Below are 52,391 nucleotides of genomic sequence, written 5' to 3' on the forward strand. Positions count from 1 at the left end.
CGTTCGATTATTCGCCGCAGGCGGCTCACCCCTTCGGGGCCAGCGCAAGCGCTGTTCAACGCCTTCGGCGTTAGTCCGAGTCCGGGCACCACTATTCAGAAGAACCCGCCTATGGCGGGTTTTTTGCTTTTGGCGAGCCGGACTCTCCATTGAAGCGTGTTCGATGTCTCGTCCGGGTACCCCTTATTCTTAACCCTCGCCTTTGGCGGGGGTTTTTTCGTTCTGGAGAGCGGACATCAACAATAGACATGGAGCATATGTAAATAACACAGTAACTAAATTATAATTCTTTAACATCCGGTTGATATACGAGGTTAGAATGCGGTTGATTGTTATGCTGGTAAGCTTTGTGCTCTTCACACCGGTCTGGGCGGGTGAACTTTCCAGACCTGCTGGTAAAGTGCTTTTAACGCTGTCTGGTAATATCGAAAATACAAATGATGATGGCAAAGCCGTTTTTGATCTCGCCAGCCTCGAGAAACTGGGTATGGTCAGCTTTCAGACAACGTCTCCCTGGTATGATGGCCGCACTACCTTTGCGGGTATTTCACTGCAAAAGCTCATGGACTATGTCGGGGCGAAAGGTTCTGTTGTTAAGGTCACAGCGCTCAACGACTACACCACCGAAATCCCGCTCAGTGATTTTAAGAAACACAATGTTATCCTTGCTTTAAAAGTCAACGGAGAATATATGCGCATCCGTGATAAAGGCCCGTTGTTTGTTGTTTATCCTTATGACAGCAAGCCTGAGCTGAATAATCAGATTTATTATTCAAGATCGGCCTGGCAAGTCAGTAGAATGAATATAGAGTAAGGGGTCAGAAGACCAACATGAATAGAATTCTGGCTGGTATCATTTGTTTCCTTTTTATATCTACCGGATATATCTCCTTTCTTGTGCATGAAAGGCAACAAGAGCTGCAGAAACTGACTCACTACGCCGCTGCGTGGTCTGCTGCTCAGATAGTATCAGAATATTACCGTCTTGAATCGTCGCTTGGGCTTTACACTATCGATGAGACGATGTCGCTGGATGATGTGCGCATGCGTCTCGATCTTATGCTCAGCCAAAGTGATTTAATGAAAGAAGGTGACCTGAGGAATTACATAGAGAGTAATAGAGCCCATCATACTCTGGCTTTACAGCTTGAGAAGATGCTTGAGTATCTGGATATTCATCTTGAGAAAATGAACCGCTCAGAACTCCATGAATATCTTAAAAAAATGCAGACGCTTAATGCTCAACTGGGACGTCTATCGTCCGGCGCTTTAGATAAAGATATCAACTTGATCAATGACGCCAATCTGAAAATTAAAACTCTGTACTATATTTACTCAGCGACATCTTTATTGCTCATCATAATGAGTGCGATACTTGGCGTGCTGGTATTTTATCAAAACCGAAATATTCGGAAGACACATCTACAGGTACAAAATCTTGCTGATGCACTGCAAGAATCTAAAGAAAAACTGCAAACCCAGAATGCAAAGTTGGAGTATGACATCTTCCATGACTCACTGACACAGATGAATAATCGCCATTTTTTCTGGGGGAATTTGAATGAAACCATCGAGATCGCAGTAAAAAGCAATAATTCTGTGGTTGTGATGTTGTTTGATTTAGATCGATTCAAGGAGGTCAATGATACGTATGGTCATGATGTCGGCGATATGTTATTACGCCAGATATCACAGCGTCTCATTTCGATGGGCCTGATTTCCGATACGCTTTCTCGTTTAGGCGGTGATGAGTTCGCGTTTATCTCGAGTGGCCTGACGGAGAGTTGTGCCGTTTCACTAGCCCAAAATATAATCGATGCTATTAGCCAGCCCTACACTCTTTATAATACGATTATCACTATAACCACCACTGTCGGCATTGTTATCTCAGACACTGAACGCCGCTCCGACTATCTCTACAAATTTGCCGATTTGGCTCTTTATGAAGCCAAAAATGAAGGCGCGGGTAAGATAAAAGTCTTCCGACAATGGATGTTAGAAAAACTGCAAGAAAGCCGAACCCTTGAGCATGATATGGCACAGGCGTTAGTAAACAAAGAGTTCGTGGTTTACTATCAGCCTATTGTCGATTCATTCAGCCGAGAAATTTACAGCTATGAAGCTCTTATTCGTTGGATACATCCTCTGAAGGGCCTCCTGTCGCCGGACAGCTTTATTCCTGTGGCTGAGAAAACAGGAATGATTAACGAGATGGGGAAATCAGTGCTTGAAATAGCCTGCCGGGAAGCCGCTTCCTGGGCGATCCCAGCTAAAATTTCAGTGAATGTCTCTCCTGTCCAACTAAGCAGCGAAGCCTTTGGCGGGATAGTGCTGTCCATTCTGAACGAAACGGGACTCCCCGCCGAGCGTCTTGAACTGGAAGTGACTGAATCCTCTCTCTTTACTGAAAGCAGTACGCCGATGAATACGCTTAGCATGCTGCGAGGCTTGGGGGTGAAAATCTCCATCGATGATTTTGGTACCGGTTATTCTTCTCTTTCGCGCCTCAGCAGGCTTGCCTTCGATAAAATCAAAATAGACAAGTCCTTTGTGCATTCGATATCAACACAGGAAGACGCTCTTAATATCATCAGGCTTATCACCGGCATGGCAAAATCCCTCGATATGAAGGCCGTTGCGGAAGGTGTTGAAACTAAGGAGCAGCTGGAAAGCCTTCAGGTGCTGGGCTGTGATTTCTCACAAGGCTATCTGTTTGGTAAACCTCAGCCTTATGTAGATGAGAAAATCAGAAACGGTTAAAGGGAAAAGGCGGTCTTAAAGAGTTCTGGCGCATCAAAATTTGTGTGCCTCTGAAAGGCGCACTATGTCATCACACATCTCTTGTAACTCATTGATCAGTCTTGCCACATGGAAACCATCGCACACGGAATGATGTACCAGAACGGCGAGAGGCAGTAATATTTTTTCATCTTGTTTATAGTATTTCCCAAGAGTGAACATGGGAGAAAAAAAGTTCTGCATGTTAGCAACATTGGTATTAAAACTGGTAAAACTTACCCAAGGAATAGCCGATATGAAAAATACATTTTCCGGAGATTCCCCCTTAGGCCAATAAGAGAGGTTATCACCATACTGTGCGGTATCTTCAGAATAAGTTTTTTGGAAGTGATGAATATTGCCCTCGTAGTGACTCCATAATGATGAAAAAGTTTCCGTTTCATTATGGAAAATTGTGTAGCTTGGATGAATTTCATTCCATATAACAAGTTCATTATTTTTTATAGCCATGCGGAACTCCGCATGATTGTTTACGACTTTAGAAAGAAGGAAAATAATAGTAGGATAAAATTTCCAGCCAGCTTGCTTTACATGCTTTAGCAGCGCGGTAATATCCAAAAGGACGGTTTGGTTAAAAGTACATTGAGCAAACGACTGAAATACTTCAAAATGCTCCTTCCTTGCCCAACGAGACAAGTCAACAGGCGTATATTCCGGGGTTGCTTTTTTCATTTTTTAACCTTTGATTATAAAATATCTATCAGATGTTAGTCTAACGTTTTGTGTATTAAAAAAATGGCCCAACCCGTTCTGGTAGAGCGCGCATTTTTGAGAGTAGCGCATCCTTATGCAAGAGGGAAGGAAATCTAAAACATTTAGTATATCAGATACTGAATGTAACTTGTTTTTCTCCTCACCCCTTTAGACGCGCGTTTTACAAATCCCTACATCCTTGCGACTCACCCTATGGGCCAGCGCCTGCGCTGTTCATCATTTGTAGTTAAACGTTAACGTTACGCTCGCCGTGGCATTACCGGAAGTCACGGTATTATCAAGCTGATAATATCTGGCAAAAAGGTTTAGGGTATTACTTCCTGGGATAGATGTACCCGCACTCCAGGAACTACTGGTAAGCGGCACGGGTGTTACACCATCGCTTTGTAGTAACTGAACACCAATACCCGATGCACCACCGCTGTCCAGTGCCATAACACCGTTGGTGGTATCCGCAGGATTTACTGCGCTAACGGACAATGAAAAAGCAGAATCAGCACCGGTACATGTCACCGGTATTGCCACCGTTTTTTTATCGGTCGTCGTGCCCACACCGGTAAAATCTGTTGTCTTGTAATCACCTAAATCGACATTTAATGAGGGCGAATCGAGATCGCAGGTGGAATTGGTGATATGCGACGTGCCAAAAGCAAAGTTTGTATATATCTGGCCATTGTCACATTGTGCATAGGCAAACACCCCCCCGGAGAGATCTCCAGAGTCTGTAGTATCAGCCGTTTTAATCAATTCCAGCTTTTCCACAGTCATATTATCAGGCATGGCCCCCGTACATGATATTAAGCCTCTACAGGTTCCTTTGGCTGTATAAGGGAAATAGCTATTTGGTATATCTTTCATTGACATGCGCACGCCAATACCTTTTAAATTAGTCTCTATAGCATGGTATGCTCCCGGACTTTTATTTGAATATTTGAAGTAGATATACCATGAGCCAAATGTTGTTGTAATAGCCTGATCCGTTGCCCAAAGATCCTGAGTCGTAATAACATCACCTACTTTCAATGTCGGATCAACAGTTATGTTTCCCAAGTTAATTTTAAACGTATACCCTCCTCCGGAACAATTTGTGACTTTGGCTTGTGCGCCAAAAGAGAGTACAAGCATTAACAATAAGGTAAGATATTTATTCATAAACATAACCAATATAATAAATTATTTTCAGCAATTATAATTACTGATAAATTAGCGTGAAATCGACAGTGGCATCAGCCACCCCGTTTGTGACCGGAAGTGTAGACACGACATAGTTGGCAGCGAAGGATAAGGTATTATCTCCCTTCCGCAAGTTATAAGGTGCTGACGTTGAAGCTAACGAAAGAATGGCGCCTGTAACATCATATATAGCGACGCCGATCCCGGTCGCGCTATCCGCAACGTTATCAATCCTGAATAAACTATTATTACTGGCATCAGCTATACCATCCATTTTGACCCGTGCGGAGTGGGTAGTTTCCGGACAATCCCTCAGCGTTATACTGAAAGAGACGGGTTCAGTAGAATCCCCGATATTTTTGAGCTGGTAGATACTATGTTTCCCCATATCCACGGGGATATCGACAGAGGAAGGATCAACTCGACATGCCGCTACGTAGACAACGCCAGATACTTTTATGGTTGAATTCTGCCCGGCAAGGCAGTTAAACCCGAATACGATACAGAGGATAAATAATGAGAACGTTAACTTGTGCATAATTACCTTAGTTGTATGTATAGGTCATTTCAATCAGGCTGTCTATTGTTCCGGCAGTTACATTTCCGACAACCGTTTTCGCCCGTGCCTGAAGATTGAATACCGCATTACCCGATGGCAAAATATTTACGGTATCAACAGCACCATGGCCAAGAGCACGCTGGGTATTCTGATCCTGTAGTTCAACGGCAACGTTGCTTGCATCCCCGGTGCTTTTATATAAGGAGGCATCGTTTCCATCAGGCGTACCCGAAAACGCTGCGCTCACCGTTTTAAGTGCTGGCGGACAATTAAATAACGTGATATTAAAGTTGACCCACTCGGAAGCGCTTCCTGCCTCTTCCAGATCTTGATTATAAAGCTCGCCAAGGTTAACTTCAGGATTCTGTGAGTCAGTTTGTATTTCACAGGTTGCATCACTGACTGTACCCGTAAAATTAACCTGGATATTTTCTCCTGCCGAGGCCCCGGCAATCAATAAAATCCAGCTGAAAATTAATATTAACTTATTCATTATTTATCCCGATCGTTATGCTATGAACACTGTAGAGTCATAGTGTCTATTCCACCATCATGATTAGCAGTGCTGAGATCGTAATGAGAAATGCAGCTATTGCCCGCCCCTTTACCCCATGACATATGAATAATACCTGATCCCTTAAGCCCGGTTAAATAGACCTGCCCGCCTTCGCTAACAATATTTTCTCTATTATCGTCGGAAATAGTCACGGTTGCGCCAAACGGTACTGGAGAACCATCGGGACGAATTAACGTGAATAGAGCCCGATTACCGCTATGTGTTTTATAATTTGCGATCACAACGGCACCTGCCGTGGGGACAGTACTCTCAACGCTGTTCTCCAGATCAATATTATCGTCAAGGCTCCTGGTATCCAACCTGATGCTGGTACGACGATAGGGGTTTAGATACGGGACAACAGTATATCCACGCCAGTCCGTTGCCACCCCGGTATTATTAAGAATTTTTACATCTTTTGCTCCGACAGCACGAACCAGGGCAATTGACGCCATATCGCCAGAAATTGGCTGGGAAAAGGTGACACCAAACTGATGAGCAACAATTGATCCTTCCAGTCCATAATTTATCTGCCGTGAGTCATTATCATAGTTATAGCCAATGTTGGCATCGCCGTATGTTCCTTTATAGTCAGCAGAGAGTTGACCATTGGTATCTTTCGATTGATTGTTATAGCCCTGCATTATCGAATACGAAAGATTATCGCCTTTTAAGGCTGTGCCGCTCAAACCAAGTTGTTGTGCCGTATCACCATGGCGACTGGACGTGCTATTATAGTTCGCATAGGCATTTGACTTTGGCATCCAGTGAGAAAGTGGAATACTCACATTAAACGCCAACTGCTGATCTGAGCCATCCTGATAAGGGGTTAAACTATAGGTGTAGTTGATACCATAAGAAATATCAGCAATGCTATTATTATAGCTTAAACTAAAATTTCGCTCGTGCCCCTCTTCTTGCCAGTAATCCTGCTGGTAACCATCAACAGAAAAACTACCCCATGCGCCATCAAGCACTTCCTGGGTAAAATTAAGCTGGATTTTGTTCTTCTTGTTATGGCTTCTCTGATACTGCTCATTATCATAATTATCACTATTAAATGAGCTATTATTGAGGTCGTTCGCTTCATTAAAAGAATAAAATCCGGACGTTGAGTAACGGTACCCGGCCAATGAGAGCGTTGTGTCTGTTTCATCAAAAGATTTCATATACTGAAAACGATATGACTGCCCGTCTTTATGATCGGTGCGTCCGTCAGTATCAAAATCCGTTGCAGCTGCGGTTGCGTCTACGGAGACCGAGCCCAGCCCTTCCAAATTCGTACCTATGCCTAGTGACCAGGAGTGATATTTTTCTGCGTACTGGCTGCCACCATATAAGGTAAAACGACTCGAAAGGCCATAGATCAGCGTAAGTTGGCCAAAATCGGGTTCATCACCACCGTCATATGATGATCGATACTTGCCTGCCGTATAGGCATATTTCAAACGCCCTTCTCGTTGCATCACAGGAACGCTTGAGAAGGCCTGGGTAAAAGTCCTTTCTGAACCATCAGATTCAGTAATAGTTACCTGCAGATCTCCGCCTGCGGAAGTGGGATAGAGATCGTCAATCACGAACGCGCCTGGGGGCACATACTCTTGATAAATAATTGAATTATTTTGTTTTACCGTGACCCTGGCGTTACTGTTAGCGATCCCCCTAATAATCGGTGCAAACCCTCTCTGGCTATCAGGCAGCATATTATCATCAGAAATAAGCTGAACGCCTTTGAACTGAAAGCTATCAAAAATATCAGAAGACGTGAACGTGTCGCCCACGATAAGCTGGCCTTTGATTTTTTTTATATCTCTCTGCGCCCAGGAGTTGATAGAATCCCATGCGCTTTCTGCATCACTATGGCTACTTTTACTGTAATTCCAGGTACTGTAATTTCTGAAGCGCCAGGCTCCAGCGTTCAGGCCACTGTGAAGATTCAGAAAATAGCTATCGTTATCGCTGCCGCCATTTTTTTGCTTAGTGTTCGAGCCGGTAAAATCATAGCTTGCAAGCAGTGCAGGTACGCCGTCATCCCAAAGTTGTGGAGGTATGTAGCCACGAGCCGAATTTTCCATTTGCGCCTGTGGGATCGTAATCTTCAGCGCTTGATGCTGAAAATCAAATTTCACCGTTGAGCCCGTGATGTAGCGCTCCAGAGGGGTGATTTTTTTCTTTACGTTAACATTCTCCAGAGACCTTATTTCGCCAATTTTCACTCCATATTCTGAAAGCTGCGCCACCGTCAGTTCTGGCGTTATTCCGCCATCTGAACTTTTGACAAAGTTAATATCTCGGGTATCTTTTTTTTCATTATTAATAAAAATATCAACATGATATAACCCGGGTAACTGCCCACCGGGCATAGAGAACTGGCTTAAGTCAGCGGGGATGTTTCCCGGATTATCAAGCTCTAAGGCGTTCAGGTTAAAGGTATCCTGACCAAAAGTCACATTACTGAACAAACACAATAGTGAAAAGGCTACTCGATTGTAAGTAAAGCGTTTCATTTTTATTATTTCAAGAATTGATGGGTGTCAGCATATAAACGCAACACCCTGATAACAACCCGGGTAATTTATATGCAATATATAATTTTCATTGATATTATTTAACAGGAACCACTAACGTTTTTGAGATACCACCAAAATCGTTAATGTAATTCCACTCTACCGCTCCCCCATTACCCTTTAACTTATATTGCGCTTCACCTTTAGGGGGTAGCATAGTACTGTACGACTCAACATTGACACCGCCTACCTTTAAGGTGTTAAAGCTAAAGTAATAAGGCGTTGGATTGCTGGCAATAAGGCTGTCTCCGACTCTCTTAAAGCTAATTTTTTCTGCCGCTTCAGCTACCGTATCCGCAAACCCCTGAGGCCGGTAAAAGAGCTTAATCCTGGTTTTAACTGAAATTTGCAGTCTGTTTTGCGTAACTGAACCATCTGCATTTTTTCTTTCGGAGGGTATTGATTTAATATTGAGCCAAAAAACCGATTCTCTGTCCTTTGGCAATAGCGCCGTTTCTTTAAGTTTTACTACCCTGAGCGTGTTCTCGAGACCAGCATCAAGCCGGAACAGGGGAGGCGTAACAATAAACGGAGGCTTTTTAGCATGCTTGTTATCATCATTTGGCCCTGCATCATCAACCCAGGACTGTATGAGGTAGGGCGTAGACCCCTCAGGGTTCTTTACTGAAATAGAGGACTCTTTATTACTACTGTCATATACAAGACGAGTACCACCTACAATTATGCCTGCATAGCTACTGCATGAAAATGCCAGGATATATCCCATTAGCAAATTAATAAGTTTCATTACCTCTCCCTGACTAATCAAAAATCAGAACAACACATCCTTATGGTGTTCTGATTTAGCACTCAACTCATTGATTAAGAAATTCTTAATTGTAGATTAGCGTAAACTGAGACGTCGCATTTGCGATACCCGCGGTTGGTTTAGCCGCAGAAGACACATAACGCGCGATAAAATCCAGTGTGTTAGAACCTTCTGCAAGTGCATAGGACGGCGAAGGTTCATGAACCGGGATGACTGCACCTAGGCTATCTGCAATTTCGATGCCTACCCCAGAAGCAGTTGAATCACTATCTAACGCCAACAGGTCAGTATTCACTGAATCAGAAAGACCATCAAACTTAACAACGGCTGCGGTAACTGTCGCAGGGCAATCCGTTAATGCAATACTAAATTTAGTGGGCGCGGCTTTAGTGCCGATACCTTTATCGAGTGCGCTTACTGCAACATTACCCATTACTACAGACTGGTCTGCAGAAGTAGGATCGATCTTACAGGCATCTGCGGTCAGAGAACCCGTAAACTTAATTTGACCATCTGCAGCATGAGCCATGCCGCAGGTCAACATCCCGAGAACCACACCTGCCAGGATACTTTTTTTCATTTTAAAGTTACCTTTTAACATATTGGAAATAACATCATTTAGTCACATAACGTTATGGGATAATGATGGACTTAAATTGTATCTAATATTGTATTAATATGTAATTCTCACCCCTACCCTATAAAGGACAGTCGCTAAACTGTTTTACAATCAAGTATTAGTCAGATTAATTGCTTGTTGGAAAAACACGCTGCGTTATCTTCCAATTATGTTACCGCGTAGTAATCTTCTTTAAAATCGGCGAAAGGAGACATAGAGCATCGACAGAAGCATAAAATAATTTTGTCATAATAAATATCCTTTTTGATCAGCGCCTTTACAGCATCTTTTATTGTCGGAGCCATTCTCATCGGTCGATTTCTGACAGAGAGAACGTCTATTTGCCTCATAGTGTACTTCGTCGAATCCCCTGTCCAAATGCCAAAGTTATTATTATTAATGAAGCGACGAATACCATCATAATTTCTCTCTGTATCGCCTTCATATTTTTGGAGTGAATAATTTCTGAATCGGCCAGTTCTGTAAGTCCCGGTGATGCTTTTAAGGGATTGCATATGGTTTTCGAAGGGATGCTTATTTGGTTCTCCCCATGGAGACTGGTTTCTGTTTACTGCGCCAAAGGTAATATTATTAGTAGAGATGTTTGCATAAGGTCTGACAGAGGGTTTGAGCATGTTTTCTAAGCCTGGATCTATCAACGCATGTTGGTGAGGACCGAGAACGCTCAACACCACGCCAGGTGGAATGATAAAATCACCATTAAAGGGGAAATACCCGCCGTGGCTGGTAATCAACAGATCCTGCCCCTTGCTTTTTCCGGCAGTAAACAGTAAAAAATCATTTTCAAGCTCCCACGCAATGCTATCCACACTGAAAGCCGTTGGTATAGCGGGGTACAGTCGGGTGGTCATACTATGATTCGTTCCTGGGAATTTATCTTTTGAATATCCACACGTTGCCTTCATATATAAACCCTCCACTAAATTAATTATTAAAATCGCAGAATGTCTTTGCTACTATTTGTTAACAATAACCATTAAAGCACAGGTTGATTTTCTACTTTCAAAAACAGCGCATTGTTATTAACAATTACTTTAACGACGCCCGGCGCTGACGATTTTAAAACCTGCGCTGCCAGCAGCGGCAGCATATGTTCATCCAGGACACGGTCGATATCCCTGGCCCCGCTTTGTTGCCGCTGGCAGCGCTGCGCAATCCAGTTAATGACTCGCTTGTTCCAGCTTAGAGAGACCTCTCCTTCGGTCGCGCGCTGGTAACGCTGGTTTAACCGTTGAAGCTTCAGCGTGATAATTTCCGCTATTGCGTCTGGCTGCAGAGGCAGGTACGGGATCAACGTCATCCTTGCCATTAACGCCGGGGTAAATACCCGTTCAAACTCGGGACGGATGACGTTGCACAACGCTTCCGGAGAGCATTCACCTGCATCCCAGGCGTTAACAAGCGCTTCGCTGGCAAGGTTGGAGGTCATGATGATGAGCGTATTACGGAAGTTAATGGGCTGTCCCTCCGCGTCCTCAATTAACCCCTTATCAAACACCTGATAAAAAAGCTCCATAACGTCCGGATGCGCTTTCTCTACTTCATCCAGCAGTACCACGCTATAGGGGTTACGCCTTACCGCCTCGGTCAGTATTCCTCCCTGACCGTAACCGACATAGCCGGGCGGCGAACCTTTCAGCCCTGACACCGTATGCGCCTCCTGGTATTCAGACATATTGATGGTGACCAGGTTATGTTCGCCGCCAAACAGCAGTTCGGCCAGCGCAAGAGAGGTTTCTGTTTTACCCGTACCGGAAGGCCCCGCTAAGAGATAGACGCCGGTAGGCTTAAGCGGATCGCCCAGCCCGGATCGGCTGATACGAATTTGTTGGCTTATATAAGCTAAGGCATGCTGTTGACCAATAATTCGCCCGGCCAGCCTGTCGAACAGCGCATCCAGCTGCTGATGTTCCTTCTCCAACATGCGGCCCAGCGGGATACCGGTCCAGTCCGCTACCACATCCGCGACGCAGGTTGCATCTACCCGTTCAAATACCATTGCATGATCCCGATGACGCATGGCCAGTTCAGCGCGATCGCGGGTAATCTCGTCCCCATCCTGACTGTTTAACAGACGCTGAACCAGCTGGCGCTGCGCCTGCCACTCTCTGTGCAGCTGGTCATGTTTGACTTGTAACGCTTCAGCCTGGGTTAGCAGCTTCTCCTGCCGCTCGGGCTGAGTGCCTTCACGCTGCAGAGCCTCACATTCGCTGTGAATAGCGCGCAGCTGCACGGCAACGGCCTCGGTCTCTTTTGGCTCATGCGCCTGGGACACCGCCACCCGGGCGCAGGCGGTGTCCAGCAGGCTAACCGATTTATCCGGCAGTTGACGCCCAGCGATATAGCGGCTCGAGAGGTTCACTGCGGCATGAATAGCGCTCTCCAGCACCGGAATACCGTGATGCCGTGACATAGCGGGAACCATGGCGCGTAGCATAGTCATCGCCTTGTCGATGTCTGGCTCAGCAACCTTTACCACCTGAAAACGACGCGTCAGCGCAGCATCTTTTTCAACGTATTTTTTATATTCCGCCCACGTCGTTGCGCCAATCACCCGTAATTCCCCTCGGGCCAGCGCCGGTTTAAGCAGGTTCGCCGCATCGCCCTGCCCAGCTTGTCCACCTGCGCCAATCAGCGTATGGGCTTCATCAATAAACAGAATGATGGGGGTGGGCGCATGGGCGATCTCTTTTAGCAGCGACTGAAGCCGGTTCTCAAATTCGCCTTTGACGCTGGCACCGGCCAGCAACAGACCCAGATCTAACGTTAACACCTCCATGGATTGCAGCATGGGGGGAACCGATCCCTCTGCGATCCGCAACGCCAGTCCTTCAACCAGGGCCGTCTTACCGACTCCCGGCTCGCCGGTAAGAATGGGGTTATTTTGCCGACGGCGCAGCAGGATATCGATCGTTTGACGGATCTCCAGCTCACGCCCCAGCACCGGATCGAGTTCACCCCGCCGGGCCAGCTCGCTTAAGTTTCGCGTATATTTCGCTAACGCGGAATTTGCCGCTGGCACGTTAATTTCAGGCCGGGACGTATCGGATCCGCAGGCCTGCAGTATCGCGTGTGCTCTCTGCCTATCGCACTGTAGCGCCTGGCGGCCAGGCGGCGTCAGTATCTCATCGTTACTTAACAAACTGGCCAGCATAGCCGCTGGCCCCAGCGCATTTTGCCCCCAGCCCGCGCTCGCCAGCAGCCAGCTGTCGACCAGCCACTCCACCAGTTCGATAGCGAAAACGGGAGTCGTAGCCTGCTGGATCGCTATCTGCATCAATGCGTGAGAGAGCGCGTCAAAGAGCTGGTCAACGGGCAAACCGGTCTGTAATACCAGCGACTCAAAAAGCGTGTGCTCTTGACGTATAAGCGCCATTAGCAAATGTTCAGGGCCAACCGCCGCATGCTGTTGTGCAACGGCCTGGTTGATGGCTGCATCAAGTGCCGCCCGCCCTTCTGGCGTTAATTTACTGATAACGGGTTTTAAATGGTTATTCATAGCGTTCCTTCAATGAAGTTACCGGCATTGCGCAATATTTCCGGGCAATGCTGAAATAGGCTCAGCCAGCGACGTAGCGGATTGTTGCTGCTGAATACGTTCATCCATACTGGCAATCTGGGCGTTGATGCTGGCAACTTGCTCCGTCAGGTCACGCCAGCTTTGCCATGCCTCCTCTACCGACTGAGCGTTGGCAACGCTGAAGCGGACCAGGATCTGTTTAATGCCAAGCTGGCTTAACAGCACCGCATCGTCATCAAAGTCCTCGCTATCAAACAGCGTTTCGCCGGTGAGAAGACGGTCAATAAAGATGGGCCAGGCATCGTCGCCGCTGAGTTGGTAATGCGCAGTAAAATCAGGGAAAAGCACGCCGAGCGTTACCCCATAGCAGGCGCCAGGCTGCCAGACAAATTCGGCCTTATCGGCGAAATTCATGCTGTTAAGCTGCTGGTCGCCCTGCTGGCAATGGAGCGTGAGCTGCGTCCCGGTTGGGATCACGCGCGCGCCGCCCGGTACGGTAGCCGGCATGCTGGCGATAACGCTCTTCCACTTTTTCTTCTCCAGCTCAGCCAGCTGTAGCACCAGGGCACCCACTTTCGCCTGCAGAGCAGCCCGCTTGTCTCCCTCCTGCGTCGAGCCTCGTTGCGGTACGTCCTGCAGCATCTCTGGCGTAATAACCTGGCGAGCCAGACGAAGAAAATCTGCCGTTAGCGGGACTTTCATACCGGCATAGGCGGCGGCATCCGGGCCATTGTGAGTGGCAGCAAGCATGGCTTTTGCCGGGCCGCGCAGAAAATCCATTACGGATTGCTGGCTCAGCGCCTGCTGCTCTTCGTAACTACGCTGCTCTGCATCCTTACCTAACGGCCAAATAACCAGACTCTTCCATTGATCGTTGAGCCAACAGGCGCTTTGCGTCATGGCGTAGGCCAGCAGGCGATGAGCATCCTCCTGATAGAGCGACCAAACCGCCGCCGTATCGGCGTCATTTGCAGCTCCGGAGAGATGCTCTCTGAGCGTCGTCAGCGCCGGCGTGAGTCCTGCCAGCGGATTCGGCTCCCCACCCTCCTCTGGCGAGGTCAGTAAGCCACGAGTAAGTCGATCGCTATTTTTTCCTTGGGATATAGCGTCATTTACGGCCTCGTTGCGTACTTTTTGCCACTGAAGCCAGGCACGCTGTACAGGTTGCGTGGTATCAACAGAAGCCACCACCGGTTTTCCCCGAAGCCATGCGGTCACAGACTGGCGGATACGCGAATCAACACGCGCGGCTTTATTCAGTAAGGCCGCACTGTCCGATGCGGAGGCAAGCTGCTGCAGATGACGTAGCGTCGTTAGCCAGGGCTGAGCGTGCGACGCAGGGATATCGCTAAGCTCCTCAATGGCTCTGTCCGCAAACTGCATGGCCTGGCTCTGGTTTTGGCTCATGGCTACCAGCTGGCTATGCGTTAAAGAGGGAAGCGTGGTCCTGGCAAGAGCAGCGCTGGCACCGATCACGAACTGCCGCCATGCGTTCTGTTTCATGGCTAACCGCTGCTCACGCGCATGCTGGAAAACGGGCTGAGGGCCTCCAGCAGCATGCTCGATTTGCGCCATCCAGGCTGCAAGCGTAGCCTCTCCTTGATGAGTCCAGACGCCGGAAAGTGCGACATCTTCCGGGAGTGAGGGCCACCAGGTGGCGAGGCTTACCGGTGGCAGTTGTGCAGCAGGGGCCTGGAGCCATAGCAAGGAGGGATCGTGATTAACCAGCGTCACAAGCAGCTGCCTGGCAGCCCGCAGCCAGCGTTCCCCCTCAGGGCGCTGCATGTGGTAACGTTCCAGCGCCAGCCGGGTGGGCGAAGAGAGCGTTGCGGGATAGCTGTCCTGGCGTAGCTCCTCAGCGACGGCGGGCAACGGCTGAAGCGCATGCAGGGTGGCGCGATCGCGCATCGCCTGCCAGACCAATAGCGCATTTGCCAGCCGTAAAATAGACTCTCGCTGCTGCGCTGGCGCCATGGCAAGCGTGCGTTGCTGGTACTCATTGAACGTCTGCGGTAGAGGGCGTGGTGTCGCCGCGATCTGCGCTAATTGAGCGCTCGCGTGAGCCTGCTGCCGCTGCAAAATGGGGGCGAAAGGTAGCGTGAAGAGGGACGTTGTTGACTGCTGTTCATCCTTTTCCAGAAAAGCCACCAGCGCGTCAGGCGGCATATGCGCAATATCGCGCTGGAGTCTGCCAGCAGTTTGCAACGCTGCACTTCCTAGCCAGCCTACACAGGCCGCCAGCACTACCCCATACAGCGTGTTTCCTCTCCGGCGATGGTACCCGCGCAGCCCGGCATGCTGCTGGCTTAAGGCAGGTAGCCCTTCCGTTAGCAAGCCGTGAGTAAAGACGCTCACGCGCCGCCCGCGGTTATCCGCCTGCGGTTCAGCGGCGCTAAACCAGACGCTGCTCAGCTGAGCATGGCTAAAGTAGGCGTTGGGCTCGCATAGCGAAGCCAAAAAGCAGCGCAGGGGCTGCTCCAGCCGGGCGAAGCTCTCCGGGAAATCCAGCAATGCTAAATAATCTTGCGCACTCAGCTGCAGTGGCCGCGCCATGCTAAGCCGAACAAGAGCGAACCCCTGTTTAAGCGAGTCAAACAGCGGCTGCAAGGCTCGCGGATCCTCTCCGTCAATATGCGGCGGAGCGCCCCAGCGATACCCCAACGGCTGCTGTCGCTGGGAAGCAGAGAGCTGCTGTTGCCATAGACTAAAGCCTGGGAAGCGATCGCACTGTGTCACCATCATGGTGAGAGGCAGCCGATCGCCAAAGCGCTGTATCAGCGGTTCAATTAGCGCCCGCTGTTTCCGGGCTGCGGCATGCAACAGACCCGAGTCTTCGCTCATTAAGTCACTGATGGACAACGTGATAATAATGCCTGCGGGAGCCGGCATTTTTGTACACCACTGGGCAAGCTTTCCCCACCCCTGGCGAAACGTTGCTGCGCCGTTGAGGAAATTACTGGAGAGATCCAGGACACAGAGGCTGCGAAAAAACCACCAGCGCAGCGTGCGGGTTGGCCCAGGCACAGCATCATCACTCTCACCGTAAAATAGCGGCAAACCGGAACTGGCCAGCAGCGTGCTTTTCCCGCAGCGTTCGCCGACAAGCAGAAACCAGGGTAGACGATTGCGCTTACGCTGAACGCTTTTGATCACGCCAGCGCCCGCTTTCCAGTGGTTCAGCAGCAGATACTCTCTGCGTGACAGGCGATACTTCTCCAGCAGCCGACGCCCCTTCTGCCCCCTGACTACCTGCAGGCAGGCGACAAACAGCGTCCACAGCAGCGGGGCCAGCAACAGCAACAGCAGCCAGAACAGCAATATCGCTGGCGTACCCCAGTTTTGCCACAGCCCCAGGATAAAGCAAAAGAGTAGCGACAGGCAGATCACCACCAGCCAGCCGGTAAAACAGGCTAATTTTTTCAACATAGCGGTTACGTAACGTTATAGCGAAGAAGAAGAAAAAGGAGTCCGTATAGCAGTAAGACGCCCATCAACACGCCGGGTAACAGCGATTTGCGCAGCGGCATGGGTGTCGTTCTGTGCGGCGTTCCTGAGGTGACCGGCGCCTCGTTAGGCCATGTGTGCCAGCTCTGCGGAAGGCACTGTTTGCGCAGCGCCTCAATCAGGGCCAGCAAATCTGACCGATCGTCAGCGGTACCGTACTGACCATGAAAGTCATTTTGCAGACAGAACAGAAAAACCGTCCGCGCCTGCTGATGCTTGATATCAAGCTCTGCCAGCTGGCTAAAAAAGTGCGTGCCAGCAACGGTGGTATTCAGGTATTTACGCTGTAGTAGCTCCCCCAGCCATTGCTGGCGCCATGGTAGCGCCGAACAGAGCACCGTCTCATCCAGCCAGGCGATAACCGCGAAGCGCGCGGCCTCTTTCTCCTCCTCGCTGGCATCGCACTGACCCGCATCTGCAATAGCCTGCTCAAGGGTTGTAATGCAGATCTGCCGGCTCTCGTCATAGCTGGCGTGTTCCGCCGGATTGCCTGCGATCTGCAGCGTAAGCTTAAACACCGGAAGATAGCTGTCGAGCAGCACCATCATGCGTCTCCCATAGCAATGACCTGCACCTGTAAATCAGCCGGGGCGTTATCCCAATAGAAGGCAATATCCTGCTGTTGCTCAACGTGCGCCCACAGGTTGTCTTGCTGGTTAAGCAGAAAGTAGAAGGTGTCTTTACGATGAGGTACGCCGCGTGGCGTAGGAGTGAGCAAGTCAGCAGAAATGCCGGGTAAGGCATGCTGGATCAGGGAGGCGATGGTTGAGGCTGAGGCGATTTTGAACCCCATGCCGTCAATATGCTCTGTGGTAGCCAGCGTTTCTGAGCGCAGGAGCAGCACTATTTTTTCTGCTTTTTGCCAGGGTAACGAGCGTAGATCGCCGCGGAATACGCCCTGCTCATCCTGTTTAAGCAGGATCCAGATATTCTCTTCCAGCATCAGGTTATTGAGCAGCGCGATCAGCACGCTCTTTGCGCTGGTGAAACAGGCATACAGATTAAAATGATCGTAGGGTAACAGGGCCAAATCTTCTCCTGTCCATACGCCATCAAACGCGCACTGTTCGCTGAAGCTGGAGAGTTCGCCAATAAGCTGCACCAGCAGTCCATAAATCGGCCAGGGGTGCATGCCAGGCGTATGGCAGTAGTGAGAGAGCAAAGGCAGCGTACGGTTCAGGGATCGCATTGCCAGCATGTGGATCATGTCGATCCGACTGGTGTTTTTCACCTGTTCAGGGCGTTTGTACTCGGCAAACTGGTGCGCCCGGCTCGCCAGCTCGGCATAGGCACCGTCCAGCAGGGCTTTCAACGCTGGCGATCCCGTCAACGCCACCACTGGCGGACAATATTCAGCGTCAACGATGACCCGATCGTTGTCATAGCGCAGGCGCAGCAGCGGCAAAAATTCACAATCCACGACGCTATTTTTCTCTTCATCGCTGAGGATCTGAACGTTATAGACGATGCGCGATACGCTGCATTCCGGGCCGGTGAAATAGAGATCTTTCATGACCCCCTCGTCATGCGGGTTCAGCCAGCGGCTGTTGGGCGAATCCCCTACGTTAACGTGGCCTGGATCGAAGCGACGTAGCGCCAGCCACAGCGTGAGGGGTTTTTCCAGCTGCTTCCAGACACTGCGTAGCTGCCGCGATGGCAGCACGCAGTTTCCGGGGTATTCCAGATAATCGCCGGAGGGTAGGATGGCCTGTAACCGATCAATTTTTAGCGAGAAATCAACCAGCGTATCCGGGTTAAAACCGCATTGGATAGTGCCGACATTCCATGGCTGGGCCAGCTGACGCTGCCGGGAGAGCATGTAGCTATGATGCAGATCAAGCGACTGCAAATGCTGCGGCTGCAGATAAACGCCGGAGTACCAGTAGATTTGCTGTAGCTCTGGGTACATACCTTACACTCCTTCTGCGGGCTGAGGCGTACTGGCGGCAACGTCACCCTGGGAAAGGGAGACAGGGATTTGCGGCGCCCCCTGGAGCTGAGTGATAGCATCCCGCCCAAGTCGTAACTGAAGGGCCAGCGGGGTCAGCTGAGCATGCCAGACCGGATGCCACCAGTCGGTACTCTCGCTGGTAACGGGAATAGCAACGAGGGCCATATGCTGCTTTTTAGGGAAAGGGTAATAACCCGCAACGATCGCGATATAGCGGGTATTTTCACTGCGATCGATATGTAGCGTGGTACGCTGCCCCGGCATCGCCGCGTAGCGGTCAACTTTTAAAATGTCATCCTGTGCCCCAGCGGCGCTAAAGAGCCCTTTCAAGGCAAAAGGGCTAGAGAGCAGCTTGTTCAGCGTGCTGCTCTTTTGCGCCTGTACCACCAATACCGTGCAGCTATTCGCCATGTTGTGCCAGGCGTTGAGGTCAGGATCGGTCTGAATATCCAGCGAGATAGCGCCCTGGGAAAACGGCGTAGGAACCCGATCAATAGCCTGTTGTTCCGTGGTCGTCGTTGAACTGCTGGCAGCGCAGCCGCTTAGCAGTGTGGCGATGAGTGAAATCACAAAAGAGCATGTCCTTCTCATGACGTTGTCTGTCCTGTTAATACGTGGGTAATGTCGCGCATGCTGCTGCTGTCGGTTAGCATCTCGTCGAGCCACTCAGTAAGCGTCATGTTGGCCCAGCGGGCGGCGCGCTCCATCAAAAACGGCACCGGGCTGGAGGGTTCGGTCTGGCGAAAGTAGCGGGCAATCGCCAGCATCTGGCTCACAGCCAGTTCACGGTCCATGGCCTGCGTGTGACGGCATGCAACGGCTACTTCGGCTTCGTCAGCCCCTTTGCTGTCGTCAGGGGTCATGGGCGGTAACGTATCCACCGGGGAGATCGCGCGCTGGGCCAGGCGCTGCAGGTAGTCGGCGATGTCTACCAGCATCTGGCGGGTTTGGGTAAACAGTTCACCGTCCGGATCCTGGCTCCGGGAGAGATAGTCAGCGTTTAACTGTACAAGAGCGGCAGCGAGCGCCTCCACACGCTCCGTCTGCTGGCCGATCTCTGATGCAGAGAACTGTGCGGCCTGACGATCGAACGTTGCCATGGTCAGATCGCCCTCCTGGGCTATCAGATCGTCACGGCGATCCGGCGCCGCGCTGATCTTGTGTTCGAAGGCCAGGATCTGCTTCCAACAGGAGAGCGAGCTGCCTGCCTGCTTTAGCAGAGGCTGGCTAAACAGCTGTTGGCTGATATCACGATCGAGACGCACCAGCCGGCCACGCCGGATAGCGCCCCCCTCATCCTCAAGCGAAGGCCAGCACTGAAACCAGAAGTGCATAATAAACTCGTCAAGAAAACCCACCCCTGCAATCAGGCCAGACAGGCCCTGCTGATGACCAAGAGACTCGACAAGCCAGCAGGCAAGCTGCAGATCTTTACTCTGTTCGACCAGAGCCTGTTCACAGAGGAGGCGGACCCGATTCCAGTCCGCTTTCCGCGGTTCGCTAACCGCCCACTCATCCTGCGGCAGAAAATGTGGATCGCTTTCACGCGCTGCGCGGATCTCATCAAATAAGGTTCCATATTCCAGATCCTCCCCGGCGGGATTTTCCGGAGCGATAGGATTTAACAGAGCGGCAAAGTCTGGCAGTGTGTTCATTTTTAGCTATCCAATGAGTACCGTGGGGCAGCCCGTGACGATTGTGCCGCCGTGAGCACAGCTGTCCCCCATGCGTGCGGCAGGTTTATTGCCGATAAAGACCTTCGTACTGCCCATCACAATACTGTCCACCGGCCCTACGCAGGTCGCCATTGACCCCACGGTAGCCGCAGGCAGCCCGCCGATTAGCACGGTGGGCACGCCTGGCGGCAGAATGGGGCCGCCCACATGGGGAACAGGCGGGACGCCGGGGGTGACCATCGGGCAAACATGCATGTCAGAAATCCGTGCCGCAGGCTGGGCCATCACGCCTCCTCCTTCGCTGCACAGCGGGCAAAGAGTATCTTCACCCCCTCTACCGGTGCGTCTGCCAGCTGGGTCACCAGCATGACCAGCGCACAGTGCAAGAGCTGTGGGCTTAACTGCGGATCGGGATAGACCGGCTCTCGTTCCGGAGGCGTCATGCTGCCATAGGACCAGAACAGCGAGAGCGCCAGCGCGCCCACTGGCGTACTGAAGCCCATTTTTTTGCCCTGTTCAAAGACGTGCCAACGCACGGCGTCATCTGGCTGGCGGTAGCCACTGGAGATTGACGCCAACAGCGCGTGACAAGAAGCGGGCATCACCTCCTGCATCAGCGCGGCCAGCCGTAACCCTAACGCCTGCGTTGAAAACCCCTGCGCCCACTGTTTCAACACCTCTTCCCACTGGCCTGACGCCAGCCGTTGCTGAAGGAGAGATTGATCGTGTGTCATGCTAACTCCTTAGCCGATGTTAATAACGCCGCCGCTCACCTGGGTCATTCCGCTGCCGGAAACGGTGGTCATTGCACCTTTCAGCTCAGCGGTGCCGCTGCCTTCAATCGCGATCGTCGTGCCGTTAATGGCGATGCCGCTGGGGGACACAGCGATCTTATTACTGCCGACCCTGAGCTCTACCGACTGCGTCGACTCAAGAATCAACGCTTTGTCTGTTTTCACGCTGCCGCTGCCCCCTACTACGCTCAGCGCATAATTACCGTTATTCAGTTCCGTAGTGGCGTCGCCGGAGACTTTTTGCTGCAGGTTGCCACTTTCCAGGGTGATGAACAGGCTTCCTTGTTTAAGGGTCAGCCGATCGTCGCCCTTCGTCAGCGCCGTAGTGCGATTAGCCGCGATCGTACTGGCGACATCGTTCTTCACCGTGAGAGAGAGATCTTTTTGCGCAACGATAGTGAGCTGCTCCTCCCCTTTTTTATCGTTAAAGCTCAGCCGATGGCCCTCATCAACGCTGCCGTTCGGGCTGCTGCGGGTCATAAAACCGCTTTCGTTTTTCTCGCCGGGCAGCGTAAAAGGCGGCTTATTCTGACCGTTGTAAACCGTGCCGGTAACCAGCGGAAAATCCGGGTGCCCCTGAATAAAACTCACCAGCACCTGGCTGCCGACGCGAGGCAAAAACTGCGCACCAAATTTGCTACCCGTCCAGAGCTGGGCCACCTGTACCCAGCAAGAGCTGGTATCGTCATGAGGATTTTTACTGTCCCACGGGAACTGAATTTTTATGCGGCCTAGCTCGTCGGTGTGGATCTCCTCTGACGCGGGACCGACAACGGTTGCGGTGAGTAAACCGGGTATTTGCGGGGGCGAGGAGCGGTACGGAGGAGACCAGGGTTGCTCATTACTCATCGCCTGCAGCTGGCACTGACAGTGGCTGGTGTGGTCGTCGAAATTATTCACCGCCTCAATATTCAGCGCCTGAATACGGTATGCGTTGTCCCCCGACGGGTGGCCGGTAAAGGTAAAGACCTCACCGCTGCAGAGCCAGTGAGCATTGACCGAACCGTTAAAGCTGCAGGCGTTGGCCTCGTGAGCGTTCATTACCTGCTCCGCCTGCCTGGCGATCGCCGTCCGCTCTTCTTGCGGCGTAATATCGGTAAAAACAACCCTCTCTACATGCCCGTCCTCTCCCCTGGCGCGTTGTTCATCGCCAATCGCAGCGGCCTGGGAAACGTTAAATCCCTGAAGCGCTATGCTGCCGGGCAGCAGAACAGCGGTAGACTCCCAGCGGTCAATCGCTCCCTGGGTCAGGATCTTGCCATGATGATGCCAGGCAAGCGTATCTCCCTTAACCGGCTCATGGCTGGCCGGGTGATCGGCCAGCACCAGGGTATGCTCCGCTGCGCTGTGGCGAAAATAGTAGTAGATACCCTCCTCTTCCAGCAGACGCTGAATAAAGTCAAACGCGGACTCACGATACTGTATGCAGTACTCTCGTTTGGGATACTCTCCATGCAGCTGCCTGTCTGGCTGGCTGATGCCATACTCGCTGAGCAGCGTTGTGACCAGATCCGGCACGCTAACGTTTTGCCAGACTCGCATCTCACGCCCCATCTTCAACAGCGAGAGTGAAGGCTCCAGCGTCAGGATGCATTCGGCTTCGTCCTGAGTACGTTGCGCATAGCAAACGCGTGTGACCACACCGTGCAAATAACGCTGCGGCTGCTGCTGGCTTCCGTCACCAATCCGACAGGAGACCTCTTCGCCGTGCCAGCGAATCAGTTGACTCTCCGTCATCCGGGTTAGCGATCGGAGCTCATAACGGTAGGGTGATGAGAGGGCTTCATTGCCTTTAAGCGCAACAAGCAGCAGATCATTAGCAATATCGTCGTTCCAGCACAGCAGGTGCTGTTGCTGGTGCTTTTTGAGTTGGTCAATAATTGGCATACGGGTCATCCTGGTTAAACGGCAGGTCTGGGCAGGCGTACCTGGTAGTGGTGCGAAGCCGGATCGCTGCCCAGACGCAGATCCAACCCCAGCGCACTCATCCCCAGCGGGCGTGGATGTGGATCGGTGCTGCGTATTGTCAGAGAGACAGAGAAATCCATAACGGGGCCAACGTATCCGCGAATAGCGGCCCAGAGCTCCCGCCAGGCCTCTTCCTGTGGGATAAAGCGGCGAGACATTTCCACCGTCATGGGGCCAAGCATCACATCAAAATGGGAGTGAATTTCCAGCCGGGCGCTGCCCAGCATGGGTGCGGTGACTAGCGCACGTGAAGGATCGCCCAGCTGGCAGCGCTCATGCTCTGCAACCTCGCGCCATTTTCCGGTAAAAGGCGTAATCTGCACCGGTACGCCAAATCGTTGATTCAGTGAACGCTCAAGGTTGACCATTGAAGGTACCGATGAAGCCAGCAGAGGTGCATGCTGCGTCTGCGTAACTGACGGTGTCACATCCAGCAGGCCTGCCAGAGCGAGAATGGCGGTATGTAATGGGGTATGCGCCTGTGACTCCGCCAGGGCGTAGAGATGGTGCTTTTGCCATGCCAGGTAGTCCAGGCAGTACAGCCGATGACCAAACATATCGATGAATGCTTTTGCACCACCATCGCCGTAACGATAGTGCCGCTCAATCATCCACTCGGTATAGGCTACCGGCAGCGCCCCCATTGCCCCTGTTAAGCCGTTATGCCAGGCCGTCAAATGAAGCGGTGAGTCGGGCTGAGGCTGCTCCAGCATTGCAACCTCTCCCTGGGGCGCGGCAAGCGACAGCGTAGAGGAGATCAGCAACTTCTCGTCCAGCAAGGTCGCGTCTACCGTTTTTTCACCGCGCAGCCTGCGCAGCAATAGCCGTATCTGCTGATGCAAATTGAATTTGCTGACTATCGGTATCAAAGCCATGACAATTTACCTGCGCGTATGGGCCATACGCGACGCGTTTGCGCCTCGCGATCGATGCAGGTCGTCAGTCGGGTAAAGCTGTTGACCGGGGCATACAGCGCCAGAAGGCGATCCAGAAACGAGCACAGCAGGTAGTAGTCCGGCTCCTGCAACGCCTCCTGGCTAAAGATCACCGTTAGATCGAGGCCACGCGCCTGCGAGTGAGGATCGTTACGGATCAGTCTGGCTGTCACGGGCTGATAGCCTATCGTCTGGATCATACTGAACAGGCGAATATTGCCTGGGCTATCGTCAAAATTGTATAAAGCCAGCATCTCCTTAAGCTGTTGCGCCCCGCTCTCGCCATCAAGGAGCTGATGGTTAAGCGAGAGCTGGGAGAGAAAGCGCCAGCGCACCTCACTCTTTTCCGGTGGGTTGACCGGTCGTGTAGGATGAGTGAGCGCAGTGATTTTTAGCCCTGCAATCGGGGCTTCGATATCAAAATCCCCGTCAGGCTGACCGTATTGCATCTGATACGGAACGGCATGATTGGTACACAGGGTGCCAAGCGTTACAATCTCCGGACCGGCGGGAGGTTGCCGGTCTTTGTGGACGCTAAAAGCGATAAACTGTTTTCGTTCTACACCCTGCTTATTCGCCACATCGCGATAAAAACTTTGCCAACTGAGCCCTGATGCGCTTTCAGGAGCGTGACAGAACCGGTTTCCCAGCAACGGCATCACAGGAAAATGTTCGATCCGGTTTTCACTTTTTCGCTGGACGAAAACCTGGTCAATTGACCAGACCTCTATCGTCCCGTGGTGGCGGGTATCGGGTACAACCGGATACTCAGCAGTGGCATCAGTAAGAAGAATAGGTTCAGCGCGCTGTGAAAAGAGATTGATGGCAGGCGTACAGTGCAGGCGGAAAAAGTGGGCATCCACCTGCCCGGTTAGCTTTTCCAGCCGTTCGGTTAAGGCATTGCGCTGGAAAACCGCGCAAAGTTCGAATACGTCATTTCCTGCGGCGCTAAAACCAGCCGGAAGCTGAAGATCAATAAACGAGAACTTTTGTGGAAAGTAGAAATAGTCCAGCAGCAGAATATGGACAGGCGCAATACGCGGATCGCGCGTCAGCAAAGACTCCTCAGCCTCAAACCCAACCGGTGATAGCGCGCTGGCTGGAAGCGAAAAGGCGTTCTCGCCCTTGCAGAGCATTAACGTTTTTATTTCTGAGCAAAGCAGCGTATAGAGCGTATTCACCGCATTGTTGGGGCCATGCAGATAGAGACGAATCGTGTCGTCCGCCAGGCGTGCGCCAGGCCACACCTCGAAGCGCAGGCGTAGCTGCCAGTTAAGATCGTCAGTATCAAACTGTAGAGCCGCCTCGCGAAGCGATAGAGGAAGGAGATCCACCGGATATACCGTCTGAAACTGGCAGGAGACGGGAACACTCTGGCGTGAAAAGAGCGCGCTCCCTGGCGGAAGCCTGTTTTTACCTGTAATGCCGCTGCGCAACGGATCGGCAGCAATATTCATAATGCAGACCGATGGCAGAGGGCGTAAAAACTGCGGTGCCAGCACAGAGAGCAGCGCGTCGATAACATCCGGCATCTCATCATCGAGCCGCTGATGAATACGCGAGGTCAGTAGCGCAAAGGACTCAATAAGCCTGCTAATGTGCGGATCTTCTGATTCACCCTCAGCGATCCCCAGGCGACGTGCTATTTTAGGAAAGCGGCTGGCAAAAATCTTTCCATGCTGCTTTAAAAAGCTCAGCTCTTTTTGGTAGTACGAGAGCAGCCTATTCATTGAAATAGAATCTCCCGGTGCAATCATCCCATTTAAGCTCCAGAGTAACGGGCTGCTGCCGATACATAGCCTGAATCATAAAAGAGATAAATTCTGTGCTTGTTTTACTGCTGGTCAGGGATACCTGCGTCAGGCGTGGCTCGAAGCGAGCAAGGGTATTTCTCAAGCGCTGCTCCATTATGTTGCGCCGTGCGCTTATCTCCAGTACGTTGCTGAACGACTCATTAAATCCATAATTTATAATTGAGGCATTAACCAGTGGCATAGCCTCAATATCGGGTAGCCGGGCTCGCGAATTAAAGAGCATTTTTAACTCGGCGATGAGCGTGTCCTGCCCGCCGTTTTCCCATTGATAATCATCCTCTACGCGTTGAGGATGATTATCACTGAGTCGGGAAAGGAGCGATACGGTCATAGTTCATTATCCTGCAGCCCGGACGGTTTTCGCGCCCGGGCGTTAATATTATTTGAGCGCTTTTTCTGGAATGTCGTATTTAACCGGGCCGATCTTATCCAAACCTGTTTCTGCAGCATTCGGAACGTTAAAGGTGACCTCAACCATGCCTTCAAAGATAAAAGAGAGATCCATAAACAGCTTGTCACGCATCTCAAAATTAAGGCTCTGGATTTTACAATTGTTATAGACAGTACGTTGAATTTCATAATCAGGATCGTACTGGTCAGAACCACGATGAACGATAGTGATAACAATCTCTTTGTAACCACGTTTCAAATATTGTTCATACAGGCTGCTGGTCTCTTTGGTTACCATAATAGACATCTGTATGGCATCAAAATAGGTACCATCAGGTCCAGCAACCGTATTCAACCCGGCCGGCGCATAGCCTTCCATCCATTTGCTGTACTTCTTCTCTTCTGACGATCCGGATATGACTTTATTATCAATTTTGATTTCAATAAATTGACAGTCTTTCAATTTGGCCACGGGAGTGCTCCTTAGTTAACGAGGGTAGTTATGCGCCAGCAGCGGCAGGTAAATCCGCAACCAGACGCAGAGACATGCTTAAGCCTTCAAGCTGGAAATGCGGCTTTAACCAGGCAATAGCGCGATAGGTACCCGGAAAACCCGGTACTTCAACAACATCTATTTTGGCTTCACGCAGGGGATAACGCGCTTTGGTTTCCGGCCCCGCGTTATCTGAAGCAACGACATACTGCATGATCCACTTTTGCAAATACTCTTCGCACTCGGTGCGAGACATGAAGCTGCCAATTTTGTCGCGGACAATAGACTTCAAATAGTGTGCAAAGCGTGAAGTAGCGAGAATATAGGGTAGCTGGCTGGAGAGGCGCGCATTCGCATTAGCCTGGTCCGAGTTATATAAGCGCGGTTTGTTGATCGACTGGACGGCAAAAAAGGCGGCGTAATCGGTTCCTTTGCAGTGTACTAACGGAATAAAACCCAGCTCGGAGAGCTCTTTTTCCCGACGGTCAGAGATCGCAACCTGAGTAGGACACTGCATCATCCGTTCACCGCTGCCAGAGACGTAGTTATAGGCAGGAAGCGATTTAACGAGTCCCCCACCTTCTACACCGCGAATTGAGGCGCACCACCCGTACTCTTCAAACGACTCAATAATGCGCCCCGCCAGTTCCCATGCGGAGTTCATCCATAAATAGTCACTGCCGGTTTCGTTTTCCTGAATATGTTCTTCAAAGGCAAAGGTCTCTGCGGGGATCGTTTTGGCCCCATAGGGGAGGCGCCCCAGCACGCGCGGCAACGTCAGACCAATATAGCGACTGTCATCATTCTGCCGGAAAGAGCGCCAGCGGGCGTAGTCCGTCGTCTCGAACATTTTGGCTAAGTCACGCGGGCGAGGAAGCTCAGAGAAATCGTTCATCGACAACATGCCGGGCGCAATAGCGCTAAGGAAGGGAGCGTGGGCGGCTGCGGCAACGTGCGAGATCTGCTCTAACAGGGAGATATCCTGCGGGGTATTATCAAACTGGAAGTCACCGACAAATGCTGAAAAAGGCGTGCCACCGAACGTACCGTACTCACTCTCGTATATGCACTTAAACAGCATAGACTGGTCAAAATCGCTGGCGGCTTTGAAGTCTTTAATCAGCTCCTGTTTAGTACACTGCAACAGGCGGACTTGAGTGTTTTCCGTTACGCTCGACTGCACCAGCTTATGCAACCCACGCCAGGAGGACTCTTTTTTTTGAAACTCAGGCGCGTGAACGATCAGGCTGATCTGCCGGGAGATTAACTCATCAATTGCCGTTATGCGCTGCTCAATACTGCCAATGAGATCGCTGGACAACACGACGGCACCCGACAGCACCTCTGCCAGAAAGTTATGCAACTGCACCTTCATGCGCTCGCGATCTGATTCACGACGAATGGCCTGAGTACTATCAATAACCTGGTCAAGAAGATCATCGCTGAAAGAGGAGCCAGCGACGGTATCCGGCATCAGTTCACCGCTCATTCGTCTTCCTCGCTTTGCGCCACGTGCTTATCTGCCCCAGAACGTTGTTGCTGGGCCAATTCGCCAAGCTGAAGCTTTAACATCTCGTTGCTGGCTGCGCGATTGCGTAAATCGCTGAGCTGCTCACGCAGCTCCATTAGCTTGCGCAGCGGCTCTACCTGTAAAACAATGTTGTCCGGAGAAAAGTCATCCATACTCGTAAAGGTCAGCGAGACGGCTAATTTACCCTCTTTCTCCGGTAATACGCTCTCCACCAGAAATTCAGTTTCAGGTTTCATCGAGGACATAATGTCGTTGAAATTATCTTTATCAACGTTAAGAAACTTGCGATCGCGAAGGTTGTCTTCAGTTTGGGTAAAATCACCCATGACCCCCACAACCAACGGTAATTCCTTTGCTGCCTGTGCATCACCGATTTCAACGTCGTAGGTAATTTGAACCCGCGGCGATCGTACTTTATCTAATTTATGCTGGGTATTACTCATAGGTCCGTCCAGTCGCGAAAAATAAATTTATGTTTCTGGCCCCACGCGCCACTATTCAATCACTTTAATAGAGTATCGGTTAAAAAAGCCTATTAATAAATGTCCTAAAAAGGACATCAATAAACAATTGCATATTAAAACCTGTTGTGAGCCTTATTACTCAAGACATCAAATTATATCACTCAGTTGTTAATCCATATAATTCCCATAGAAATATAATATATTTCACGGTGTTGACAAACGCCTGACGATCTATATTATGCCAACAACTATCATTTAAAAGAATGGAGGCTTAATGAAAACACACTTAACTGACAATGACGTCTTTGAACATTATTTTAGCTTTGCCGTTCAATCGAAACCGATAAAGGCTATAGAAAAAATATTTTCCCACCTACTGCCTTATGGAAAAAAAATACAACTAAAAAAAGGCAAGCATTACCGAATTAATGAAGAGGATGAGGGGGTCGGACTACTGTTAATAACTGATGGCTTGGTCTCTTTTATTAACACTGATACTGGACATTTTATATCTACTCTCTACCCGCCGACCATCATAGGCTTAAGTCACGGATATAATGCCTTTTATAATGTTCCAGACAGTCTCAGAAGTACACTTTATGCAGAGACAGATGCCGATTTAATTTTCATACCCTTACAGACATTTATTGATACGGTTGACAAACAAAATCTATGGCATGATGTTGCTCGAATACTGGCTCATAGAATTGTAACATTAATGAATAAGGAAAAAACCTACATTGGGGTAGACTCTTATAGCATTATAAAGTCTATGATTCAGGAAGTGTGGCTCTATCCTGACCATTATCGCTTACAAATAAGCCTGCCAAAATTCATTCAAAATCGGTCTGGACTTTCACGCAGCAGAATCATGAAAATTCTTTTTGACCTTAAGCTTGGCGGTTATGTTAATATCGTCAACGGCAAGCTTCTTTCGGTCTCCAAACTTCCGACCTCATATTAATCATTTATCGTTATAATAACGAGGCTATCCATCACCTCGCTTCGGCAGCATAAGCACCTAACGTTCTTGAGCCTACAGTAAATACATAGCGAACAATTGACCTTCAGCCCGCCTGTAAGGCGGGTTTAATTGTAGTCTAATGGAGTTTGCTATTTTTTAGTTATACTTTGAATAACGTTCTCTTCTACCCCTGCCTTTCTGGCTTCAGCTGCGCTTTTTAATGCCTCCTTCACGCTATCATTGAATTCAGATTTCGAGATATTTACTACCGCCTTCAGGATATGGTCAGTCATCTCCTCCCTTTGCTGCGCCGATATTGTGCCATTCATTTCCCCAACGCAAATAGAAAATAGCGCATAACGTAACACCTCAACGGTCGTGGTTCTTTTCGCCAGTTCAATAATGGAGCGGCTGTAATCTCGCGAACCGCTACTCTGCGCAGCCGAGTTATTCTCGGCGCTAGCCGATGATTTTAGCGCTAACGCGGTGGCGGTATCCGGCGGTGGCTCAGGACAGTACCTGACCGGGCTACCGTTCGGCACAATTAATGCACCACGATAGTTAGCGTCATAGGTGAGCCAGTAAGGCTCTCCATTATCAAGCTGTTTTTTTGAAGTATGAAAAGCAGAACAGGCGCAAAGGCTGAAAAGGGAAAAGAGCATTAATGTTAACTTCATATTTTCCTCGCTGACGTCGGGGCCATAGATCATTAAATCGTAGGGGTTATCTTTACGCAGTACGCTTGTTAATAAGTGCATTTTTTGGCTAACCCCATCTCAAAAAAAGTGGGGTAGACTGCCATCCGACATCAATAAAAAAGGAGAAGAGATGAACCAGCAAACAGCGTTACAACCCCAGCCACTGGAGTGGGGACACGGTCCACGTACCTTCGAGGTTTTTCTGGAACCCACCTGCCCCTACTCGGTAAAAGCCTTTAACAAACTGGACACGCTTTTGAAGCACGTTGGAGAGGAGAAGGTCACGGTAAAAATTCGCCTGCAGTCGCAGCCGTGGCATATGTACTCCGGGTTGATTGTCCGCTACATCCTTGCCGCCTCAACGCTGCCGAACGGCAGAGAAGCCGCGCATAAAGTCATGCAGGCGGTGGCGGATCGTCGGGAAGAGTTTGAATTTACCGATCACCACGGTGGCCCCAACCTGGATGCCACGCCGCGGCAGATTATTGAGCGCCTTAAGGAATATAGCGGTGTCGACGTTAGCGAGCCCTTTGCCCGCGCCGATCTGCAAAACGTCATTAAATGGCACTGCAAATATGCCCGTCAGAACGGTATTCACGTCTCGCCCACCTTTATGGTTAACGGACTGGTGCAGGCCGATCTGGGCAGCGGCGACGAGGTAAACGTCTGGGCCGAACGTATCCTTGCCTGAAGCACAGTTGTACGCCTTATGGCTGCTACACTGCTTATCACATCAATGAAAGGGGAATCGCTATGTCAGACAACAGCTATCAACCACCTAAAGTGTGGACGTGGGACCAATCCGGCGGCGGCGCGTTTGCCAATATCAACCGTCCGGTCTCCGGCTCAACGCATGAAAAAACGCTGCCGGTAGGCAAACACCCTCTGCAGCTCTACTCCCTCGGCACGCCGAACGGCCAGAAGGTTACCATTCTGCTGGAAGAGCTGCTGGAGAGAGGCGTCAGCGAGGCGGAGTATGATGCCTGGCTGATTCGCATCGGCGAGGGCGACCAGTTCTCCAGCGGCTTCGTTGAGGTGAACCCGAACTCGAAAATTCCGGCCCTGCGCGATCACAGCACCACGCCGCCGACCCGCGTCTTTGAGTCCGGTTCAATTCTGCTCTACCTGGCAGAAAAATTCGGTCACTTCCTGCCAAAAGATCCGGCTGGCCGCACCGAAACCCTGAACTGGCTCTTCTGGCTGCAAGGCTCTGCGCCCTTCCTCGGCGGCGGTTTCGGCCACTTTTATAGCTACGCACCGGTAAAAATCGAGTACGCCATCAACCGCTTCACCATGGAAGCCAAGCGCCAGCTCGACGTGCTCGATAAGCAGCTTGCCCAGCACAAGTTTATCGCGGGCGACGAGTATACCATTGCCGATATGGCCATCTGGCCATGGTACGGCAACGTCGTGCTCGGCAACGTTTATGACGCGGCAGAGTTCCTCGACGCTAACAGCTATAAGAACGTGCTGCGCTGGGCGAAAGAGATTGCTGAACGTCCCGGCGTGCAGCGCGGCCGCATCGTTAACCGCGCCAACGGGCCGCTTAACGAGCAGCTGCATGAGCGCCATGATGCCAGCGACTTCGCCAATAATACGGAAGATAAACGCCAGGGCTAACGCTTATCGACCGGGCCTCTCCCGCCCGGTCACTTTTTAAAATCGATTACGCCTCCTCTTTTTCTCCTGTTGTATTTACAACCAAAAAATAACTAGTAAGAATGCTTTTTATTTATACCTAATCGGTCGGTATGTCTGAACTCGCGCTTAAGCAGCAGATCCAGAATCTGAAGAAGCACAACGCCCGTCTGGTGCGGCTGGCGCGTGACGCCCGCAGCAAGCTCAGCGCGGCGCTGGACGGCACCGGCCTCTGTCTGTGGCAGCTGGACGTGCCCAGCGGCAAGCTCATCATCTACAACCGCCGCTGGGGCTCGATGTTGGGCTACCAGCCGAAAGAGCTCAGCGCGCGCTTTGAGGTCTGGAAAGAGCATCTTCATCCCGACGATAGAGAGCGGGTACTGGAGGCTTTCTACGGCCATCTGCACGGCAAAACGCCTTTCTATGAAGCGCTACACCGGATGCAGCATAAAAATGGCACCGTGACCTGGGTGCTGGATCGGGGACGCGTCAGTGAGTGGGACGACAGTGGCCAGCCGCTGAAGGTTACCGGCACGCATATCGACATGACCAAAGAGAAGCAGTATGAGGAGCAGCTCGCCCTGCTGGCGAACCACGATCCTCTCACCGGCCTTGCCAACCGTCATGCTCTGATCCAGCATTTCGAGGCGTTAAAAATGTCGGGGGCGCTCTGCGTGGCGTTTATCGATCTCGATGATTTTAAAAACGTGAATGATACCTTCGGCCACCGTAGCGGGGATGAGCTGCTGATGCAGCTTAGCCAGCGTCTGCGTGAGACCTGTCCACCAGGAACAGTTGTCGGGCGGCTCGGCGGGGATGAATTTGTGCTGCTGCTGCCCTTTACGCTGAGTGATATCCAGGTAAGCAACGCCGCACGCGACTGTTTACAGGCGGCCCTGACGCCGTTTGAGTTGGACAACGGCACGGCAAACGTCGGTGCCTCGATCGGCATTGAGCAGGCGTTACCGCAGGATGATTTTGTTAGCGCGCTGGTTCGCGCCGACCAGGCGATGTATCAAATTAAGCATGCCGGTAAAAACGGTGCGGCACTGGGTGCCACACCGCTAGCCGAATCTATCAAAAGCGTTTAGAACGCGACCCACTCATCATCTGCCGGGGACGCCACCGCTGCACGGCGTGCTACAGGCGCGTTAACCGGTGCTGTCTCTATTTTTCGATCGTTAGCAGAGAGGCGGAACCGCTGCACTGAACGCTGTAGCTCCTCGGTCTGACGCTCAAGAGCCGCCGCCGCTGCGGAAACTTCCTCAACCAGCGAGGCATTTTGCTGCGTCACGCTATCCATCTGGGTGATGGCGACACCCACCTGAGAGATACCTTTACTCTGCTCGGCAGACGCGCCGGCAATCTGCTTCATAATGGTGGTCACTTCCGTTACCGCCTGCAGAATGCCCTCCATCGTGGTGCCAGCGTCGTTCACCAGCTGCGCCCCTTTATCGACCCGGCTAACGGAGTCGGTAATCAGCGACTCAATCTGCTTCGCAGCATCGGCACTACGGCTGGCAAGGTTACGCACTTCGCCCGCTACAACCGCAAATCCACGCCCCTGCTCGCCTGCCCGTGCCGCCTCTACCGCCGCGTTGAGTGCCAGAATATTGGTCTGGAAAGCGATACTGTTAATAACCGTTGTGATCTCAGCGATCTTTTTCGAACTGTCAGAGATGCCGTTCATGGTGCCGATCACCTCCTCGACCAGTTCACCGCCTTTGCTCGCTCGCGTCGAGGCAACGTCCGCAAGCTCGCTGGCCTGACGTGCGTGGTCCGCATTCAGCTTAACCGTCGCGGTAAGCTGTTCCATGCTGGCTGCCGTCTCCTCCAGGGCCGCCGCCTGCTCTTCCGTACGGGAAGAGAGATCGTTATTGCCGCTGGAAATCTCAGTCGCCCCGCGCCAGATGTTGTCGCTGCCCTGGCGAATAGAGCTTACCGCCTCACGCAGGCTATCCTGCATTGCGCGCAGCAGAGGTACCATCTGACCTACACAGTTGCGGCCCAGATCCTGTACCGGCTGGCTGAGATCGCCCTGGGCAATAGTGCGGAAGTGCTCGCGGATGGTTGCCAGCGGTTTCACCAGCATGGCGACCAGATAGCGATCGGTGAAGAGCAGGATCATCAGACCGAGGATCACCGCTGCCAGAATCAGGGTGCGGGTCACGCTGGTCTGTCCGTCCACTATGACGCGCATGTCATCCAGCCTTGCGCTGGCGGTGGTGTTAAAAGTTTCAGCTGCGGCACCAAAGGCGCGGCTCAGCGCCGGCGTCACATCAGTGGCCTGCTGACGATAAGCGTCCAACGAACCCTGCTGCGCCAGCTGAACCTGCGGCGTCACGCCCTGGTCAAGCAGCGCCTGCCAGCTGGCAATCGTCTGGGCAGAGACCTTCGGATCCATCGGCCCTGGCGAGATGGCTTTCAGCGCCTCCAGCTTCGTTTTCATGTTATCCAGCGCCAGCTGAACCTGTGAGAAATCTGCGCTGCCACCGGCGGCTTTGGTCTCCAGCACGCGTGACAGACGCGTGACCACACGAAAATATTGATCGTTGCCCTGGCTTAGCAGCGTCATTTGGTTAACCAGTTGGCGATCGATCTCATTTCCTTCGGCAACTTTTGAGAGCGAGAAAACGCTATACAGCCCAACGCCGGACCAGAGCAGGCCGAAGATGCCGAGAATAACCAGCAACACCAAACGAATGGTGAAGTTTTGCAGCATACGCATAATTAATTCCTTGCCGATAAGGGGGATACTTATTGTCGCAAGCGACGTAGCAGAGTTATCGGCATGTTAATGACAATATGTATGGTGGCGCGTCATTTTTTTGATCAAAAAACGCGCTATGGGTTGCCTTGCATAAAACAAGGTTTAATCGACCATAATAGTGCGTGGCCTGTGTTTCTGCATACAATTTCAAAAGAAAAAAGCGCATCATTAAGATTAATCTTAAATGCAACACCCTGAAAAATAAGCACAAAAAAAGGGTGCCTTTGGTAGCGCCTCTTTTAGAGGACTATTTCAATATACCTTCATTATATTTATAAAAGCATAATAAAAGCGATCATGCTAAAAATGTAGTTCATGCTTTTAAATAGCATTAGCGGCGTCTTTAAATTTCACACATCATATTTAACAGAATAGAAAATTGACTATCTATTTATATTTTACACAAGAAATGTCAGTTCAATTTTTTGCTATTAGCGACTGCATAAAAAAACAAACCGCTCGCCATGAGGCCGCGCCACTCCTGACTTCGTGCCTGCTGGAAAAAGTTCTCGTAACCAGCTGGAATCTATCCGCGCTAATGAGCAATACCAGACAGCGCTATTTACGCCAGCAAAAGGTTTTGCTGGCGTAGCAGGAAACGATCGCTAACTATACTATTTTAGCACTGCTAAACTATTACTTAAGTTAACTACTCTCTGAAAGGTATAATTTAAACCAGTCGAGGGTACGCTGCCACGCCAGCTCGGCTGCGGCCTGGTCATAACGCGGCGTTGAGTCATTATGAAAACCGTGATTAACGCCGGGGTAGATATAGGCCTGATAGACCTTGTTGTTCGCCTTCAGCGCCTGTTCGTAGGCGGGCCAGCCCTCGTTGATGCGCGTGTCCAACTGGGCGTAGTGCAGCAGAATGGGTGCGTTGATTTTTGGCACATCGGCGATCGGAGCCTGGCGTCCATAGAAAGGTACGGCGCAGGCCAGCTCCGGATAGGCCACCGCCGCCGCGTTTGCTACGCCACCGCCATAGCAGAAACCGGTAATGCCGACCTTACCGGTAGCGTCAGGATGCCGCTGCATAAACTCGACTGCCGCAAAGAAGTCATTCATCAGCTTAGTGGGATCCACCTTCTGCTGAAGCGTCCGGCCTTCATCATCGTTACCCGGATAGCCACCCACCGAGCTTAAGCCATCCGGAGCCAGCGCAATATACCCTGCCTTGGCAACGCGACGCGCGACGTCCTCAATATAGGGATTCAGGCCCCGGTTCTCATGCACCACCACCACGGCTGGTACTTTACCCTCGACTTTGGTCGGTTTGACCAGATACCCACGCACTTCACCATGACCGTTTGGTGAGGGATAGTGAATATACTCCGGCAGAATATCCGGATCGGTAAACTCTACCTGAGTAGCAAGAGCGTAGTTTGGCTTGAGCAGATCGAACAGCGCCAGCGCGGTCATGCCGCCTACCGCATAACGGGTTGCCAGCTGTAAAAACTCGCGTTTGGAAATTTTGCCGTGGGCGTAGTAGTCGTAGTAATCAAGCAGTTCCTGCGGGAAGTCTTTGGCGGTCAGACGCGTCATCGTTACTCTCCGGAAAGTGAATACTTTTTAAGCAAAGCATAACGCAACGCGTTTGTCAGTCACCAGAACGGTTACTCAGCAGGGAACGTCTTCACCTCGCCGGGATCGACCTCCGGGCGCTGATACTCGGGCCATACCAGCACGACCAGCGCCGGGTAGGCTTCGAGGCTAAACTCACGAAAGCACTGGCGTAAATTGAGCACCTCCAGATCGGCATGAGAAACTCTCTCCCCGTTAAGGCAGCGCTTTTTTATATTGTCATAATAGCGGTACACCGCTGAATTGAGATCGCTACAGCGGCGCTGGGCCTCAAATAATCCCGCCGTACGATTCAACTCCGCTATGTTCATTCGCTTAATAGTAGAGTGCAGGAAATCAATATACTCATGATTTACCCGCCAGTACCATACGGGCGTAATGGCATTCATCAGTATGGAAAAGTGATCTTCGCCCTCCTCTTTCGTTAACGGGGTCGGGTCGGGCGAGGGGCTTATCTCTACCTCTGGCGAGTTTTTATTGAACCCACGCATCATTAAAAGTACGCCACCGGTGAGCAGCAGAAGGGCGATAACAGAATAGAAAATACTGTTCATTAGCAGGCTCCATTTTTTTTGATTTTAAAATTGCGCCATGATATTGTCAACGCAACTCACGCCTGTTTCACCTCCACCCCGTTGAAATCACAGGATATTAGCGATGCTGCCCGAGAATCTTGTCCCGGCACGTTTTCACGTTTCCACGATGAAAACGGACGCGGGAGAAGCAGAAAAAGATGTCAATTTAACCCAGGGAAAAAGAACGCTCGCAGATTATGAAAGCGATATATTAACCAACGTTAGCCGTACCCGGCAATCACGTAATATGCTGCTGGAAGAGCGCGACCGACATATAAAAGACAGATTATACCGGGTGGTAAAAATTGAATCCTTTAGCCGATTGCTGAACGATCTTCAGGCCGCAGGTGAAATCGACCCCCAGCTTTTAAGTCAAATAATCGCAAAAAAAACCACTGAGATAAATGACGCGGGAAATGAAATTTGGCTTAATCTCATAACCCAGGAAAAAGATACGCCGATGTTTTATACGCTACAGGACGATTCTCGTGAATAAAGATATTGATAATAACAATGTCTATTTGACTTTGGATGAGACAAAGAGCGATGAATTTATCTTAAAGCAAAACCTGGATGCATTAATTCAAAATAAAAATGAGACGATCCAGCGTATCGCCAGGGAGTCGATCACTATCCCCGCGGCGCTGATCAGGCTGAAGTGGCAAAATCGCCGTGAGATCTATGCTCTGCAGGTTAAAGAGGAGATTTACGGGGCAGCAATTGATGAAATCATTGCGCTACATCCCGATCTACAGGAAAAGATCATGGCAAAACTGGAGGCCCACTACCAGCATACTCTGGAACGTGAGGTCGCCACGCTGCGGCTCACCCGCAAGCTTGCCGACGGCGAGTACCGCACCGGCAGCGTCAACAGAGTCGCGCTTCAGGAGGAGCAGGAGAACCATACGGAATCGTCCGGTTCGCCTGCATTTCCCGCATAAGCATCTATCCTTAGTCTGGATGTATCACAGATGGAGACGACTTATGGCAAACGATCAGACAAAAATTCAGGACCCTACTACCCAGTATTACACTGAGGGATACCCGAAACAGTTACAGCCCGCGCCAGGGGTGCAGGCCAAAATGGATCCCGTCCCAGACTGTGGCGAGAAGAGCTATGTAGGTAGCGGCCGCCTTAAGGATCGTAAGGCACTGGTGACAGGGGGTGATTCCGGTATCGGGCGCGCTGCCGCCATCGCTTACGCGCGTGAAGGCGCTGATGTCGCTATCAACTACCTGCCCGCAGAGGAAGAGGATGCGCAGGAGGTTAAAGCGCTGATTGAAGCCGAAGGGCGCAAAGCGGTGCTGATCCCTGGCGACCTGACTGATGAAGCCTTTACCCGCTCGCTGGTCAACCAGGCGCGCGATGCCCTGGGCGGCTTAGATATCCTGGCGCTGGTTGCCGGTAAACAAACCGCCGTAGAAGATATTGCCGACCTTACCTCTGAGCAGTTTGAGCAGACCTATAAAACCAACGTCTTCTCGCTGTTCTGGATCACCCAAGAGGCGCTGAAGTTCCTGCAGCCGGGTGCCAGCATTATCACCACCTCGTCGGTGGAGGCCTATCAGCCAAATGCCACCCTGCTGGACTATGCCTCTACCAAGGCGGCCATCCTCAACTTTACCCGCGGGCTGGCAAAGCAGGTGGCAGAGAAAGGCATTCGCGTGAACAGCGTTGCGCCAGGCCCTGTCTGGACAGCACTGCAAATCTCTGGCGGCCAGCCGCAGGAGAAACTGCCGAAGTTTGGGCAGTCAACGCCGCTGAAACGCGCCGGGCAGCCTGCTGAGGTCGCCGCTATTTACGTCTACCTGGCGAGCCAGGAGTCGAGCTATGTGACCGCCGAAGTACACGGCGTCACCGGCGGGATGCATTTAAGCTAGTTCTTGCGTCCAACAAAAAAGGGGCCGCGCTGGCCCCTTTTTTTATCTACCTACCGCGCTTATTTCGGGCGCTGAAGCGTGGAAATTTTCCGCGACCTGGGAAAAATAACTCAGTAATTGATTATCATGTGCGGGCATACGTGTATGAGCAGGCGTAACCAGTCCCATTAACAGGAAACAGCCATTTTCCCACATATGCTCAGTGTAGATAAGGTAGTGGTTTGATGTACGTTTGTAGTTCTGTTGCCTTGCATTCCAGCTAAGTTGAAAATACAAATTAACGTGAATATGCTGAACATTCGCCTCGACTGCAAAAGGCGGGAAGTCAAAAGGCGCATCTCGACCAAGAAGGTCTGAAGGTGCCCCCGTTGATTTATACGTGAGAAATTCGGCCCTTAGTTGATTTGCCAGATGAGGAAAGGCACTAAACGTCGGCTGAAAAAACTCACTCCATGTAACCTTACTGTATTCTGCCGTTAGTGCCATTTAACCGCGGCCTTGTTGCCGGTCATCAGCAGCTGGCGCATCGCTGCGAAATCGACACCAGACTCACGCACTTCGGTTGTACGTGTAATCTGGTCAATAAGGTTAAGATAGTTTTTGGTTGCGAAGCTAAGCATCTTAATCGCCTTCACAAAAGCGAACTCAACCGAGTCTTTATCGTAAGAGAGTACGATCTCTTTTTCAGGCAGCATGAGGACGAAGGATTCAGCGATACCCGCCACGTGAATAGCTTGGCTCTTGATCTCTTCAGCCACGTTGGTTGCTCCATCAACGTCGCTATCAGCATAACGCGCAAGTTCAGCACGACCAGAGCGCAGCTGTTCGGTCACCTGGGTAAGCGCCTCAGCTAATTCTTTAATGTCACGCTTATTGACCCTGGCCCCCATCTCATAAACCCGTTCGACAATCATAGGTTGGCAAGCAGCCGCTTTGGGCTGTGGTTGAAGACTGGCAATAACCAGCGCTACTGCTGCCTGTAAATGGTGGATTTTCACGATAAACTCCATAAGCGTCACCCTCGGCAAGGCATAGCATTGTACTACTGAACTTAACTATACGCTAAAAAAAGGCTGGTTGAATATAAGACTCAAACGGCCCAGATATGAATCGCTTACGGTTTTTGGGGATGTAAAAAAGGGGCCACGATGGCCCCTTCTTTATCTACCTACCACGCTTATTTCGGGCGGGTTACCTCTTCACCTACCAGGCCAATCTTCAGATAGCCGGCCTGATGCAGGGTGTCCATCACCTTCATCATCGTCTCATAGTCTACGGTTTTATCCGCACGGAAGAAGATGGTGGTGTCCTTCTTGCCTTCGGTCAGAGCGTTCAGCGCATTAACCATCGTCTCTTCGGTCACCGGATCGTTGCCGATAAACATGCTGTTATCCGCTTTTACCGACAGGTAGACCGGTTTTTCCGGACGCGGTTGCGGCTGGCTGGACGAGGCCGGCAAGTTTACCTTCACGTCAACGGTGGCCAGCGGCGCTGCCACCATGAAGATAATCAGCAGCACCAGCATGACGTCGATAAACGGCGTCACGTTGATCTCATGCATTTCGCCGTTATCGTCCAGGTTTTCATTAAGACGCATTGCCATACGGAATTAACCTAAACGTAATTTCTGTGCGGAGTGAACCGGCGCAGCCGACGGGCTGGCAGCCAGGTCGAGATCGCGGCTCTGTAACAGCAGCACCTGCGCGGCAACGTCGCCCAGCATGGCTTTATAGCCGCCGATAGAGCGGGCAAAGATGTTATAGATCACCACCGCCGGGATCGCCGCGACCAGGCCGATTGCCGTCGCCAGCAGCGCTTCGGCGATGCCGGGTGCAACGACCGCAAGGTTAGTGGTCTGCGTCTGGGCGATGCCGATGAAGCTGTTCATGATGCCCCATACGGTACCAAACAGACCGATAAACGGCGAGATAGCGCCGATGGTCGCGAGAAAGCCATTACCGCGGCCCAGATGACGGCCAACGGCAGCGACGCGACGCTCCAGGCGGAAACCGGTACGCTCTTTGATGCCTTCGTTATCTTCAGAGCCAGCGGAGAGCTCGAGCTCGTTCTGCGCTTCGTTCAGCAGTTGCGTGCTGAGGCTGTTGGCATGGAAGCCCGCTGCGATTTCGCTCGCCTGATCCAACGTGCGCGCTTCGCTTAACAGCTTCTGCTCGCGCTTAAGACGGCGCTTATGCGAGAACATCTCCACGCTTTTGCTGAAGAAGATCGCCCAGGTGACAATGGACGCCAGAATCAAGCCAATCATCACCAGCTTTACGACGATATCGGCATGGTGATACATACCCCAAACGGAGAGATCCGTCTGCATCAAATTATTACCCACTCTGTATCTCCGGACGAAAATCACAAAATCTGAGCGTAATAATATCAAAACAGCATCGAATTGATAGTAGTTCTCATTAGTATTTACATAGTGGCGTAATTTTGACAAAGTTTCCTTGCGCTTACGCAGTAAAAAATGCCGTAAGCGCAATTTTCAGAAAACTATCGAACCTCCAGTACAAAATTATCAAAGCGGCATTCACCGTGATCCTGCGCATCTGCCGTGGCTGCGGCAAAGATCCCTACCTTAGCCCCTACCCATTTTCCCTTGCCCGCGGCAAAGGTGCGCGGTACCGGCTGCCACGCCCCGCTATCTTCACGCCAGGCAAACTGGCAGACGCCGCCCTCCCCTACGCTCACCTGAAGCTCACAGGTTGCGCCTGAGAGCGAGTGAAGCGCCTGACGCTGCTCCCTAATGACGCCCGTATCGCTCATCCAGCCATGGATATAGCAGAGCTGATAGTTCTCCTCGTGACGGGCAATAACCAGCGCCGCGTAGCGTTCGCCATAGATAATCAGCCCGCCGAAACTCTCAGGATCTGCGGCGTTGAGCGTTGCGCGCGTGCGGGCCGCAAAGGCAAATGCGGGAAACTTTTGCAGCAGCAGCTGCGGGGCGGCGTAGAGTGTTTTCTGACCTGCAAACTCGGGCAGCGGGATACAGCGCAGTTGAAGGCCCTTGCTGGCCGGAACCCGCCAGCAGGGCTGGGGATTGGCCTGCCACTGCCACTGTAGCCCCGGCCTACCGGTGGCAAAATCGTCGCTGGTCTGGGGCGTATAGGGCGTTACCGCAGGCAAGCCGCCGGGCTTTTGCCAGCGCAGAACCGGCTGGCCAGCGCCTGCCTCACCAAAAGGCTCACCTATGCGCGGCCAGCCATCCTCGCCCCATGACATCGGCTGGAGATGAACAATACGGCCATAGAGGTGCGCATCCTGGAAATGGACAAACCAGCACTCGCCGTTTTTCAGCTCTACCCATCCCCCTTGATGAGGGCCGTTCACGGCAGTATCTCCCTGAAAGAGTACGTTTCGTGCCTCCCACGGCCCAGCGATCTCTGGCGCGCGCAGTACCGCCTGCCAGCCGGTCTCCACCCCGCCCGCCGGGGCGAAGATATAGTAGAGGCCGTTGCGCTTATAGACCTTCGGCCCCTCCAGCGTCGGGAGATCGCAGCTGCCATCATAGATAATTTGCCCCTCTCCCTGTAACGCCGTACCGTCTGGCTTCATCGAGAAAAGCTGTAGCCTATGCTTAATGCCGCTGCGGCTATGGGCGAAGGCGTGAACCAGCCAGGCGCTACCGTCCTCATCCCAGAAGGGACAGGGATCGATCCAGCCTTTAGCTGGCTGAACGCAGTGCGGCTTGCTCCACTTCCCCCACGGATCCTGGGTATGACACATAAAAATCCCTTCGTCCGGGGTGCTGAAAAAGACCCACAGGCGATCGTCATGCCAGCGCAGCGAGGGTGCCCATACCCCTTTTCCAGGCTGCATGACATCGTAGCCGGGAAGATCGAATGCGGTGAAGACATGGTTGACGATCCGCCAGCTGACCAGATCCGTTGAGTGCAGCACCGGCAGGGCGGGCATATGGTTAAAGCTCGACGAGACCATAAAGAAGTCATCCCCAACGCGGACGATATCCGGATCGGAGTAGTCAGCGCAGAGGATCGGGTTTTGATAGGTATCCTGAGACATGATGCGGCTCCCTTATGCGTTTTTCAGTTCATCGCCCACCAGCACCGGACGGTCGCTGGCAGCGGGGCGGGCAGCCTGCTCACGGGCGGCCAGATCGCGCTGGATGGTGGCCATCATGGTGTCATCGAGCTTATAGAAGCGCGCCAGCCACCAGAGGATCAGATAGGAGATCGATGGCCCCAGGGTCAGCAGGCCGACAATACCGGCGGTGGCCAGCGGCGTCTGTTCGGCAACGCCCGCCTGATAGCCAAACAGGCCCAGAGCAAACCCGACGGCAGCGCCCGCTACGGCCATCCCCATTTTTAAGGCAAAGAGATTACCCGAATAGGATAAACCGGTAATGCGGTGGCCGAATTTCCATTCACCGTAGTCCGCCGCATTAGCCATCATATTCCATTTAAAAGGCTGGTACATTTGATGGAAAAAGCCGACCAGGAAATAGAGTGGAAACACTACAGCCAGCCATGTAGGTGGAATAAAGAACATCACCACGCCGGTAAAGACCAGCAGCAGGTTAATATTTTTAAACAGTGAGACGGCGCGGTAGCGTTTAGCTAAATATCCCGCCGCGAGGCTGCCAATAATCGTACCGACCACGCTGGTAGAGACAAAGGCCGATTTCATTACCGTGCCGGTTGCCGTCTGTATGCCGCCCATCATTAAATAGGTGGCATAATAGAGCGTCGCTGCGCTGCGCATTACCCCTGCCATACTGGAAAAGAAAGTGATAATTGCCACAATGCGCCACTGATCGTTTGCCAGCAGGCAGCGAATATCCTCCCGCACGCTGCTCTGGGTTTCTACCACCGGGGCAACGCGCTCGTTGGTTGAGAAAAAACAGAACAGCAGCATGACGATGGCAATTGCGCCCATAATGCCCATTGTGGCCTGGAAGCCAAACTGTTTATCCTCTTTGCCCAGCCAGTCCACCAGAAACAGGGTAGCGACCGACACCATCAGCCCGGCAGCGGACGAGATGGTAAAGCGATAAGCCTGCGCCGACAGGCGATCTTTCTCATCGCGGGTAATGACCCCACCCAGCGCACAGTAGGGAATATTGATAAAGGTGTAGCAGAGCATGAGTAGCGTGTAGGTAATATAGGCGTAGATCAGCTTGCCGGATGCGCCAAAGTCTGGCGTCGTAAATGTCATGACGGCAAGTACCGCGTAGGGTACGGCAAACCAAATAAGCCAGGGGCGGAAATGCCCCCAGCGGGTTTTAACCCGATCGGCAACGATGCCGGTTAGCGGATCGGTAATGGCATCAAGGATGCGGGTCACTAAAAACATCACCCCCACCGCTGCCGCGGAGAGGCCGTAAATATCGGTATAGAACCAGGTTAAAAACATGGTCACGGAGGAGTAAACAATGCCGCAGGCGGCATCTCCCATGCCAAACCCTAATTTTTCTGCAATCGACAACCTTGTATTATTTGCCACAATCAATCTCCCACAGAATAAGTTTGCGTCAATCTACGGCTATTTTTCCGCTGTGGCCTATTGCTATATTTCACTCCCGTTTTATGTTTTTTGATAACTGATACAGGTATCACACATCTTTGCTTTTGGTATTACACGTTGCGCTAAAGCTGTCTACCACTGACGGGAAGGCAAAAAAAATTTCCCCCATTTCTGGCAAATGACGGGGTTAATTTCTGCCGGGTCGTGGTAGTCTAGACATCCAGACGTATAAAATCAGGGTAGCGTGAAGATGACAGCGAAGCACATTGATACCGCGCTGGTGAATGCCGGGCGCAGCAAAAAATATACCCAAGGGTCGGTGAACAGCGTGATCCAACGCGCTTCGTCGCTGGTCTTTGAAACGGTGGAAGCCAAGAAGCAGGCAACGCGCGGCCGTGCTAAAGGCGAGCTGTTCTATGGCCGCCGGGGGACGCTGACCCACTTCTCTTTGCAGGAGGCAATGTGCGAGCTGGAGGGCGGCGCAGGCTGCGCGCTTTTCCCCTGCGGCGCTGCCGCCGTGGCTAACACCATCCTCGCCTTTGTTGAGCAGGGCGACCACGTCCTGGTGACCAATACCGCCTATGAGCCTACCCAGGATTTCTGTAGCAAAATTCTGGCTAAGCTCGGCGTGACTACCGGCTGGTTCGACCCGCTGATCGGCGCGGACATTGCCAACCTGATCCAGCCCAACACCAAAGTGGTGTTCCTTGAAGCGCCAGGCTCCATCACCATGGAGGTCCACGACGTCCCGGCCATTGTCGAGGCGGTGAGACGCGTTGCGCCAGAGGCGATCATCATGATCGACAATACCTGGGCGGCGGGCATTCTGTTTAAGGCGCTGGAGTTTGGGATCGATATCTCTATCCAGGCTGGCACCAAGTACCTGATTGGTCACTCGGATGCGATGGTCGGCACGGCGGTCTCCAACGCCCGCTGCTGGGATCAGCTGCGTGAGAATGCCTACCTGATGGGCCAGATGCTGGATGCAGATACCGCCTACATGACCAGCCGCGGCCTGCGCACCCTGGGCGTACGCCTGCGCCAGCACCATGAGAGCAGCCTGGCCATTGCCGAGTGGCTGGCGACGCATCCGCAGGTGGCGAAGGTGAACCATCCTGCCCTGCCTGGCAGCAAGGGCTACGAGTACTGGAAGCGGGACTTTACTGGCAGCAGCGGCCTCTTTTCCTTTGTGCTCAACAAACGCCTGAGCAACGACGAGCTGGCGGCCTATCTCGACAACTTCAGCCTGTTCAGCATGGCCTACTCATGGGGCGGCTTTGAATCGCTGATCCTCGCCAACCAGCCGGAACACATTGCGGCTATTCGTCCAGAAGGTGAGATCGACTTCACCGGGACGTTGATCCGTGTGCATATCGGTTTAGAAAACGTTGACGATCTGATTGCTGATTTAGCGGCAGGATTTGAGCGTATCGTGTAGAGTGTATGAGGCTGGTACAGTTTTAGACAAAACCAGTGGAATTGTCTGCATTTCTTGCGTTAACGATCAAGGTGCTGCGGGCATTTCGGGAGTACAATAAGCCTTAATTACGCGGTTCCACAGGAATGTCCATGGCTGTTATTCAAGAAATTATCGCTGCGCTCTGGCAACACGATTTCGCAGCGTTAGCTAATCCCCATGTTGTTGGCGTTGTTTACCTGGTTATGTTTGCAACGCTGTTTTTGGAAAATGGACTGCTCCCTGCCTCATTCCTGCCCGGCGACAGCCTGCTGCTGTTGACCGGGGCGCTGATAGCCCGTGGCGTAATGGACTTTATCCCGGCGCTGGTCATTCTGACCACTGCAGCCAGTCTTGGCTGCTGGCTGAGCTATATTCAGGGCCGCTGGCTCGGAAATACGCGGGTGGTTAAAAGCTGGCTGGCGCAGCTGCCGGCGAAGTATCACCAGCGCGCAACCTGCATGTTTGACAAGCATGGCCTGCTGGCGCTGCTGGCCGGACGCTTTCTTGCCTTTGTGCGCACTCTGCTGCCAACCATGGCCGGTATCTCCGGGCTGTCGAACCGCCGCTTCCAGTTCTTTAACTGGCTAAGCGCCCTGCTGTGGGTGGGCGTCGTCACCGGTCTCGGCTATGCCCTGAGCATGATCCCCTTCGTGAAACGCCATGAGGATCAGGTCATGACTTTCCTGATGATCCTCCCGGTTTTCCTGCTGGTGGCCGGACTGCTGGGTACGCTGGTGGTGGTGATTAAGAAGAAGTACTGCAACGCCTGATCTCTTCGCGATGGTAAATGCCGGATGGCGCTGCGCTTATCCGGCCTACCTAAATTTATACTCCCCTAATCCGTGCCGCATCCTCTCCCGGCGTTACGCCAAAGTAGCGTTTAAACTCGCGACTGAACTGCGACGGGCTTTCGTAGCCGACGCGTATCGCCGCCGCGCTGGCCTTCATGCCGTCGTGGATCATCAGCATCCGCGCCCGGTGCAGGCGATAGGTTTTCAGATACTGCAGCGGCGAGGTGCTGGTCACCGATTTAAAGTTATGGTGAAACGCCGACACGCTCATGTTCGCTTCGGCGGCCAGCTGGTCCACGCTCAGGTTCTCGGTATACTGGCTCTCGATACGTTTCAATACCCGGCTGATGAGGCTGAAGTGGGTCTGGCGACTGACCAGCGCTAAGAGCGCTCCGCCGCACGGCCCGGTCAGTACGTGGTAGAGGATTTCGCGCACGATCTGCTTGCCTAAAATCCGCGCATCCAGCGGGCGGGCCATCACGTCCAGCAGCCGCTCAATGGCGCAGAGGATCTCTCCCGACAGCGTAGCCGAATTGATTCCGCTTGCCGCCATGGCGGGCTGGAAGTGCTCGTCCTCGCCAATGTCCATCAGCAGCTCCTGCAGCTGCAAAATATCAACGTTCAGGCGGATCCCCGCCAGCGGCACCTCTGGCGTGGCGAAGGTCTCACACTCAAAGGGCAGCGGCACGGTGAGCAGCAGATACTCATTGGTGTCGTAGCGAAAAACGCGATCGTTGATATAACCAATTTTATGCCCGGAAAAGAGGATCACGATGCCAGGCTGATACATCACCGGCGTGCGCGTTCCCGGCTGGGTGCCGTAGAGCAGGCGTACGTCGGGCAGCAGCGCGCTAAGCCTGTTTTCATTATCTTTCAGCTGTTTAATCTGCTGCGTCAGCTGGCGGCAGATGGCGTCGCGGTTCATTTTCTGACTTCTCCAGGGCGATATTGAGCTATGCCCAGTGTGCGCTTTTTTGTGCGTTTTCTCCAGCACGCGGGAGGAATGGGCAAGAGATCGGCAGGAATATGCATTGAGACCGCCGGGCGCGGAGACCACAATAGTCCCCAGCAGGCAGCCCGCTGCCGTTTGTCTTTTCACCGATACAAGGGAAAGCGTCATGAATAATTTTAATCTGCATACCCCCACCCGCATCCTGTTTGGTAAGAACGCCATTGCCGATCTGCGCGATCAGATCCCGGCAGGCGCACGGGTGCTGATCACCTATGGCGGCGGCAGCGTCAAAAAAACCGGCGTGCTGGATCAGGTCTATAGCGCCCTCAACGGCCTCGACGTGCTGGAATTTGGCGGCATTGAGCCGAATCCCTCTTACGAAACCCTGATGAAGGCCGTGGCTATCGCCCGCGAAGAGAAGATCACCTTCCTGCTGGCAGTAGGTGGCGGCTCGGTGCTGGACGGCACGAAATTTATCGCCGCCGCTGCGCACTATGCTGACGGCATCGATCCGTGGCACATTCTGCAAACCCGCGGCAGCGAAATCAAAAGCGCGATCCCGATGGGCTCCGTGCTGACCCTGCCGGCCACCGGCTCCGAGTCAAACAAGGGCGCGGTCGTTTCCCGTAAAACCACCGGTGATAAACAGGCGTTCCACTCCCCGTTTGTCCAGCCGGTGTTTGCTATCCTCGACCCGGTCTACACCTATACCCTGCCGCCGCGCCAGGTAGCGAACGGCGTGGTTGATGCCTTTGTCCATACCGTTGAGCAGTACGTGACCTATCCGGTCGATGGCAAAATTCAGGATCGCTTCGCGGAAGGCATTCTGTTGACGCTAATCGAAGATGGCCCGAAGGCGCTGCTGGAGCCGGAAAACTACAACGTGCGTGCCAACATGATGTGGGCGGCAACCCAGGCACTCAACGGTCTGATCGGCGCAGGCGTGCCGCAGGACTGGGCCACCCATATGCTGGGCCACGAGCTGACGGCGATGCACGGTCTGGATCATGCCCAGACGCTGGCGGTCGTGCTGCCTGCGCTGTGGAATGAAAAACGCGACGCCAAACGCGGCAAGCTGCTGCAGTATGCCGAGCGCGTCTGGAACATTACCGAAGGCAGCGACGACGAGCGTATCGACGCCGCCATTGCCGCCACGCGCAATTTCTTTGAGCAGATGGGCGTCCCGACCCGCCTCTCCGGCTACGGTCTCGACGGCAGCTCTATCCCTGCCCTGCTTGAGAAGCTGAACGAACATGGTATGACCCAATTAGGCGAACATCAGGATATTACCCTCGACGTTAGCCGTCGCATCTACGAAGCCGCGCGCTAAAGGTTTTTTCTTCTAAGACTTTCGTTTTTGGGCTTTTCGTCCAGACTTAAGTCACTCAACTCCACCTGGGCCAGCCCGGGTGGATTTCATATAAGGAGGAATGCATGGCAAATCCAACCGTGATTAAGCTTCAGGACGGCAACGTAATGCCGCAGCTGGGCCTCGGCGTATGGAAAGCGGGCAACGAGGAGGTCGTCTCCGCCATTCATAAGGCGCTTGAGGTGGGCTATCGCTCGATTGATACCGCCGCGGCCTACAAAAATGAAGAGGGCGTCGGCAAGGCTATCGAAAGCGCGGGGATCCCGCGTAGCGATCTGTTTATCACCACCAAGCTGTGGAATGACGATCAGACCCGCCCTGAGGAAGCGTTGCAGACGAGCCTCGACAAGCTGAAACTCGATCATGTTGATCTCTACCTGATGCACTGGCCGGTTCCGGCTATCGATCATTACGTTGAAGCCTGGAAGGGGATGATCAAACTTCAGGAGCAGGGGCTGGTGAAGAGCATCGGCGTCTGTAACTTCCAGATTAGCCACCTGCAGCGTCTGATCGACGAAACTGGCGTGACGCCGGTGATCAACCAGATTGAGCTGCATCCGCTGCTGCAGCAGCGTCAGCTTCATGCCTGGAACGCCACCCATAAGATCCAGACCGAATCCTGGAGTCCGCTAGCCCAGGGCGGCGAAGGGGTCTTTGACCAGAAGATCATTCGCGAACTGGCGGACAAGTACGGTAAAACCCCGGCGCAGATCGTGATCCGCTGGCACCTGGATCAGGGCCTGGTGGTGATCCCGAAATCGGTCACCCCGGCACGCATTGCGGAAAACTTTAAGGTGTGGGATTTCCGCCTCGATAAAGACGAGCTGAGCGAGATCGCGAAGCTTGATAAGAGCAAACGCCTCGGCCCGGATCCGGACCAGTTCGGCGGCTAAGCGCCTCTTTAATCCCCCAACCCGGCCTCTGTGCCGGGTTTTTTTGCCTCGTTTCCCTGCAAAAGAAACATCCTGCAACAATTCCCCTTGATTATTAGGTGTATTTTTTACGCGCCTGGGCGCAGCATAGACCTGACATAACCCATTGATTATTCATACGATCCATTTCTTAATTTTTTTTCATCCGCACGATGAATAAGGACATGGCTGTGGCGGAAACAAAATCCTCGGGCGTCCGGTGGCTCCCACTCATCATCATCGTTGCCGCTGCGGCGGCTCTCTGGCAACTGATTCCCCCTTCCGGTCTGAGCGTGGCGGCATGGCGTTCGGCCATTATCTTTGTGGCAACCATCGCCGCCATTGTGGCGAAGGTGCTGCCGATTGGCGCGGTAGGCATTATCGGCATCACCGTCTTTGCGCTGGCCTACGCCGCTGGGGACACCACCGCCAGCGGAGCCATTACCACGGCGCTGAGCGAACTGAACAGCTCGCTGATCTGGCTGATCGTCGTTGCCTTTATGATTGCCCGCGGCTTCATCAAAACCGGTCTCGGGCGGCGGATCGCCCTGCAGATGATCCGCCTGCTGGGTAAACGCACCCTCGGGCTGGCCTACGGGCTGGCGTTTGCCGATCTGATCCTCTCTCCGGCGATGCCCAGCAACACCGCCCGCTGCGGAGGCGTGATCTATCCTATCGCCGACTCGCTGGCGCGCAGCTTCGACTCCCGCCCGGATGACGAATCACGCAGTAAAATCGGCACCTTTCTCATCACCTGCATCGGCAACGTTAACGACGTCACCGCCGCGCTGTTTATGACTGGCTACACCGGCAACCTGCTGGCGGTGAAGCTCGCCGCCAACGCTGGCGTGACCCTGACATGGGGTAGCTGGTTTATGGCAGCCCTGCTGCCCTGTCTGGTATCGCTGCTGATCGTCCCGCTGCTGGTCTACTGGCTCACCCGCCCGGAGATCCGCCATACGCCGGATGCGCCAGCGCTGGCCCGTCAGGAGCTGACGCAGATGGGCAGCATGTCGCGCGGCGAGTGGCTGATGCTCGGCACGGTGGTGGTTCTGCTGGTGCTGTGGATTTTCGGCGATACGCTCGGCGTTGACCCAACGACGGCGTCGTTTGTGGGCCTCTCTGTTCTGCTGCTCTCCGGCGTACTGAGCTGGGAGGATGTAAAGAGCGAAAAAGGGGCGTGGGATACGCTGATCTGGTTTGCGGCGCTGCTGATGATGGCCAACCAGCTGAAAAAGCTCGGGTTCACCACCTGGTTTGGTAACCTGATTGGCGACAGCCTCGCCAGCTCGCTGCACGGCACTAGCTGGGTAGTGGTTTTACTGTTGCTGAACGCGGCCTACTTCTACACCCACTACTTTTTTGCCAGCGGCAACGCGCAGATTGCCGCCCTCTACGCCGTGTTTCTCGGCGTCGGGCTGCATCTGGGGATCCCTGCTGCGCCCTGCGCGCTAATGCTGGCGTTTACCAGCAGCCTCTACTGCTCTCTGACCCAGTATACCCATGCTCGTGGCCCGATCCTGTTCGGTGCGGGCTACGTGCCCACCGGGGTCTGGTGGCGCACGGGGTTCCTGGTCAGCCTCTTCAACCAGGCGGTCTTTATTAGCGTAGGACTCGCCTGGTGGAAGGTGATTGGGCTGTATTAGCCCTTCGCGCCTGCCTTACTGCGAACTTTATGGCCTGCCGGCGTCTGGCGCTGGTGGGCAATCGGCGTGTGCTTGGTGAGCGCCGGGCGCGTATTACGGTTCTGGCGCTTCGCCTCACGCATCTCGTCGAGGGTTGGCGCAGGCACCAGGCAGTCGCGACGACTGCCGATCAGGTGCTTTTTACCCATCTCTTCTAGCGCCTGACGGATCAGCGGCCAGTTTTTCGGATCGTGATAGCGCAGCAGCGCCTTATGCAAGCGACGCTGTTTATCACCCTTCGGCACCACGACGTTCTCGCTCTTGTAACCAATCTTGCCGAGCGGGTTCTTGCCGGTGTAGTACATGGTCGTCGAGTTGGCGAGCGGCGACGGGTAGAAGTTCTGCACCTGGTCGAGGCGGAAGCGGTGCTTTTTGAGCCACAGGGCCATATTCACCATGTCTTCATCCCGCGTTCCCGGATGGGCAGAGATAAAGTACGGGATCAGGTACTGCTCTTTACCGGCCTGCTTTGAGTAGGTATCGAACAGCTCTTTGAAGCGATCGTAGCTGCCCATCCCCGGCTTCATCATCTTCGACAGCGGGCCTTCCTCGGTGTGCTCCGGCGCAATTTTCAGGTAGCCGCCCACGTGATGGGTCGCCAGCTCTTTGATATAGCGAGGATCCTCCACGGCGATGTCATAGCGTACCCCGGATGCGATAAGGATCTTCTTGATCCCCTTCAGATCGCGGGCGCGGCGGTAGAGGTTGATCGTCGGCTCGTGGTTGGTATCCATGTGCGGGCAGATATCCGGGTAGACGCACGACAGGCGGCGGCAGGTCTGCTCCGCACGCGGCGACTTGCAG

49 protein-coding genes are annotated in these 52,391 nt (G+C 52.5%); 14 read left to right on the plus strand and 35 right to left on the minus strand.

Features of this window, described 5'->3' with window-relative positions; all coding sequences use genetic code 11:
• Nucleotides 1–319 precede the first annotated feature (319 nt).
• Together RTP97_RS14605 and RTP97_RS14610 are read left to right on the plus strand one after the other, a co-directional pair.
• A complete protein-coding gene (locus RTP97_RS14605) occupies nt 320–814 on the plus strand; it encodes a molybdopterin-dependent oxidoreductase (RefSeq protein ID WP_312414891.1) in 495 nt (164 codons plus the stop codon).
• 17 nt (nt 815–831) lie between these two features.
• Nucleotides 832–2,760, plus strand: a complete 1,929-nt coding sequence (locus RTP97_RS14610) for an EAL domain-containing protein (protein ID WP_312414894.1) — start codon at nt 832–834, stop codon at nt 2,758–2,760.
• A gap of 33 nt (nt 2,761–2,793) precedes the next feature.
• Here RTP97_RS14610 and catA read toward each other — a convergent pair whose 3' ends face one another.
• The 23 genes from catA to tssB form a co-directional block, all read right to left on the minus strand.
• Complete coding sequence (gene catA, locus RTP97_RS14615) at nt 2,794–3,471, minus strand: type A chloramphenicol O-acetyltransferase (protein WP_312414896.1); 678 nt, start codon at nt 3,469–3,471, stop codon at nt 2,794–2,796.
• 258 nt (nt 3,472–3,729) lie between these two features.
• Nucleotides 3,730–4,665 (minus strand): fimbrial protein, encoded by a 936-nt coding sequence (locus RTP97_RS14620; protein WP_312414897.1) that lies wholly within the window; start codon nt 4,663–4,665, stop codon nt 3,730–3,732.
• A gap of 40 nt (nt 4,666–4,705) precedes the next feature.
• Nucleotides 4,706–5,224 (minus strand): fimbrial protein, encoded by a 519-nt coding sequence (locus tag RTP97_RS14625; protein WP_312414900.1) that lies wholly within the window; start codon nt 5,222–5,224, stop codon nt 4,706–4,708.
• A 7-nt stretch (nt 5,225–5,231) separates the two neighbouring features.
• Nucleotides 5,232–5,738, minus strand: coding sequence for a fimbrial protein (locus RTP97_RS14630; protein ID WP_312414902.1), 507 nt, complete (start codon nt 5,736–5,738; stop codon nt 5,232–5,234).
• Nucleotides 5,739–5,758: 20 nt separating this feature from the next.
• Nucleotides 5,759–8,308: a fimbria/pilus outer membrane usher protein gene (locus tag RTP97_RS14635; protein ID WP_312414904.1), complete on the minus strand. Its 2,550-nt coding sequence runs from the start codon at nt 8,306–8,308 to the stop codon at nt 5,759–5,761.
• Nucleotides 8,309–8,405: 97 nt separating this feature from the next.
• Nucleotides 8,406–9,116 carry a molecular chaperone gene (locus tag RTP97_RS14640; protein WP_312414905.1) on the minus strand — a complete coding sequence of 237 codons (711 nt, stop codon included), beginning with the start codon at nt 9,114–9,116 and terminating at the stop codon, nt 8,406–8,408.
• An 85-nt stretch (nt 9,117–9,201) separates the two neighbouring features.
• Nucleotides 9,202–9,717: a fimbrial protein gene (locus RTP97_RS14645; protein ID WP_312414907.1), complete on the minus strand. Its 516-nt coding sequence runs from the start codon at nt 9,715–9,717 to the stop codon at nt 9,202–9,204.
• A 206-nt stretch (nt 9,718–9,923) separates the two neighbouring features.
• Nucleotides 9,924–10,628: a putative adhesin gene (locus RTP97_RS14650; protein WP_312414910.1), complete on the minus strand. Its 705-nt coding sequence runs from the start codon at nt 10,626–10,628 to the stop codon at nt 9,924–9,926.
• A gap of 125 nt (nt 10,629–10,753) precedes the next feature.
• Nucleotides 10,754–13,276: a type VI secretion system ATPase TssH gene (gene tssH, locus RTP97_RS14655; protein WP_312414912.1), complete on the minus strand. Its 2,523-nt coding sequence runs from the start codon at nt 13,274–13,276 to the stop codon at nt 10,754–10,756.
• A gap of 18 nt (nt 13,277–13,294) precedes the next feature.
• Nucleotides 13,295–16,723: a type VI secretion protein IcmF/TssM N-terminal domain-containing protein gene (locus RTP97_RS14660; RefSeq protein WP_312414915.1), complete on the minus strand. Its 3,429-nt coding sequence runs from the start codon at nt 16,721–16,723 to the stop codon at nt 13,295–13,297.
• Between the two features lie 5 nt (nt 16,724–16,728).
• A complete protein-coding gene (locus RTP97_RS14665; RefSeq protein ID WP_312414918.1) occupies nt 16,729–17,349 on the minus strand; it encodes a DotU family type IV/VI secretion system protein in 621 nt (206 codons plus the stop codon).
• Nucleotides 17,346–18,710, minus strand: a complete 1,365-nt coding sequence (gene tssK, locus RTP97_RS14670; RefSeq protein ID WP_312414921.1) for a type VI secretion system baseplate subunit TssK — start codon at nt 18,708–18,710, stop codon at nt 17,346–17,348. Before tssK ends, RTP97_RS14665 begins: the two co-directional genes overlap by 4 nt.
• Nucleotides 18,711–18,713: 3 nt before the next feature.
• On the minus strand, nt 18,714–19,322 hold the full coding sequence (tssJ, locus tag RTP97_RS14675; RefSeq protein ID WP_312414924.1) for a type VI secretion system lipoprotein TssJ: 609 nt from the start codon (nt 19,320–19,322) through the stop codon (nt 18,714–18,716).
• Nucleotides 19,323–19,339: 17 nt separating this feature from the next.
• Nucleotides 19,340–20,407 carry a type VI secretion system protein TssA gene (gene tssA, locus RTP97_RS14680; RefSeq protein WP_312414927.1) on the minus strand — a complete coding sequence of 356 codons (1,068 nt, stop codon included), beginning with the start codon at nt 20,405–20,407 and terminating at the stop codon, nt 19,340–19,342.
• A gap of 6 nt (nt 20,408–20,413) precedes the next feature.
• A complete protein-coding gene (locus RTP97_RS14685) occupies nt 20,414–20,713 on the minus strand; it encodes a PAAR domain-containing protein (RefSeq protein WP_312414930.1) in 300 nt (99 codons plus the stop codon).
• Nucleotides 20,713–21,162, minus strand: a complete 450-nt coding sequence (locus tag RTP97_RS14690) for a DUF6931 family protein (protein WP_312414933.1) — start codon at nt 21,160–21,162, stop codon at nt 20,713–20,715. The genes RTP97_RS14685 and RTP97_RS14690 overlap by 1 nt, the downstream gene beginning before the upstream one ends.
• A 9-nt stretch (nt 21,163–21,171) precedes the next feature.
• Nucleotides 21,172–23,109, minus strand: coding sequence for a type VI secretion system tip protein TssI/VgrG (locus RTP97_RS14695; protein WP_312414936.1), 1,938 nt, complete (start codon nt 23,107–23,109; stop codon nt 21,172–21,174).
• Between the two features lie 14 nt (nt 23,110–23,123).
• Nucleotides 23,124–24,065: a type VI secretion system baseplate subunit TssG gene (tssG, locus tag RTP97_RS14700; protein WP_312414938.1), complete on the minus strand. Its 942-nt coding sequence runs from the start codon at nt 24,063–24,065 to the stop codon at nt 23,124–23,126.
• A complete protein-coding gene (gene tssF / locus RTP97_RS14705) occupies nt 24,056–25,855 on the minus strand; it encodes a type VI secretion system baseplate subunit TssF (protein ID WP_312414940.1) in 1,800 nt (599 codons plus the stop codon). The genes tssG and tssF overlap by 10 nt, the downstream gene beginning before the upstream one ends.
• On the minus strand, nt 25,848–26,270 hold the full coding sequence (locus tag RTP97_RS14710; protein ID WP_312414944.1) for a GPW/gp25 family protein: 423 nt from the start codon (nt 26,268–26,270) through the stop codon (nt 25,848–25,850). Before RTP97_RS14710 ends, tssF begins: the two co-directional genes overlap by 8 nt.
• 48 nt (nt 26,271–26,318) lie before the next feature.
• Entirely contained in the window at nt 26,319–26,801 is a 483-nt protein-coding gene (locus tag RTP97_RS14715; RefSeq protein ID WP_312414947.1) for a hypothetical protein, read from the minus strand.
• A gap of 28 nt (nt 26,802–26,829) precedes the next feature.
• Entirely contained in the window at nt 26,830–28,296 is a 1,467-nt protein-coding gene (tssC, locus tag RTP97_RS14720) for a type VI secretion system contractile sheath large subunit (protein WP_409455950.1), read from the minus strand.
• An 11-nt stretch (nt 28,297–28,307) separates the two neighbouring features.
• Nucleotides 28,308–28,796 carry a type VI secretion system contractile sheath small subunit gene (gene tssB / locus RTP97_RS14725; RefSeq protein ID WP_312414951.1) on the minus strand — a complete coding sequence of 163 codons (489 nt, stop codon included), beginning with the start codon at nt 28,794–28,796 and terminating at the stop codon, nt 28,308–28,310.
• Between the two features lie 295 nt (nt 28,797–29,091).
• On the opposite strand from tssB, the gene RTP97_RS14730 reads away from it, so the two are divergent.
• The gene (locus RTP97_RS14730; protein WP_312414953.1) at nt 29,092–29,781 is read left to right on the plus strand and encodes a helix-turn-helix domain-containing protein; all 690 of its coding nucleotides are present in this window, start codon (nt 29,092–29,094) and stop codon (nt 29,779–29,781) included.
• A 149-nt stretch (nt 29,782–29,930) separates the two neighbouring features.
• Here the strand turns inward: RTP97_RS14730 and RTP97_RS14735 are convergent, their stop codons facing one another.
• Nucleotides 29,931–30,539 carry a hypothetical protein gene (locus RTP97_RS14735; RefSeq protein ID WP_312414955.1) on the minus strand — a complete coding sequence of 203 codons (609 nt, stop codon included), beginning with the start codon at nt 30,537–30,539 and terminating at the stop codon, nt 29,931–29,933.
• A 70-nt stretch (nt 30,540–30,609) separates the two neighbouring features.
• Here RTP97_RS14735 and RTP97_RS14740 point away from each other — a divergent pair, with 70 nt between their 5' ends.
• The 3 genes from RTP97_RS14740 (at nt 30,610) to RTP97_RS14750 (ending at nt 33,208) form a co-directional block, all read left to right on the plus strand.
• Nucleotides 30,610–31,170 (plus strand): thioredoxin domain-containing protein, encoded by a 561-nt coding sequence (locus RTP97_RS14740; protein WP_312414957.1) that lies wholly within the window; start codon nt 30,610–30,612, stop codon nt 31,168–31,170.
• Between the two features lie 62 nt (nt 31,171–31,232).
• A complete protein-coding gene (gene yghU / locus RTP97_RS14745) occupies nt 31,233–32,099 on the plus strand; it encodes a glutathione-dependent disulfide-bond oxidoreductase (RefSeq protein ID WP_312414959.1) in 867 nt (288 codons plus the stop codon).
• A gap of 131 nt (nt 32,100–32,230) precedes the next feature.
• Nucleotides 32,231–33,208, plus strand: a complete 978-nt coding sequence (locus tag RTP97_RS14750; RefSeq protein WP_312414960.1) for a sensor domain-containing diguanylate cyclase — start codon at nt 32,231–32,233, stop codon at nt 33,206–33,208.
• Here the strand turns inward: RTP97_RS14750 and RTP97_RS14755 are convergent.
• The 3 genes from RTP97_RS14755 to RTP97_RS14765 all read right to left on the minus strand — a co-directional run bounded on the left by RTP97_RS14755 (nt 33,205) and on the right by RTP97_RS14765 (nt 37,022).
• A complete protein-coding gene (locus RTP97_RS14755) occupies nt 33,205–34,845 on the minus strand; it encodes a methyl-accepting chemotaxis protein (RefSeq protein ID WP_312414961.1) in 1,641 nt (546 codons plus the stop codon). The genes RTP97_RS14750 and RTP97_RS14755 overlap by 4 nt on opposite strands.
• A gap of 687 nt (nt 34,846–35,532) precedes the next feature.
• A complete protein-coding gene (gene yghX / locus RTP97_RS14760; RefSeq protein ID WP_312414962.1) occupies nt 35,533–36,429 on the minus strand; it encodes a YghX family hydrolase in 897 nt (298 codons plus the stop codon).
• 71 nt (nt 36,430–36,500) lie between these two features.
• Nucleotides 36,501–37,022: an ESA_00282 family adhesion-associated protein gene (locus tag RTP97_RS14765; protein ID WP_312414964.1), complete on the minus strand. Its 522-nt coding sequence runs from the start codon at nt 37,020–37,022 to the stop codon at nt 36,501–36,503.
• Between the two features lie 103 nt (nt 37,023–37,125).
• Here RTP97_RS14765 and RTP97_RS14770 point away from each other — a divergent pair, with 103 nt between their 5' ends.
• From RTP97_RS14770 to RTP97_RS14780, 3 genes are read left to right on the plus strand one after another with little or no spacing between them, the layout of a single operon-like run.
• Nucleotides 37,126–37,539, plus strand: a complete 414-nt coding sequence (locus RTP97_RS14770; protein WP_312414966.1) for a hypothetical protein — start codon at nt 37,126–37,128, stop codon at nt 37,537–37,539.
• Nucleotides 37,532–37,984: a cytoplasmic protein gene (locus RTP97_RS14775; protein WP_312414968.1), complete on the plus strand. Its 453-nt coding sequence runs from the start codon at nt 37,532–37,534 to the stop codon at nt 37,982–37,984. Before RTP97_RS14770 ends, RTP97_RS14775 begins: the two co-directional genes overlap by 8 nt.
• Nucleotides 37,985–38,027: 43 nt before the next feature.
• Nucleotides 38,028–38,924 (plus strand): SDR family oxidoreductase, encoded by an 897-nt coding sequence (locus RTP97_RS14780; RefSeq protein WP_312212109.1) that lies wholly within the window; start codon nt 38,028–38,030, stop codon nt 38,922–38,924.
• A 42-nt stretch (nt 38,925–38,966) separates the two neighbouring features.
• On the opposite strand, the gene RTP97_RS14785 is transcribed toward RTP97_RS14780, so the two are convergent.
• The 6 genes from RTP97_RS14785 to RTP97_RS14810 all read right to left on the minus strand — a co-directional run bounded on the left by RTP97_RS14785 (nt 38,967) and on the right by RTP97_RS14810 (nt 44,351).
• Nucleotides 38,967–39,410: a type II toxin-antitoxin system YafO family toxin gene (locus RTP97_RS14785; RefSeq protein ID WP_312414970.1), complete on the minus strand. Its 444-nt coding sequence runs from the start codon at nt 39,408–39,410 to the stop codon at nt 38,967–38,969.
• On the minus strand, nt 39,401–39,934 hold the full coding sequence (locus RTP97_RS14790; RefSeq protein WP_312414972.1) for a hypothetical protein: 534 nt from the start codon (nt 39,932–39,934) through the stop codon (nt 39,401–39,403). Before RTP97_RS14790 ends, RTP97_RS14785 begins: the two co-directional genes overlap by 10 nt.
• A 167-nt stretch (nt 39,935–40,101) precedes the next feature.
• On the minus strand, nt 40,102–40,527 hold the full coding sequence (gene exbD / locus RTP97_RS14795; protein WP_312414974.1) for a TonB system transport protein ExbD: 426 nt from the start codon (nt 40,525–40,527) through the stop codon (nt 40,102–40,104).
• Between the two features lie 6 nt (nt 40,528–40,533).
• The gene (exbB, locus tag RTP97_RS14800; protein WP_312212106.1) at nt 40,534–41,268 is read right to left on the minus strand and encodes a tol-pal system-associated acyl-CoA thioesterase; all 735 of its coding nucleotides are present in this window, start codon (nt 41,266–41,268) and stop codon (nt 40,534–40,536) included.
• Nucleotides 41,269–41,429: 161 nt separating this feature from the next.
• Nucleotides 41,430–42,959, minus strand: coding sequence for a glycoside hydrolase 43 family protein (locus RTP97_RS14805; protein WP_312414976.1), 1,530 nt, complete (start codon nt 42,957–42,959; stop codon nt 41,430–41,432).
• Nucleotides 42,960–42,971: 12 nt separating this feature from the next.
• Nucleotides 42,972–44,351, minus strand: coding sequence for a glycoside-pentoside-hexuronide (GPH):cation symporter (locus RTP97_RS14810; protein WP_409455951.1), 1,380 nt, complete (start codon nt 44,349–44,351; stop codon nt 42,972–42,974).
• Nucleotides 44,352–44,670: 319 nt separating this feature from the next.
• Here RTP97_RS14810 and metC point away from each other — a divergent pair, with 319 nt between their 5' ends.
• Together metC and yghB are read left to right on the plus strand one after the other, a co-directional pair.
• Complete coding sequence (gene metC / locus RTP97_RS14815) at nt 44,671–45,858, plus strand: cystathionine beta-lyase (RefSeq protein ID WP_312414981.1); 1,188 nt, start codon at nt 44,671–44,673, stop codon at nt 45,856–45,858.
• Between the two features lie 131 nt (nt 45,859–45,989).
• On the plus strand, nt 45,990–46,649 hold the full coding sequence (gene yghB / locus RTP97_RS14820; protein WP_312414983.1) for a DedA family general envelope maintenance protein YghB: 660 nt from the start codon (nt 45,990–45,992) through the stop codon (nt 46,647–46,649).
• Nucleotides 46,650–46,704: 55 nt separating this feature from the next.
• Here yghB and RTP97_RS14825 read toward each other — a convergent pair whose 3' ends face one another.
• The gene (locus RTP97_RS14825; protein ID WP_312414985.1) at nt 46,705–47,595 is read right to left on the minus strand and encodes an AraC family transcriptional regulator; all 891 of its coding nucleotides are present in this window, start codon (nt 47,593–47,595) and stop codon (nt 46,705–46,707) included.
• Nucleotides 47,596–47,788: 193 nt separating this feature from the next.
• On the opposite strand from RTP97_RS14825, the gene yqhD reads away from it, so the two are divergent.
• The 3 genes from yqhD (at nt 47,789) to RTP97_RS14840 (ending at nt 51,548) form a co-directional block, all read left to right on the plus strand.
• Complete coding sequence (yqhD, locus tag RTP97_RS14830; RefSeq protein WP_312414987.1) at nt 47,789–48,952, plus strand: alcohol dehydrogenase; 1,164 nt, start codon at nt 47,789–47,791, stop codon at nt 48,950–48,952.
• 104 nt (nt 48,953–49,056) lie between these two features.
• On the plus strand, nt 49,057–49,884 hold the full coding sequence (gene dkgA, locus RTP97_RS14835) for a 2,5-didehydrogluconate reductase DkgA (protein WP_312212099.1): 828 nt from the start codon (nt 49,057–49,059) through the stop codon (nt 49,882–49,884).
• 191 nt (nt 49,885–50,075) lie between these two features.
• On the plus strand, nt 50,076–51,548 hold the full coding sequence (locus RTP97_RS14840; RefSeq protein WP_312414989.1) for a DASS family sodium-coupled anion symporter: 1,473 nt from the start codon (nt 50,076–50,078) through the stop codon (nt 51,546–51,548).
• On the opposite strand, the gene RTP97_RS14845 is transcribed toward RTP97_RS14840, so the two are convergent.
• The coding region (locus RTP97_RS14845; RefSeq protein ID WP_312414992.1) for a DUF3362 domain-containing protein at nt 51,545–52,391 on the minus strand (847 nt) is incomplete at its 5' end. The two genes, RTP97_RS14840 and RTP97_RS14845, sit on opposite strands and share 4 nt — an antisense overlap.

Origin of the sequence: Pseudescherichia sp. (assembly GCF_031998825.1) — a bacterium.
Lineage (GTDB): Bacteria > Pseudomonadota > Gammaproteobacteria > Enterobacterales > Enterobacteriaceae > Pseudescherichia.

Excerpts from the sequence above, each read along its gene's own strand:
- RTP97_RS14605 (WP_312414891.1), top strand. The coding sequence starts at position 320 with ATGCGGTTGATTGTTATGCTGGTAAGCTTTGTGCTCTTCACACCGGTC.
- RTP97_RS14610 (WP_312414894.1), top strand. The coding sequence starts at position 832 with ATGAATAGAATTCTGGCTGGTATCATTTGTTTCCTTTTTATATCTACC.
- catA (WP_312414896.1), bottom strand. The coding sequence starts at position 3,471 with ATGAAAAAAGCAACCCCGGAATATACGCCTGTTGACTTGTCTCGTTGG.
- RTP97_RS14620 (WP_312414897.1), bottom strand. The coding sequence starts at position 4,665 with ATGAATAAATATCTTACCTTATTGTTAATGCTTGTACTCTCTTTTGGC.
- RTP97_RS14625 (WP_312414900.1), bottom strand. The coding sequence starts at position 5,224 with ATGCACAAGTTAACGTTCTCATTATTTATCCTCTGTATCGTATTCGGG.
- RTP97_RS14630 (WP_312414902.1), bottom strand. The coding sequence starts at position 5,738 with ATGAATAAGTTAATATTAATTTTCAGCTGGATTTTATTGATTGCCGGG.
- RTP97_RS14635 (WP_312414904.1), bottom strand. The coding sequence starts at position 8,308 with ATGAAACGCTTTACTTACAATCGAGTAGCCTTTTCACTATTGTGTTTG.
- RTP97_RS14640 (WP_312414905.1), bottom strand. The coding sequence starts at position 9,116 with ATGAAACTTATTAATTTGCTAATGGGATATATCCTGGCATTTTCATGC.
- RTP97_RS14645 (WP_312414907.1), bottom strand. The coding sequence starts at position 9,717 with ATGAAAAAAAGTATCCTGGCAGGTGTGGTTCTCGGGATGTTGACCTGC.
- RTP97_RS14650 (WP_312414910.1), bottom strand. The coding sequence starts at position 10,628 with ATGACCACCCGACTGTACCCCGCTATACCAACGGCTTTCAGTGTGGAT.
- tssH (WP_312414912.1), bottom strand. The coding sequence starts at position 13,276 with ATGAATAACCATTTAAAACCCGTTATCAGTAAATTAACGCCAGAAGGG.
- RTP97_RS14660 (WP_312414915.1), bottom strand. The coding sequence starts at position 16,723 with ATGTTGAAAAAATTAGCCTGTTTTACCGGCTGGCTGGTGGTGATCTGC.
- RTP97_RS14665 (WP_312414918.1), bottom strand. The coding sequence starts at position 17,349 with ATGATGGTGCTGCTCGACAGCTATCTTCCGGTGTTTAAGCTTACGCTG.
- tssK (WP_312414921.1), bottom strand. The coding sequence starts at position 18,710 with ATGTACCCAGAGCTACAGCAAATCTACTGGTACTCCGGCGTTTATCTG.
- tssA (WP_312414927.1), bottom strand. The coding sequence starts at position 20,407 with ATGAACACACTGCCAGACTTTGCCGCTCTGTTAAATCCTATCGCTCCG.
- RTP97_RS14685 (WP_312414930.1), bottom strand. The coding sequence starts at position 20,713 with ATGGCCCAGCCTGCGGCACGGATTTCTGACATGCATGTTTGCCCGATG.
- RTP97_RS14690 (WP_312414933.1), bottom strand. The coding sequence starts at position 21,162 with ATGACACACGATCAATCTCTCCTTCAGCAACGGCTGGCGTCAGGCCAG.
- RTP97_RS14695 (WP_312414936.1), bottom strand. The coding sequence starts at position 23,109 with ATGCCAATTATTGACCAACTCAAAAAGCACCAGCAACAGCACCTGCTG.
- tssG (WP_312414938.1), bottom strand. The coding sequence starts at position 24,065 with ATGGCTTTGATACCGATAGTCAGCAAATTCAATTTGCATCAGCAGATA.
- tssF (WP_312414940.1), bottom strand. The coding sequence starts at position 25,855 with ATGAATAGGCTGCTCTCGTACTACCAAAAAGAGCTGAGCTTTTTAAAG.
- RTP97_RS14710 (WP_312414944.1), bottom strand. The coding sequence starts at position 26,270 with ATGACCGTATCGCTCCTTTCCCGACTCAGTGATAATCATCCTCAACGC.
- tssC (WP_409455950.1), bottom strand. The coding sequence starts at position 28,296 with ATGCCGGATACCGTCGCTGGCTCCTCTTTCAGCGATGATCTTCTTGAC.
- tssB (WP_312414951.1), bottom strand. The coding sequence starts at position 28,796 with ATGAGTAATACCCAGCATAAATTAGATAAAGTACGATCGCCGCGGGTT.
- RTP97_RS14730 (WP_312414953.1), top strand. The coding sequence starts at position 29,092 with ATGAAAACACACTTAACTGACAATGACGTCTTTGAACATTATTTTAGC.
- RTP97_RS14735 (WP_312414955.1), bottom strand. The coding sequence starts at position 30,539 with ATGCACTTATTAACAAGCGTACTGCGTAAAGATAACCCCTACGATTTA.
- RTP97_RS14740 (WP_312414957.1), top strand. The coding sequence starts at position 30,610 with ATGAACCAGCAAACAGCGTTACAACCCCAGCCACTGGAGTGGGGACAC.
- yghU (WP_312414959.1), top strand. The coding sequence starts at position 31,233 with ATGTCAGACAACAGCTATCAACCACCTAAAGTGTGGACGTGGGACCAA.
- RTP97_RS14750 (WP_312414960.1), top strand. The coding sequence starts at position 32,231 with ATGTCTGAACTCGCGCTTAAGCAGCAGATCCAGAATCTGAAGAAGCAC.
- RTP97_RS14755 (WP_312414961.1), bottom strand. The coding sequence starts at position 34,845 with ATGCGTATGCTGCAAAACTTCACCATTCGTTTGGTGTTGCTGGTTATT.
- yghX (WP_312414962.1), bottom strand. The coding sequence starts at position 36,429 with ATGACGCGTCTGACCGCCAAAGACTTCCCGCAGGAACTGCTTGATTAC.
- RTP97_RS14765 (WP_312414964.1), bottom strand. The coding sequence starts at position 37,022 with ATGAACAGTATTTTCTATTCTGTTATCGCCCTTCTGCTGCTCACCGGT.
- RTP97_RS14770 (WP_312414966.1), top strand. The coding sequence starts at position 37,126 with ATGCTGCCCGAGAATCTTGTCCCGGCACGTTTTCACGTTTCCACGATG.
- RTP97_RS14780 (WP_312212109.1), top strand. The coding sequence starts at position 38,028 with ATGGCAAACGATCAGACAAAAATTCAGGACCCTACTACCCAGTATTAC.
- RTP97_RS14785 (WP_312414970.1), bottom strand. The coding sequence starts at position 39,410 with ATGGCACTAACGGCAGAATACAGTAAGGTTACATGGAGTGAGTTTTTT.
- RTP97_RS14790 (WP_312414972.1), bottom strand. The coding sequence starts at position 39,934 with ATGGAGTTTATCGTGAAAATCCACCATTTACAGGCAGCAGTAGCGCTG.
- exbD (WP_312414974.1), bottom strand. The coding sequence starts at position 40,527 with ATGGCAATGCGTCTTAATGAAAACCTGGACGATAACGGCGAAATGCAT.
- RTP97_RS14805 (WP_312414976.1), bottom strand. The coding sequence starts at position 42,959 with ATGTCTCAGGATACCTATCAAAACCCGATCCTCTGCGCTGACTACTCC.
- RTP97_RS14810 (WP_409455951.1), bottom strand. The coding sequence starts at position 44,351 with ATGGGAGATGCCGCCTGCGGCATTGTTTACTCCTCCGTGACCATGTTT.
- metC (WP_312414981.1), top strand. The coding sequence starts at position 44,671 with ATGACAGCGAAGCACATTGATACCGCGCTGGTGAATGCCGGGCGCAGC.
- yghB (WP_312414983.1), top strand. The coding sequence starts at position 45,990 with ATGGCTGTTATTCAAGAAATTATCGCTGCGCTCTGGCAACACGATTTC.
- RTP97_RS14825 (WP_312414985.1), bottom strand. The coding sequence starts at position 47,595 with ATGAACCGCGACGCCATCTGCCGCCAGCTGACGCAGCAGATTAAACAG.
- yqhD (WP_312414987.1), top strand. The coding sequence starts at position 47,789 with ATGAATAATTTTAATCTGCATACCCCCACCCGCATCCTGTTTGGTAAG.
- dkgA (WP_312212099.1), top strand. The coding sequence starts at position 49,057 with ATGGCAAATCCAACCGTGATTAAGCTTCAGGACGGCAACGTAATGCCG.
- RTP97_RS14840 (WP_312414989.1), top strand. The coding sequence starts at position 50,076 with ATGAATAAGGACATGGCTGTGGCGGAAACAAAATCCTCGGGCGTCCGG.